The sequence below is a fragment of the Vibrio sp. RM-69-4 genome (genome assembly GCF_024743775.1).
In the GTDB taxonomy this organism is placed as follows: domain Bacteria; phylum Pseudomonadota; class Gammaproteobacteria; order Enterobacterales; family Vibrionaceae; genus Vibrio; species Vibrio anguillarum.
In genome coordinates this window covers 1-57,671 of record NZ_JAMQXI010000063.1, presented here as the reverse complement: position 1 = coordinate 57,671, position 57,671 = coordinate 1, and the positions used below count along the sequence as shown (strand labels likewise).

Sequence of the window (57,671 nt, the reverse complement as noted above, 5' to 3'; positions counted from 1 at the left end):
CCGTTGGACTCTGTTAGTAGCTACTCATCTTGTAAAGAAGGCATTTAAATCACTTTTAAGGAAGAATTATGAACAAGCAGTTAGTTGCGTTAACCATAGGATTGAGTCTATCAACCAGTGCGCTCGCGTCCGTGCCGTGGGACAAAGACACTGCATACAGTACCAGCGACATTGTCAACCATAACGGTGAGTCATTCGTTGCGTCTCATTGGAGCCAAGGTACAGCGCCCGAGGTGAACAACATTTCATGGGATGGCTGGATACATCTTGATAGTACGAATGTAGCGATGTATGCACATGAACAAGCCTATGTGGGAGGCTCTGTCGTCAATTACAACGGTGATGTGTACCTAGCCAAGTGGTGGGTTAAGGGCGAATACCCAAGCGAATCCAGCACATGGCGATTACTCGAAGACTTTAACCTTGAACCTTCAACGCCCGTTGAAGATCCAGATCCCAACGTAAACCCTAAATCACCAGACACTATTCATGGTGTGGATAGCGATAACGATGGCATCAGAGACAGTTACAAAGCATCGGTGCTTGAAAAATATGAACACCCTGACATTGTCCAACTGGCTCTGGCGGTCAGTCTAGAATATGCCGACCTCCATACATTGGGACTCGAAGAGGCAGAGACGATTGAGATCTCTAAAGAAGACGCAACTACCAAATACAACAGTATCGTTGCTTTCGAGAAATGTGCTCAGCAATTGCAATCGGAAGGCAGGATCGACGAAACCCCAGCACAACTGTACGCCAACTCAATTTATCGCGCACTCTATTACCGTTTGGGTAAAGAACGCTTATTTAAAGCCATGGACTATGACTTTGATGCTTTGGTTTTGCCTGAGAACCCATGTCCTCAAACATTGAATAGCGAGTCAAACTAGATGAAAAACTATATACCAAATTTGGTACTGTTGAGTACGATGATGTCTTTAGTTTCTTCCGCTCAAGGCCAATGTGTTGATAACGTAGATAAACTTCAGCTCTTTTATGTCAATGGGATGTTCACCAGCCCTGAAGGCGCACGATCCAATAGAGACGCGCTAGACAGATTTCAGGACAAGCACTTAGGTCAATATGAAAAGTATCGAAATGTCCAAGTTGCGTATAACGTAGCCATAAATAGATGAAGCTTTTTTAGTCCAAGTTGCAGAAGTGGCTTTTCATAAAATGACTGAAGAACAAAAAAGAGCGGATGAAGGCCGTTTACTCGAAAACTTTATCCTCGGTCACAACCTAAACATCATTGATGATCTGGCAGGTACATTCAGTTGGTTCTTCACCGAAATCGTCGAAGATGTTGAATCCATCCAAGATGAAGGCGATTACCAAAACATGAGGCATTTGCTGAATTTGACGATGGATGACTGTACCCGAGTATTGTTAGTAACTCATTCCCAAGGCAACTTCTATGGCAACCGATTGTTCACTGAAATATCGAACTCCTACACTTACTCTACTGGTGCGAAGCTAAGTGATTACCCAATGCTCGGTTACCTAGGTATCGCAAACCCGACATTCCATGTTGGCGGCTCTTTTGGCAACGCACACACTGACATAGCCAAAACATTTACCAACGACAACGACTGGCCGATGTGGGCGGTAAGACGCTCACTTGGTGCAGTACCCGCTGACCCAGTAAGTACATCTGACCGCGATGAATCATATGGCCATGGTTTGGAAGAGGCTTACCTCAAAGATAATGCAGAACCTATTTTAGCGGATTACATGACGCAGATTATCGAAAACCTAACACCTTACCCGCTTTTCGAACAGCACCTGTCCTCTTCGTCCGCGACATCTCATTTAGGCTATTCAGCGATTTCTGAACACCTGGATATTCGATTCAGATATGGTGGTGGCTATCGATACAACGGTGTCCCCGAACCCGTTTGGAATGGTTTCCTTAATACCTCTAGCCATGGCACGTACTTTAATACCTATATCAAAGATAAGTACGCATTTGAAAAAATTGAGAATTGATAGTCTTAAATAGCATTCTGCCAATTTATGTAGAATTCTACATAGGGTGCTATGGATATAATAGCACCCATCGGATCCTCGACCCTCTGGTACATCAAACTCACACAGACCGGATACATGCTTTACATAAGTCACACTTAAAAATAGTGTGAAATAGTCAAATAGCGGGCGCGGATGTGCTCTATCAGCAAGCGGACTTTATTCGGGGGTTGGCGAGTAAAGGGATACACGGCATATATACCCAATTTTTTGCCCACTTGTTCCGGGAAAATATCCACTAGCTGGCCGTTACGAAAATCATGATAAACCAAACAGCGCGGTACATAAGCAATGCCGTGGCCGCCTAAAGCCGCTTTTCTCAGTGCCGTGGCATTATCCGTAGAAAAGCAGCCCGAGACTGTGACAATGTAGTTTCCTTTGCGACCTTTAAATTCCCACTCGCTAGCGCCTGTGGTTTGGTAGGCATATTGAAAGCAGTTGTGGTTGACTAAATCTTCCGGTTTTAACGGTTTTCCATTTTTCGCAATATAAGAGGGAGAAGCGCACACAACCCATTGCGAGTCTAAAATATGCCGCGCAATTAAGCTTGAATCTTCCAAGTAACCAGTGCGGATCACTAGGTCAAAACCTCCTTCCACTAAATCAACAAAACGGTTATCAAGCGACATGTCTACCGTTAAGCCGGGGTGTAAATTGCAAAATTCCGCAACCGCGTCGGCCAATATTAGATCGCCTGATATGGTGGGTACCGACATTTTGATGTGGCCGCTGACATTTTCACCAAACCCAGCCACCGCATCGACGGCTTCTTGAGTGGCAAGCTTCACATTTTTCGCACCCTGTAACAGTGCCTTGCCCGCTTCAGTCAGGGTTAATTTACGCGTAGTTCGATATAATAGCTGCACGCCTAACTCTTCTTCTAAACGCGCCATTCTTTTACTAACTACTGAATTTGTAAGGCTATTCTGTTCTGCTACTTTACTAAAACTTCCCAGTTCCATCACTTGTGAAAACAATATTAGGTCGTCTGCTCGCATCTTATTATGTCAATTTTGGAATTAATTATTTTCATTATTTCCCTATATCCATAAAAAATAAAGGAGTAAATTCACCCCGAATTAACAAAAAAATCACAAATATAATAATTTAGCTACCCGACGTGGCCGAAAGGTCTGTAGCCCCTACAGGATGTCTGCTCCTCAACTATCCTACTATTTAGAGCTAGTACGAAGAGCACACTTTACGAGGAAGTATCCAATGAACGAAACCTTACTGGCACTAGTGGCCTTCTCCCCCATTGTGGTGGCAGCGATTCTTTTAGTCGGGCTCAACTGGCCTGCGAAAAAGGCGATGCCCGTGGCCTTTGCATTAACTGTGGCCATCGCCCTCACCTTTTGGGATATGTCGGCAAACCGCGTGCTCGCTTCTGTTTTGCAAGGGTTCGGTATCACGATTTCCGTGCTCTGGATTGTGTTTGGCGCAATCTTCCTACTCAACACCTTAAAACACACTGGTGCTATCACCACCATTCGTAACGGTTTTACTGATGTTTCGGCTGATCGCCGTGTGCAAGCCATTATCATTGCGTGGTGTTTTGGCTCTTTTATTGAAGGCGCTTCTGGTTTTGGTACACCGGCGGCTATCGCGGCTCCGTTGCTGGTTGCGATTGGCTTTCCGGCGTTGGCTGCCGTATTGATGGGGATGATGATCCAATCCACTCCTGTCTCTTTCGGCGCAGTGGGAACGCCCATTATTGTTGGGGTAAACAAGGGGTTAGATACGCACAACATCACCGAAACGCTGATCAGCAACGGTTCAAGTTGGGATGTGTATTTACAGCAAATCACCGCCAGTGTCGCCATCACCCATGCGATAGTCGGTACATTGATGCCAGTATTAATGGCGATGATGTTGACGCGCTTTTTCGGTAAAAACAAAAGCTGGACCGAAGGGTTAGATATTTTGCCTTTTGCGATTTTCTCTGGCTTGGCTTTTACTGTGCCTTACGCGCTAACGGGCGTCTTTCTTGGCCCAGAATTTCCCTCATTAATCGGTGGCTTGATCAGCTTGGCACTGGTTGTCACGGCCGCGAAAAAAGGCTTTTTAGTACCAAAATCACAATGGGATTTTCCAGAAGAAAAATCGTGGCCCGTAGAGTGGTTAGGCTCATTAAAAATTGATATTGAAGAGATCAAAGCTAAACCGATGGGCCTTGCATTGGCTTGGACTCCCTATGTTCTACTCGCGGTTATCCTTGTGGCAAGCCGTGTGAGCAGCGAATTTAAGTCACTGCTGGCTGGAGTGAGCCTATCCTTTAACAACATTCTGGCTGAAACAGGCATCAGCACGGCCATTCAACCGCTTTATCTTCCCGGTGGCATCTTGGTTTTTGTCGCGTTACTGGCAGTAATATTGCAGTCGCGCAGTGCGACACCGCTCATCAAAGCATTCGGTGAATCAAGCAAAACGCTGATCGGCGCGGGTTTTGTGTTGGTATTCACTATCCCTATGGTGCGCATTTTTATTAATTCTGGCGTCAATGGCGCAGAGCTTGCGAGCATGCCAGTCACTACCGCCAATTTTGCCGCGGGTTTAGTCGGTGATGCCTTCCCTGCATTAAGTGCCACCGTTGGCGCACTTGGGGCGTTCATCGCAGGCTCAAATACGGTGTCGAACATGATGTTTAGCCAGTTCCAGTTTGAAGTGGCGCAAACGCTCTCTATTTCCAGTGTGATGATCATTGCGCTACAAGCTGTTGGCGCAGCGGCGGGCAATATGATTGCGATTCACAACGTCGTCGCGGCATCAGCAACGCTCGGTTTATTGGGCCGTGAAGGAGCCACGCTGCGCAAAACCATTATCCCGACTTTCTACTACCTTGTGATGACTGGCCTTATCGGTTTAGTGGTGATTTACGGCTTTAATATGACCGATGTACTAATGACCCAGCAACCCTAAGTTTGGTGATGTGACTTGGTATCAACTTGGTTTTTATAACCATTAATCTTGTGTAATAAATGCAGAGCTCGCTAGGCGGCGGCTCTGTACAAATTAGGATTCAATCTATGATTATTTCAGCCTCCACCGACTATCGCGCTGCCGCGAAAGCGAAATTGCCTCCTTTTCTGTTTCATTATATTGATGGTGGCTCATACGGTGAGCACACGCTCACACGCAATACCGCCGATTTAGCCGATATCGCACTGCGCCAACGCGTGCTTAATGACATGTCAGAGCTCAGTTTAGAAACACAACTGTTTGGCGAACAGCTTGCAATGCCGATTGCTCTTGCCCCTGTTGGTTTAACTGGTATGTACGCGCGGCGCGGCGAAGTGCAAGCGGCGCGCGCGGCTGAAAATAAGGGCATTCCTTTTACACTGTCTACCGTATCGGTTTGCCCGATCGAAGAAGTATCAGCGGCGCTGGCTCGACCAATTTGGTTTCAACTCTACGTGCTTAAAGATCGCGGCTTTATGAAAAATGTGTTGGAGCGCGCCAAAGCCGCGGGGGTAAAAAACCTCGTGTTTACCGTGGATATGCCCGTTCCCGGCGCACGTTACCGCGATATGCATTCTGGCATGAGCGGCCCTAATGCGGCGATGCGCCGAGTGTTTCAAGCGATGAAACACCCAAGCTGGGCGTGGGATGTCGGCTTGCTCGGCAAGCCACACGATTTAGGCAATATTTCTGCCTACCGTGGCACGCCGACTAAATTGGAAGACTACATTGGTTGGCTTGGTGAGAATTTTGATCCTTCCATTTCATGGAAAGATTTAGAGTGGATCCGCGACTTTTGGGACGGCCCGATGATCATTAAAGGCATTCTAGATACAGAAGATGCCAAAGATGCGGTGCGATTTGGCGCTGATGGCATTATCGTATCCAACCACGGTGGTCGCCAGCTTGATGGGGTATTGTCAACCGCCAAAGCCTTACCTGCGATTGCTGATGCGGTGAAGGGCGACCTGAAAATTCTGGTCGATTCTGGAATTCGCACTGGGCTTGATGTGGTACGCATGCTCGCGCTGGGCGCGGACTGTACGCTGCTGGGTCGCTCGTTTGTTTATGCATTAGCGGCGCAAGGTCAAAGCGGCGTTGAGAACTTGCTCGATTTATATGAAAAAGAGATGCGCGTTGCCATGACCTTAACCGGAGCGAAAACCATTGCCGATTTGTCACGAGACTCGTTAGTCAAACTTTAATCTCATGATGACAAACCAACGGTAGCCGCACGTTAACCTATCCACAACCTCAATTTAAAATGGGAAACAATGATGGCCAGCACTCTTTCAGACGCCACCTATCGTCAACTGGAAACGCAACTCGCTACGCGCATCGACCCTGAGCGCATCATCACGCAGCAGGCAAAACGCCTTGCTTATGGCACTGATGCCAGTTTCTATCGCTTGGTGCCGAAAATTGTGCTGCGCTTACAAAGCCTTGATGAGGTCATTTTTGCCATTAAAAGCTGCCGCGAGCTTGGCGTTCACTGCACGTTTCGCGCCGCTGGCACCAGTTTATCTGGTCAGGCAGTTTCTGATTCAGTCTTGATCGCCTTAACCGATGACTGGCGCGGTCATCGCATTCACGATGAGGGCAAAAAAATCACCCTACAACCGGGGGTCATCGGAGCTGATGCCAACAAATACCTTGCCCCTTTTCAACGCAAAATCGGCCCAGATCCAGCCTCAATCAACACCTGCAAAATTGGTGGAATCGCCGCCAATAACGCCAGTGGTATGTGCTGCGGCACCGCGCAAAACTCTTACCGCACTGTCGATAGTATGAAGATCGTCTTCGCAGACGGTTCCGTGCTCGACACCGCAAACCCAGAAAGCATCGCTGCATTCAAAATCGCTAAACCCGAATTGATTGAAGGTATTACTCAACTTCACGTACAAACGGCGCAAAATCACACACTATCAAAACTTATTCAGCACAAATATCGCCTAAAAAACACCACTGGCTATGCCCTAAATGCTCTCGTTGATTACTCTGATCCGATTGAAATCATTGAACATTTGATGATTGGGTCGGAAGGCACACTCGGTTTTATTGCCGACATCACCTACAACACCGTCATTGAGCACGCGCACAAAGCCTCAGCGCTGCTTGTCTTTGCTGATATTGAGCAGGCTAGCCAAGCGGTTACGACCCTGTCCAAAACCCCAGTTGCGGCAGTCGAAATGATGGATGGACGCGCGATGCGCTCTGTCGCTGACAAAGCCGGCATGCCCGCATTTATTGCGCAATTGGATCTAGAAGCCGCTGCGCTGCTAATTGAGTCTCACGCCAGCGATCACGCGGCCCTTCATTCGCAATGCAGCGCCGTGATGGCAACACTAAGCGATTACCAGATCATCGAATCCGTACCATTCACCTCCGATGCCAAGACGGTGGCAACCTTATGGGGCATTCGCAAAGGGATGTTCCCTGCCGTGGGCGCGGTGCGCGAAGTGGGGACAACCGTCATCATTGAAGATGTGGCGTTTCCGGTAGAAAGCCTTGCCAATGGTGTGCGCGACTTGCAGGCTCTGTTTGATCACTACCACTATCACGAAGCCATCATCTTCGGCCACGCTCTAGAAGGCAACTTGCATTTTGTCTTTACACAAGGCTTTGATAGCCAAAGTGAGATCGACCGCTACGGCGCATTTATGGATGAAGTGGCCGAGCTGGTGGCCGTGAAATATCAAGGCTCACTCAAAGCCGAGCACGGCACGGGCCGTAACATGGCACCGTATGTGGAATTGGAATGGGGCAAAGACGGTTACACCTTAATGCAACAAATCAAAACCCTGTTTGACCCACAAGGCTTGCTCAACCCCGGCGTTATAATCAACGATGATCCGCGTTCCCACTTAGCTAACCTAAAGCCAATGCCAGCAGCTGATGCCTTGGTCGATCGCTGCATCGAATGCGGGTTTTGCGAACCTGTTTGTCCGTCTCGCACGCTATCACTCTCGCCCCGTCAACGAATCGTCTTGTACCGCGAGCTACAACGTCGACGCGAGCAAGGTGAAACGGTAGAAGCTTCTGAGCTTGAAAAAGTCTTTGAATACCAAGGATTAGACACCTGCGCCGCAACTGGCTTATGCGCTGAGCGCTGCCCTGTTGGCATCAACACTGGTGATTTAGTGAAAAAGCTGCGCACCGCGAAATACCAAAAATTCATCCCCATTGCTACATGGACGGCGGATCACTTTGCCGCCACCACAGCCGTGGCTAAAATCGGCCTCAGTGCCAACCAATTGGCGATCAAATGGCTGGGCGACAAGTTAGTCGGCGGCGCAACCAACGGCTTGCGTAAACTCAGCAAAGGCAAAACGCCTATTTGGTATCCACAACTGCCGCAAGCCAATCATCAGAACTTAACCATTGCAGTAGAAAACCTGCCGCGCCGTGAGAAAAAAGTCGTCTATCTGCCCTCTTGTGCAAGCCGAAATATGGGCCAACAAAATAGCGCGGGCGATCAGCGACCATTAACCGAAGTGACCTTATCGCTGCTTAACAAAGCAGGATATGAGGTGATCCTACCTAACAAGCTCAACAGCCAATGTTGTGGTATGCCCTATGACAGCAAGGGAATGAATGAGCTTGCGCAGTCAAAAGCGCAGCAGTTAGAAGCCGCGTTATGGCAAGCTAGCCAACAAGGGCGATATCCGGTATTGATGGATACCAGCCCGTGTGCAAAACGCAGTATTGAACAATTTACCAAACCACTGGAGATCTTAGAACCCGTCGGTTTTGTCAATAGGTATCTGTTGGATTCTTTAGCGATCAAAGCCAAAGAAGAGACTGTGATGCTGCATATCACCTGCAGTGCACGCAAAATGGGATTGGAAGCCGACATGCTCAAATTGACCCAAACCTGCGTCAGCACGGTGATTGTGCCAGAGCATATTCAATGCTGTGGCTGGGCGGGCGATAAAGGCTTTACCACGCCAGAACTGAATGCGGCGGCCGTTCATCCGCTCAAAGAGCAAGTCCCTGCTCACTGCGAACGCGGATTCAGTAATAGCCGTACCTGTGAAATTGGCCTGTCGCACCACAGCGGCATTCCATATCAATCCATTTTGTATTTAGTTGATGAAGTGTCTAAACCGCTTTGATCTACCCTCAATCTTAAAATAGCTCATTGGATAAAATGGGCTGTTTTTTTGTCTCTTTATCTGGCGCACCTTTACCTCGCATACCAAGAGTTTGTAAATACGCTTTGGGGCTTAAACCAAACTGACTGCGAAAGCGTTGATTAAATCGCTGTTCCGATTGGTAACCGCAACACTGTGCCAATATCGCTATATTTTGTTGGCCACTTTGCATTAAGTTCAGTGCGTGATTCACACGCACTTCAGCCAAAACCTCACGGTAACGGGTGCCATGTTGCTTTAAGCGTCGAATTAAGGTCGCGCGGCTCATAGCAAAGTGCGTTGCTACCCGCTCAAGTGGATGTTCTTCTTCTGGTGACTGGGCGAGGTAGTTTCTCAGCTTCTGCTCAAAGGGTAGAGAATTACTCTCAAAGAGCCAATGCAGTGCACCTTGCTCAGCCAATTGTTGGTATAACACCATCAGTAGATAGGCTTGGGTTTCTTGGCTGATTAACGAAAGATCGAACGAGGCGAGCGCATTGAGCGAACTTTTCAGTGAAGGGCTGGTTGAAATCACAGGCCACATAACTGGGCGATCATGACTTGCGCTTAACGCAAGCATCGCCTCGGTCGGGCGGTAGGTGAAACTGAACAGCCTTGAAGAGAAGTAACCGTGTTCTGGTAAATTTTCGAAACTGAGCGAAGCTGAGGCCTCACACAACAATAACGAAGTGCTCGATAGATTAATGGCCTCTTCCTTATGAAACAGTTTTTTACTGCCAGATTGGATCTGAATCAAGCTTGGAGAGTGAATCCTCACATTTCTCAGCCTTTGTTGCTGAGCGGCTCGAAAGGTGGTGACTTGGTATTGGTGATTCATCACTCCCCCATGAATTAGCGTGTATAGGTTGCGGTCAGCGTCGCTTTTTCTAACGCCAAACTATTGAGGGTAAAACCAACCACCGCAGGTGATACATCGGCCGCCAAATTGAGTTTTTCCGTCGGGAGAGCCCATACCGTAAACTGGTAACGGTGCATTCCGTGCCCTTCTGGCGGACAAGCACCACCAAAACCAACGCTGCCATAATCGATACGTGTTTCTATTGCACCGAGCTTTTTGACTTCAACCCCACGTGCTAGCTCACTCACTGTCGCTGGAATATCCAGCGCAATCCAATGCCAAAAGCCACTTCCTGTCGGAGCATCTGGATCAAAAGCCGTAATAGCAAAACTTTTGGTTCCTTGTGGTGCATCAGTCCAAATTAAGTGCGGCGAAAGATTCTCCCCAGAACAACCCCAGCCTGAAAATTCAAAGGTTTTTGCCATCGGGTTACCTTCTTGGATATCACGGCTGCTGAGTTGCAGAGCGTTTGCCATCCCTGCAAATAATAAGCTGGTGGTTAACGTCGTGGTGACGATGGCCGAGCTAAAAATCGTCGAGTTCATTGTTTTCTCCTATGAATAAGTTCATGAACAAGTCTAGCAGCATCACCCATACAACATCCGACAGAAAGTATCATTTTGACGCTTTAATGATTGATCAGTGATACTTTTTGTTGACCCCATTCCTCTACCATCATCGAGATACTACTGGAGAGGACTGCTATTGATAATATTACGCACAATTAAGTTTACACACATATCGAGACTATTTTTGAGCCAATACTCTCATAGGCTCATATGCTTTATGAGGCATTTATTGCCACATAGAGGAGATCAAAATGCAATTATCAATACGTCTACTTGGCTTAATAGCAGCAGTGGTGTTGAGTTCTACTCAAGCGACTGCTTCAATAGAAAAAGAATCACTCCCCACCATTGCGGATAAAGTAATCCATCCGCATTCTTTAACAACCCACCAATCTCTAACCACTCACTATCCAATCCATTCGCCGGGAGCCAGCTTTATTAAGGTCCACTTTGATAAGTTTCAACTCAGCAAAGGGGGAAGCGTCACACTACGCTCTCCACACAGCAATGAAAGTATCACCTACGACAGTTCAGAGAACGGGCCTTTATTTGCCCGCTCGATTAATGGGGATAGCGTTATTGTGGAGTGGAAAACCGGTGAACATCCTGACCAAGCACAAATCTCGATTGACTATTTTATGGCAGGGAATGAAAGTGCCACGTTACCACAACCGAACCTAGCCGCTGATAACTCTGGGTTGTTTTCAACCTGTGGCATCAATGAAAGAAAAGATGTTGCTTGTTGGAGCAACTCACACCCTGAAAAAGTGGCGTGGAGTAGCGCCGTAGCAAGGCTACTGATTGATGGCCGTAGCTTATGCACGGCTTGGCGTGTCGGGCCCAATAATCACATGATCACCAATAACCACTGTGTATCAACAGCCTCTGAACTAAAAAATACTGAAGTATGGTTTAATTACCAACGCACGACTTGCGGCGGTAGCTTGGATACCACAGTAAAGGTCATGGGCGATCAGTTATTAAGCACCGATTATACCTTGGACTACACATTATTCACGGTGGCTAATTTCGAGCAGCTAGGACAATTTAGTTACTTAGGCTTAGACAATTCAGAGCCCAGCTACGGCACGAGTATTTATATTCCACAACACGGCGCTGGTAACCCCAAAGAGTTGGCGATAGAAAGCGATCAAAATGGCTCTGGCATGTGCCAAATTGATATAGCCTCTACCAATGGTCGCGGTGCCAATACCGACACAGGGTATTTTTGTGACACTATTGGCGGCTCTTCTGGTTCACCTGTATTGACCTCTGAGAGCCATAAAGTCATTGCACTACACCACTTTGGGGGATGTGAAAACCAAGGGGTCAAAATCAGCAAAATCTGGCCTCAAGTTGCACCATTTTTTGATAACCAGTTGCCCGTAGGGAAAAAAGGAGGCACTCCACCTCCGCAAGATGGCGTCATCCAACGTGGGCAAAGCATTACTGGCATCACCTTGAGCAAAGGCCAACAAAAACGATTCATTTTACCTGCATCAGAACGCCAAGCAGCGGTAAAAATTTCGATAACCTCTGGGCAAGGCGATGCCGATCTCTATACCCTTTCAGGCAATCCACCGACCAAAAGAGTCTTTGATTGTCGGCCTTACCAATCAGGAAGTAATGAGCAATGCTTAGCCGAGCAAAATTCTGAGGATCTGCATATCATGATCGATGCATACTCGAATTTTTCTGATGTAACATTACAGGTAGAATAAAACAGAAAATTAGCTGACCAACCACTTGCAAGTCGCAAGTGGTTGGTCATAGTTTAAAACTCTTGGTTCATTTTTAGCAGACTGTTGAGTAATACTGTTTCTTCGTTTACATCCAAGTGCCTCGTCAGATCTTTCACTAACTCCACATGCAACTGATTATGCTGGCGATGAATTTTCTGACCTTCCGCGGTTAAAGTCACGACAATCGATCTTCTGTCATCTGGGTGCGCGCCGCGTTCAATCAACTTAGCATTCACTAACTTCTCTATTTGAACGGTGAGCGTACCAGTTGTGATACCGAGCTTTTGCGCTAACTCTTTCATTCTCAGCGCGCCATGAATACCTAACACCTCGATGGTGTGGATCTGCGCCAGAGAGTAGCCGGTGTCTCGCACCACAGATTGCTCCCATGAGGACATCTTGTCGTAAAATTCCGTTAATTGTTGATTCAGTTTTTCGATATTACTCATCATGCCATCGGGTGAACTTCAAGGGTAAGGTGGTGGATTTTATCAAACTTCGCCAGTATTTGTTTATATTCTGCCACGGTTTTATCAACATGAGATTCTAAGATAATCGCAGCTGAGTAGTGATGACCACTGATTTTCCAAATATGGAGATCTTTAATCACCGCAAATGCGGCTAGCTCTTCTTCAATTAAACGTCGATAGGGTTGCTCGATGCTTTCATCTAATAAAATGGGGCTAGTCTGCTTGATAAGAGCTATTGTCCACTTAGCAATCACGGCAGCGCCGACGATGCCTACAACAGAATCTAACCAGTTCCAGCCATAATATTTTCCAAACAAGAGCGCCACAATCGCCAGAAGAGAAGTCAAGGCATCGGCAAGAACATGCAAATAGGCAGCTCGTAAATTGTGATCGTGATGGTCATGGTCATGGTCATGGTCATGGTCATGGTCATGGTCATGGTCATGGTCATGGTCACTATGATGGTGGTGATGGTTATCATGCAACAATAGCATGCTCACTAAGTTCACCAGCAAGCCAATGATGGCGACAATAATCGCTTCATTAAATTGAATCGCTTCGGGATTGAATAAACGATGAACCGATTCCACCACCATCAGCAACGCCACAATACCTAATGCAATCGCACTGGTGTAGCCTCCCAACACACTCACTTTACCTGTACCAAATGAGAACTTCTCACTGTGTGCATGCTTTCTAGCATAACGGTAAGCAAACAGCGTAATGCAGAAAGCAGCCGCATGAGTACCCATATGCCAACCATCGGCAAGTAAAGCCATCGAACCGAAAATAGTACCAGCAATGATCTCCGCTACCATGGTGACAAGCGTGAGCAAAAGAACGTAAAACGTGCGTTTCTCATTTTGGTCTGCGCTAGCGATAAAGTTATGACGATGCTCGGTAGTAAACTGCAAAATCCCACTCACTTAGTTTGATGATCAAAATATTTGATTTAAATTTAGTTTGATTATCAAACATTGTCAACAAACTCTGTCTATTAGTACCGAAACCATTGGGGGAAATAGGCTAAGTGGAAAGTAGAGGTAGGAAGGGAGAACGAGAGCCCTCCTCCGTTGAGAAGGAGAGCTGGAAGGAATTACCACATCAAATCATCAGGGACTACGAAATCCGCGTACGGATCATCTTCAGCAGGTAGAGATTCATCGGCAGTTTTATTTTCGATAATGCTCTCTTCATCACGCATGAAGATTTTATCCGCTACCACACCCGGGATGACAGCATAGCCATCTTCATAACGCGCGATAGCCAGGATTCCTTTACTCAGTTGATCACGAACCAATGAATCGACATAAAGTGACTTCACCAACTTACCATCAACAAAGTTGTATTTGATTTCACCGTGTTTTAGATCCAGCTTATTCATCTCAATCAGTTGTTTGACTTGAGCACGAATTTCTTTGCTCAACAACTGCTCTTTTTGCTGTTTATTCAGTGCCTTGTCGCGCTCTTGTTGCTCGACTTTATTCGCTTCTACTGCCGCTTTCACTTCACGTGCTTGCACGCGCGATTTTTTAGAGCTCTTTTTCGCTTTGCTGAGTTTTTTGGCGTTAACTAAACCCGCTTTTAGCATTTGCTCTTGTAGAGATAAGGTTGCCATGATCAATCCAAGTCAGTTATTTGCTGGTGAGTTTAACGGTTCATGGCGAGTGAATAAAGAGCGCTGTAGTTATCTTATTCATCCTAACGAGCAAAAAATGCTTTTCTAAACTCATAACGCTGCTTTGCCGCGTAGCGTACCCACTCTTCTGTCGAAAGGGTGGCATAGGCTGTCTTTCTCTGGTTTGAGAGCATCTTTTCTAACTGCGCTAACGCTTGCTGGTAGTCAATGACTTGAGCAGCCTGCGCTTGTTGCTCGATTTGGCGATGGGCCACCTCACTGCGCTCATGTTCATTTAAGTAAAGTTCGGCCAAACCTTGTTGTACTTCTAAGCGCTGTTCTAACGATAAATGTTGAGGGATCAGCCGAATCGCTTGTTCATAGCGTGCATTACCTGTGTTTAATGAAAAGGCATCCCATTGATATTGATGCTGTGTAAGCCGCTGTTCAATGCTCTGCAACGCCTCTTCTACGGAAGCAATGCCTTCGTAGTCATTGGGTTGCTGTACAAAATCATCATAAGCGTACTGATCAGCAAACAAGATATCCGCTTGTCGCCCCCATACTTGTTGATCAATCGATTTTACATAAGCCATTTTGTCACCTAATTCCGTATCCTGACTGATGAGTTCCATTCCAAGCAACGCGTCACGTTCCGCCTGTTTTTGCCAATAGAGTGCAACCAGCTCATAGCGTTCATGGGGCAACTGCGTTTGTAATTGTTGTAGCCGCGCAGCGCACACATTTTGCTGACGACACTGTTGCCAAAACTGCTCTATTCTCTCTCTCAGCGCTTTGCCTATTTCTGTTTGCAGCGTTTCACCAACGAGTGTCCACTCTTCATGGGTTTGATGATCGCGATTAGCCAGCAAAGCAACGCTACTTTGCTCTGGCAAACGCACCGTGCCCGGCAATGCAACCTCAATTCTATTGGGGGGTGTTTGGATAGTGGGAAACTCATCCCTCTTCACCCACCAATAACTTGCGCTGCCGACTAAGGCAACGCAGATCAATAACCTAACCCAACGCATCTAGCGGATCTCAGCTTTAACCGGAAAGTGATCCGATAAATTGTAATGCTGCCATAAACGCTCGTCCGTGGTTCTTGGCACCAGCACAGTATTGCGGTTTTGTTGTTCGCTTGGTTGTGCAAACTCTTGGCTTACCACCACATAATCGAGGTACTCCACGTTTTCACCACCGGATAAGGGTTCTCCTGCAAAATCATTGATACGCGGATCAAACGTTGATTCGGTATAGCCTGCGTAGCTAGGTTCGGTTGACGCAAGATTCGCGAGCATGTTTTGATAGTCATCGGCAAATTTACGTTTATTCACGTTAAAATCACCGCCATAAATCACCGTTTCTGTGCTGGGAATAGAGAACGATTGTGCAAAACTGCGCATCTGTCTGAACTGACGTTGACGATAATCGCGAGCGGTATCGGTATCAAACGAGGCAGTATGCGTTGCAAACAGATGATAAGCCTGACCATTTTTGATGATTTCAGCATAATTCACCCCTTTATCAGCAAAACAGTCAGTTCCCGAGCAATCAGGGAAGACATATTGTCCTTGGTTAACAATTGGGTAGCGGCTGACGATGATCACTCCACCGTCATGGATATTCACCCCAGACTTATCGAGCATCTTCGTTTGGTACGGATACTCTTTTGCCAGCTCTCGAAGAAAGGCATCACGCCCCGCAGCAAACACTTCTTGCAGCATTACGGCATCATATCCTTTGATGTGTTGAGGGATGATAGCAAAACGCTCGGCAATATTTGAAGCAATCACAGGTAACGCCCAAACGTTATAGGTCATCACTTTTAAGGTCTCAGCGTCGGGTGTTTCTTCTGTATTCGTTGGCGTAATGGTGTAATAAATATCGTCGTAACGAGTGGTGCTGACGGATTTAAACGCAAGCTCGGTTGGACGTTCAATCAACTGCGTTGAGTAATAACGATGAACCGCACGATCATTTTGCCACTGAAGAGGAACATCTCGTGCTTGTACCCCATGCTCAATGCTTGAGTTATACCAATGGCCTTCCATCTTCTGCTGTAAAGAGAAAACCTGCCCTTGCAGCAAAGTCACCATGGTTTCAAATTGGTACGTTTTGCCAGATTTCACCCCTTGCCAGCGGTTAAAGCTGAGCACCATTTTAGTTTCCCACGGGCCTAGCGTTTCACTGTGTTGCTGCCATTCACTGCCTTGTTGCAACTGATCAGATCCGGTCTGTTTCACGGCAATAGACATTGGCAGCGCAGAGTTATTGGTTAAATAAATATCGGTGTCCGCCAATACCACATGAGCAGCAAGAGACAACCCAAATAGCATGACTTTATTAATAATCTTCACGTTTTCATCCTTTAACTGTGAAAAAATAAATTAAGCCATCCCCCTATGAAATATTGATGTAAGAAATACGACAGTTTGAGTACTCCAAGAAAGGTCACGAAAAATATAAAAACTATTGAACGATTTATCGATATTTTTTCTTTCAAGGCAAATTTTAGCGTTATACTGCCCGCCCCAAATTGTGAGAGGATTTTTTGTGGAACGTGAAATGTCAGTGATCATTGGTTTGTGTAACCCTAAAAGCCCAACCAACGTAGGTGGTGTGATGCGTGCGGCAGGTTGCTACCAAGCGTGCGCGGTTCGCTACAGTGGTGAGCGTTATGATCGCGCAGTGAAATTTCAAACCGACACAAAAAACATTCAAAGTAAAATCCCGCTCACCGCGATGGTAGAGATCACGCAGGACTTGCCAAGTGAGATGAAAATCGTCTGTGTTGAACTGGCAGAAGGGGCCACACCACTGCCCGAGTTTATTCACCCGGAAAAAGCGCTGTATGTGTTTGGCCCTGAAGATGGTTCTATTCCACAAGAGATAGTCAACCAAGCCAGCGAGGTTGTATACATCCCAACGATTGGTTGCATGAATTTGGCCGCGAGCGTCAATGTGCTGCTGTATGATCGCTTGGCAAAATCCAAGCTCGATATTGACCACAGCCAACGTATTCTCGATAGCCGAGATGTGAAAAATCGTTTGAAGTTTAAACGTGCTGATCAACCTGCCACTTAAGGCTGCAATCGAAGCCAATGAAACAAGCCAACGTTCCTCACTCAATAAAGCCTAACGCTCACTTATTTCATTGGCAGTCATAACGGCTAACTCTCGCTAGCGAATATCCAGCTGTTTAAGAACAGATGGATAACCCCAACCATCTTCGCCAACTTTAACTTCGTCTCCCGTTAAATAGTGATAAAGAGTGGGCGCAAGTGAGCCATTTTCGACTGAACCGAGCGGCGTGGCTTGATTGCCAATCGGGCTCCCCCAAAAACCGATAAAAGCATCTTTTTCTAGATAGCTTTCACCCGCATGACGCCCCGGAACTTTAGTATTAAAGCCAACGCCCTCTTTAGGAAATAGGTTAATGGTGCCCGCACGGTCGTCTTCATAAATAGCAGCGAGCTGATTAACCGAATCTGGACGGGACGTAAAACGTGTTAACTCTCGCCACTGCGCACTTGAGCACCACGTCTCAGCTTGATTCGCTTTAGCGTGATAAACGCAATGTTCGACGAGTTGTGCATAATGTTCTAGCTCGTCAGATGAAGGAGGCGACAAATAAGCATTTAGCTGCTGAACGCCAAGCAGCAATGGCTGGCCCGATTTAGCAAAATAGCGCAGTTTATCACCCTTTTTTTCAATCCACTCATCCACTCGTTTACCTTGCCGCTCGCCAACCAACCGTATAGAACAGTCCGTTAAATCACATGGTTTTTCTCTCACGACTAAATAATCTAGGCTTTCAGCAAGTCGCGCTACGGTTTCATCGATCACATCAACCTGCTGCCCTGACTTAGAATGGATCGGTTGCCAACGGATCAGCTCTTGATAAATCGGTTGAACTTCCCATCCAGCTTCTGCATTAAAGAAATCCATCATAAAATTTCCACCCGCAGTGGAAGCGACGACCACATCAATCCCTTTGTTTGACGGCGCGTTAATCGCATTCGTCATTTTTGGCCCTTCTCCCTCATCCGATGAGATTTTCTTCACCTTGAGTTTTATTCCCAGTTGCGACGCTAGCGGCTCAAAGATCTGTTTTTCTGGATTGAGGGAGAAATAAACAGGCGCTAAACCATGATCGCCAGCCATGCCCCATAACGTGCGGTTATATACTCCCGCATCTTGATAGGTTGCTTCTATTTGCGCTAGCCAGTAATCGAGGCGGTTTAGTTCCCCAGTTGGCATGATGACTTCATCGCTAAATGGGCCGCTAAAATGAGCAAAATGATCCGGCCATGGATTATAAATCAGCGTATAGTCGGGCATTCCTTTCAGTTCTTTTTGTGCAAGTTGTTTCAACTGGTGAGCAAGCACTTGATGGCGAGTCCAGCGAGTATAAAAATCCCACTTGCTTATCTGCTGATAGCGCATGACCTCTTCAACTAATGTCGTTCGCAACTGTTGGAGTTCACGTTCGACAATCGCGCGCTCTTTCAGCTCACGCACACACCGCTTTTCACCAAAATCACGTAATGCCTCACCCGCCCCCAAATTCACTAAACCATCATAAGTGGTGTGAGCATTCCAATCGTATTGCGCATTGCAGTTGAGGGTGTTGAGGTAAGCGAGGCGATCAAACATCGTTTGTACTTGGTTTTTAACCAGTAAGCGATCAAGCTGCAGTGCATCATTACCAAAAAAGTAATAAGCTCGGTCAGTTGGGCGATCAACAAAGTGGAAATTGGGTATGCCAGTACCACCTTGGCCGGACACCTTCGCTCCTGTTTTTATGATCGGTAAATTACGCACACTGATCGTTGGTGTTGATGAAATGCCCACTTGAGTAATAGAAGCGCGATGATCACGATACAAGCGTTTAAAAAACGGCAAGTAATGTGGATCGTGATAAGGCTGCTCAGCCAATATCTGCATGAAACGTACTTGCTGCTGATGTTCGGGTTGAACCACCTCCATTGAAGAAGGCTTAGTGCTCAATCGATTGTTGTGATCTTGGTGAGCTTTGCGAATAAATGGCTTACTCGGATCAACCAAACCTTCGATCAGCCCTTGTTGCAAACCATCCACGGTGAGCTGCACTGCCATACGACGTTGTTGCTGAGAGCGGAGAAACGCAATCAATGCTTGAGGATCATCATCAAGTGCTTTTTGTAACCAGGAATTTAGTGCTTGTTCTCGCTCTTGCTGATAGACAAATTGGCGGTAGCCTTTTAATACGTTCATACGCACAAAATCAATCAAAGTAACCGTGATTGCCTCTGCTTTGTTGTTCACTCGTGCCGTATTTTCTGGCTTTGCATCTTCTAATACCCCAAAAAGGGCTTGCTTCATCTCTCCTTCATCCATCCCATTAGCAGCCTGACTAATAATTTGGATCACTATCGGTTGGATTTTATTAATCAGTAATCGATCGGGTTCACTTGACGTCAGATATTGATAGTGATCCGGCAATCTCTCAAGCTGTTGCCACTCACCAATTTCAACCAAGGCATCATATACAGTCACCATGGCCGCAATAAATTGGGCATCCACTTTAATCCCTTCATGATGCCCTTGATCTTTAATATTCTCTTTTTGTTCACTCACCACCTCTTCCCCATAATGGTAGAGGCTATGCTCGAATCCCTTTAAAACCTTTGCGTCATAAACAGTACTTAAATACTGTTTAAATACATCATCATTTTCTAACCCCGTATAACGATCATAATATTGATATAAAAAGTAGCCCAGCGGGATGGCGTAAGTTGGGTTAGAAATTTGTGCAATAACGCGAGCTTTTGTTTTTGCATCTAAAGGCAACATAAGGATATAGCTATCGAGTGTTACCCCGGCGATGGTAAATAAGGTCGAATCACGGGCAAAGCGCGTTGAATAGCTTAAAGACGACGCCATTTGATTTTTCAATATTTGCGCCGAATTGAACAGCCCGCCAACCACAGGCGCATCATTGATAGCAGCGAAAGAGGTTGATGAAAGTAAAGAAGTTAAGAGTAACGCGATGGGTTTTAGCCGCCCAAAAGAATAAAATATCATACTGTTTTCCCTACAGTTATTGCATGCGCACATTGTGGCAAGCTTACTCGTAAGGTCAAGTCGTAAGTCATATTGATGTTATAAGCCAACGATACACGAAGATGAATGTGAGGATTTAGTGGTAAACCTTAGCTCTCAAGGCACATTAGTTCGCCAATTCCGACGGTTATAATTTCATGTCCTACTAGCCCTCTAACGAGGGCTTTTTATTAACGGTAGATAGACTTTGTGGACTCTCGCACAATTAAATCGATAGGGGGTAACCTAGCATCGTGCCTCTCACCACTGAGCAAGTTGAGAATGGAATGCGCGCACACCGCACCGATCTCTTCAATTGGTTGGCGTAATGTCGTTAGGGCCGGAGTGAAATACTGAGAGACAGGTAAGTCATCAAAACCAATCACTGAAACATCATCTGGCACTCGCACACCGTGATCAGTTAACGCCTTAATGGCACCATAAGCTGTTTGATCATTAGCAGCAAAAATAGCCGAGAAATGGACTTTCGACTGCAACAGTTCAACCGTCTTTTCATACCCACATTCAGAGCTAAAGTCACCTTGTTTAATGAGTTTAGGCATAGGCTTAATTCCCGCTTCACGAAGCGCTTTTTGGTAGCCAGTGAAACGGGCGGTTGAATCAGGCTGATTAGCGAGCCCTTTTATATGAGCAATGTTCACGTGCCCTAATTGCAATAGGTGCAAGGTGGCAATATAACCGCCGAGTACATTGTCCACATTAATGCAACGTACATTATTACTAACAATTTGGTGGCCGACAGCAATGATGGGAATCGATTGAGCATATTTGAGGATTTGATCGCTTTTTAAACTGCCTGTCACTATGATCATTCCATCGACATTGCTTCTGGCAAGATACTCCAGTGCATGTGCTTCCAAGTTTTTCTGCCACTGACCTGTGGCAATCACCAGTGAATACCCTTGGGTCATTAATACCTTCTCCATGTCATTCAGAATTCGACTGGTGTGAGGGCTCTCTGCGTGCTGCACCAATACACCAATAGTCATCGAACGCTTATTGCCTAGATGACTGGTTGGGTAACTAGGTTTGTAGCCAAGGGTTTTAATTGCACGTTCAATATTTTGGCTTTTTTCATCCGATACGTAAGTGGTGCGATTCAAAAAACGAGAGACAGTGCTTGCCGAAACCCCGGCAAGCTTAGCGACATTATAAACAGTGGGTGCTTTCTTTGATTTTCTCATGGCAATATTTGGCCCTTTAGAAGCACTCCTTCTCCACACGGAGAAGGAGTCTATCGTTTCTTGTTACTGTGTATCCCAACATATATTGGCGATCACAAATTGACACTCACCATTAGTAAATAATGAGAAGGGCGTGTCGAGATGAGTAAAACTTAATCCCTGCTCGGAGAAATGTGAACAAGCAATGTTCACGCGCGTAAAGCTATCAGTGATGGTGGAGAAGTAGTGGCTGACGTCCACTTTAACCACGTTATCAATATCCCCCAAACACCCAGGCACAACCGCGCGTTGCAGTGCCAAATAAACAGGTTCTGTTGCCGCTCTGAGCACTTTAATCTCAAAACTGACCACACCATGCGCATTATCGTAATGGCTGAAATCTTCCGCTTGCCCTAGCCCCGTTTGCGCATAAACCATTGCTCCACCCCCCAGAATTTCTACCTCAACGGCGTCTTGCTGCTGCTGGTAGTTATACGGCTTAGTGCGGACAGCACCGAGTTTCATCACGTTGTTGCGTGATACATCCACGCCCATCCAATGTTCAGCATCCGACACTTTAAGTTGATAATCGCCTATCGTCGCCATAATGCCATACAGATGCTCTGCACGTGTTGCTTGCCATTTTGCTTCTTCTGAGTCGATATCTAGATCAAGGTTATCCAAATCTCGAGTTTGTTTTTTTTGAGCGTAATTAAGCCCATAACCGTATTCAAATAAAGGAGCATGTTCCCCAACAGGAGACTGCTCACATTCAGGCACGACATAATTGGGAATATGAGGAGGAATACGGTTCACACAGGTGCTGCGCTTTTTATTGGGCCAACTGAATGACAAGGTACCAGAGAAGTCGATATTAACTTCACCATTCTCTTTAGCCACTAAAACATCAGTAATGCCACGTCCTTCGCTGCCGGGTAAAAATGCCGCAACAAAAGCATCAGACAAGGATATTTCTTCATTGACAAACAGTGGACGACCGCTAAAGAAAATCGATACCACTTTTACGCCGCGCTTATGAAACGCTTTGATTTTTTCGCTATCTGCTCGGTAGCGACGTTTCAAGGTTGAAAACTCCAAAGATTGCCACGCTTTGATGTCACCCATCATTTCAGAATAAGGATCTTCACCAAACACCACAACCGCAATATCACCCGCTTGCCAATCACCCGTTAATTCTGGATCGTAGCAAACATTATCTATGCCCAATTCGGCTTCTAACGCCATTTTCACTGTGGTGGCTCCGGGGAAATCGGCTAAGTTATTTTCATCCCCTTGCCAAGTGAGGTTCCACCCGCCCGCTTGCTTTTGCAAATCATTGGCGCCGCTGCCCGTTAACACAACCTTGCACCCACGTTTGAGTGGTAAAATACCCTTGTTATTTTTCAATAGTACCATCGATTGCTGCACGGCTTGGCGAGCGATAGCACGATGTTCAGAGCAACCAATCAGAGATTGCTGACCAGCCAAAGCTCGCGCTGAAGGATGCGGTTTTTTCCATAAACCCGCGCGCATTTTCACCCGTAAAATACGCGTCACAGCATCATCAATTCGGCTCTGGCTCAGTACTCCACTTTTGGCATCGCTCACCGCCTGACGATAGGCTGATTGCCAATGCTCACGGATAGGGATCATTAAAATATCGTTACCCGCATTGATAGCGTAAGTCGCATTACCATCGGTACATTTACTGACTTCAGAATGGCCATGCCAATCGGTTACAACTAATCCATCAAAGCCCATTTGATCTTTCAAAACATCAGTGAGTAGGTACTTACTGCCATGAATTTTGAGGTTGTAATCACCTGAAATGTGCGGCGCGTGATCGTAGTTCGCTTGGTTATCCCACGAGTTAAATGAAGACATCACCACTTGCGCACCGGCATTAAGGCCACTGAAATAGCCCATGGCATGCACGTTACGCAGCAGATCTTCACTGTAAGTATTGCTGCCACGATCAACACCATTCACTGTACCGCCATCACCCACCCAATGTTTGACATTTGAGATCACATGATGCTCACCTTGTAAGTCAATGGCGTCACCTTGCAAACCTGCGACCATTTCGCTGGCATAAACATAAGTCACTTCAGGGTCTTCAGCGTAACCTTCATAGCAGCGCCCCCAACGCAAATCACGAGGGGTAGCCACGGTTGGTGCAAAGGTCCAATCAATACCCGTCGCGGCGATTTCCAGCGCGGTAATACGGCCAATTTTGCGAATTAAGGCAGGATTGCGCGCGCACCCCAACCCAATGTTGTGCGGAAATACGGTTGCACCAAAGACGTTATTGTGGCCGTGTACTGCGTCAGTCCCCCACATAAACGGAATATGAAATGGGCGACCTTGATAAGCTTTTTCTGCGGCAAACCAGTATTCATCTGCTTTCGCTACCCATTCACTGGCTGGTGCATGTTTATTGCTGTTTGGCCAAGAGCCACCACCATTGAGTACCGTACCAATCTTATAATCGATGATTTCTTGCGGCGTAATATCGCGGATTTCTGGTTGGATAATCTGGCCAATTTTTTCTTCTAAGGTCATCAACCCGACGATTCTTGCTACTTGCTGTTCAATTTCAGGGTCAGCTTTGATTGCTGATTCTATTTTGGGCCAAACGTCGAAATAAGGGGCTTGCTTTATTATTGTCATCGTCTTGTTCACCATTAAAAACTGGCCAATGAGTTTTCACTCAGCGCATCAAAAATATGAATCGCATCTAGGTCGAGATAGAGTGTAACCTTCGTCACCTCTACCTCTGCCGCTTGGGTTTCCACCATCAAAGGCTGGCCTGCAACATGGGTTTTCAACAAAATACTCGCACCGAGCAACTCTTTATCTTTGAGCGTGACGGCAATTGGCAAGACGCGTTCATGGTTAACTTGTTCTGCGCGTAAGTGAATATCGGTGGGACGAATACCGACATGCAATGCGAGGTTTTTAGACGCATGCGCTTTAAATCGCTCGGGAAGCGGGATAAAGATGTCACCCAGTTGGATAAGCCATTCGCCATCTTGCTGGATAAGTTGTGCATCAAGCATGTTCATCGAAGGGTTACCAATAAACTGCGCCACAAATTTGTTCGCCGGGCGTTGAAACACCTCTGTTGGCGTACCGACTTGCGCAACATAGCCATCTTTGAGGATCACAATGCGATCAGCGAGCGTCATGGCCTCAATTTGATCATGCGTAACATAAATAGTGGTGGTTTTAAGCTGACGATGTAACTGCTTGATCTCTTCGCGCATCACACCACGAAGTTTGGCATCTAAGTTAGACAGTGGCTCATCAAACAAGAACACTTTTGGCGTACGCACCATGGCACGCCCCATCGCCACGCGTTGGCGTTGACCGCCGGATAACTCTTTAGGCTTACGATCAAGGAGCGGGTCAAGCTCTAACATTTTTGCCGCTTTACGCACTTCCTTATCGATTTCAGTTTTTGGCATGCCTTTTAACTTCAATGCAAACGCGATGTTTTCATACACGCTCATATGTGGGTAAAGCGCATAACTTTGGAACACCATCGCTAAGTCTCTATCTTTGGCATCTACGTTATTCATCCACTTGTCACCAACGTAAATATCACCGGCCGTAATCGACTCCAGCCCCGCCAACATGCGTAATGTGGTTGATTTTCCGCAACCCGATGGGCCAAGAAATACCACAAACTCACCATCATTCACCGTGAAATCAAAATGCCTAACAACATCCACATGACCAAACGACTTCTTAATGTTCTTAAATTCAACTTTTGCCATAATTTTTCTCCTTCACACTGCGCCTTCTTTCAACAAAACCACGCCAGCATGAGTAACTAAAATGAGGGATTAAAGGCCAATTAGCCTTTTACTGCACCGGATGTTAAGCCGCTTATCATCTGTTTGGACGCAAAGAGATAGATAGTCACCAACGGCAATATAGAAATGGTGGTGCCAAGCATCACCGCACCCCAAGGCGTATTTGGAATGCCTTGCACGCTACGTAACGCCTGAGTAATGACGTAGTTTTCTGGCGATGTGAGCACCACTAACGGATTCATAAAGCTGTTCCAGAAAAAGACAAACTGTACAATCGCCAGTGTTGCCAACGCTGGTTTCATTAACGGCAAAACAACGCTCCAGTAAGTACGAAACTCTCCCGCGCCATCGAGTTTGGCCGCTTCTAATAACTCTTTAGGAATAGAGGCCATCACGTGTTGGCGCATTAGAAAAATCCCGAACGGAGTAGTGGTAAACGGCAGCCAAACTGCCATGTGGTTATCCATCAAACCCAGAAATTTCACGATCATAAAATAGGGGATCAAGCTCAAGACGGGTGGGATCATCATGGAAGCCACCAACATACCAAATAGCGCGTTCTTACCTTTGAACTGAAACACAGCAAACGCGTAACCGCCCATACTGCAAAACAACAGTGAGATAGTGGTGCCTAAAAAGGCAATGTAGATAGAGTTAAACATCGCCTGCCAAAACGGCATAATCTGCAACAGCTTTGCATAGTTAATGGCTAAGCTATCCCCAATGGCAAAGCTGATGCCTGAACCGAAGATTTCCGTACGATCGCGCGTTGACAGCAGCGCCGACCACAAAAATGGGAAAACAGTGATCAACGCCGAGACAATCAATACAACCGCCAGTAGCGCCATCATTACTTTAGTGATGAGTTCAATGCTGCGATCACTGAGTTTTAAAGCGTGGATTGACATGCTATTACTCCCCCAACCCTTTTTTACCAAACAAGAAAAACTGAATCGCAGTACAAGTTGCAATCAGCGCAAACAGCAGCCAAGAAATAGCGGATGCCGTGCCCATCTCTAGCCACTCCCAACCCACTTTGTAGAGATACATTGAGATGGTTAAGCCTGCTTGGCCTACGCCTCCGGTGCCGCGCGTTAATACAAACGGTTCTTCAAACAGTTGTAAGTTGCCAATGATGGTCATGGTGACGGCAAAGAAAACGAAAGGGCGAATCATCGGCAGTGAGATATTCCAAAAACGGCGAAAAGCGTTAGCGCCATCCATCCGCGCGGCTTCTAAAATTTCTTTGGGAATGGTCATTAAACCTGTGGTGTACAACACGATGTTAAAACCGGTGTATTTCCAAAAAACCATGATGGCAATCGAGGGTTTGATCATGTTGGCATCATCTAACCAACGGATAGGTTGATACTCATTAAGCCAAGAAAATGCCCAGCCAAAGACACTGCTATTAGCTAAAGCCATTAAGCTTTGGTTGATGATGCCCGAATTGGGTGAATACATATTGAAGAAGATGAGCGACGCCGCCACCGTTGAGGTAATGAATGGCAAAAAATAAGCGGATGTCAGCCAATGACGCAGCCGATCGCCCAATGAAACCAAAATATAGGCCACTGGAATAGCCACTAAATGTTGAGCGACGCCCGAGGTTATCGCCAACCACAATGTATTGCTTAATGAACGCCACAACCAAGGGTCGGTCAGTGCAACTTGGTAGTTATCAAATCCCACATAATTCATGGCGGCAACCCCTTCGACGGGGTTCCACGCATGAAAAGAGAGATAGACAGAAAACAGGAGAGGAAAAACTCCAAAAACAGAAAAAATAATCAAAAACGGCAATAGAAACCCGTACGGTGTAAGCGCTTTCAAACTCAGGTGAGAAAAAAAACGTCGACCCGATGGCGCTTGCACAGCGTTGCTCGTAACGTGATTCATAATAACGACCTCTTAGGCATAACATCATGCCTTCTATAACTTACGCTTAGTGAACCACCAGCACCGCTGGCGGTTCTTTTTAATGATGACCGTGCTATTGCATATTACGGGTACGACGCTGAATTAAACGTTCTGCATCTTTCAGTGCGGCTTTGATGTCTTTGCCTTCATCCAACACTTCCATCAGTGCATTTTCTAAGATGATAGAACGAGCCACATGGTCGCCTTTCGCAGGCGCGACTGGTTTGATGTTTTTTGCCACATTCGCAAACAACAAACGCGCTTTTTGACCACCTAGAAATTCAATTTCTTCATTGAACATTGGGTCATCGTAAGTCGTGACATTAGAGGGGAACGCGGCAATCGTTTCGAACGCTTTAAGCTGCACATCACGGTTGGTTGTCATGTACTCAATCAGCTTCCACGCGTCATCTTGATGTTTTGACTGAGTAGGGATTGAGAGAAATGAACCGCCCCAACTGCCGTAAATACCATCAGGAAGGTTTGATACGGCCCATTTGCCTGCTGTATCTGGCGCAATCCAGTTTTTCAGATGTCCGAGTAACCACGCACCAGAAAGCTGAGTGGCAAAAGTACCGTTACGGAAACCTTCATACCATTCGTTAGACCATGCCAAAATTCGGCCATCTAGCCCTTTTTCACGAATCGTTTTTGCCACTTCAAATGCATGTACAAAACGTTCGGAAGTGACGACTGAATTTCCCTTACTATCAAAATACAATCCTTCGCCGTCAGGAACCGTGGTAAAAATGATCGCTTGTGCTACATCAGCGGCGGATGCAATCAGCTGTACGTTTTGTTTCTTCAATATTTCACCGGCTTTGATGTAGGAGTCCCAATCTTTTATCGCTTGATTGATGTCAATCCCCGCCTTTTCAAACACATCGGTTCGGTAGTACATCACGCCTGGGCCAAGGTCGACAGGAATGCCATACATATGGCCATCGCCACCCTTGCCTTGTGCCCAAGCATAAGGTGCAAAATGGTCTTGGAATTTGTCCGCGCCATATTTTTCCGACAAATTGACTAAGCCACCGGAGGCAACAAAGGGACCAATTTTCTCTACATCAACCACAATCACATCCCCCGCTCCGGATCCTGTGGCGAGGTTCGTCGTCAGCTTGGTGTGGTGGTCGCCGTGGTTATTCATTAAATAGTCAACCTTGATACCACTCTTTTGTTCAAAGTCCGGCAATAAGACTTTCAAACTGCTATCAAAGTCGGGGAAACCGTCTAAACGGATGGTGTGGTCGGCAGCATATGTAAGCGAAGAAAATCCTAAAGCCACGGCGCTTGATAGCACTAAGGTCTTAAATTTCATGATTCATCCTTAATATCTTTATTGTTAGGTTTATAGGGTGTTGAGTAAATTTTTGACGGAGTCTCGTATCACCAACGAAGGGGATAATTTGAAGTTCACGTCGCGTTTGTTTTTGTGCAGCTTTTGAATAACGAGCTGAACCGCTTCTAAGCTCATCTGTTCAAGAGGGAAATTCACGGTCGTTAACGCTGGGGTGAGGTAACGCGCGAATAAAATATCGTCAAATCCAACCAAGGATATGTGTTGTGGTATTTGCAACCCGACACGGCGCAACTCTTCAAATGCACCAAATGCCATATGATCGTTTGAAGCAAATACGGCGCTAAATTCACAGTGACGCATCAGTAATTTGCGCATCGCTTTGACGCCGGATTCTTCGGTAAAACCAGCTTCAGACACGAGTGCTTCTTCATAGTCAAGCCCAGCCTCTTCCAACGCTTTTCGGTAGCCTTGCAGACGACCTCGCGCATCAGATTTATCCAATGGCCCAGTAATGCAGGCAATACGTTGATGACCCTGACTGAGTAAATACTGTGTCGCCAAAAAGCCACCTATCTCGTTATCAATGTCAATACAGCTGCTGGCCATTTCAGGAATAAAACGGTTCACTAGCACCAAATGAACCCCTTGTTGATCCAATTCAATCAAGTAGTCATCGGTTAGATGTTGGGTATGAAGAATTAATGCATCGACTCGGCGACCTAGCAGAAATTGCACCGACTCTTTTTGTCCTTGCTCTGTGTTCGAGCCTGCCGTCACGACGACGTGGTAGCCAAACTTACGCAGTTGCTCTTCAATGTTATGCAAAATGCTTGAATAAAAAGGGCCCCCTAATTCCGGTACTATGATGCCGATGCTCCCCGTACGGCTTGAGGCCAGTGCTTGAGCAATAGAATTGGGGCGGTAACCAAGATCTTTAATCGCCTTTTCGACTCTGAGTTTTTTATCGTGGCTAACACGGCTAGTTCCATTAATCACCCGCGACACCGTCGCTTGCGATACACCTGCATGTTCAGACACATCTTTAATTGTCGCCACTCTCGCCTCACAACATTACTGACAAAACCAACAAGAAACCGCTTTCATGAGCTAGTATTCAAGATATCCCCTCGCTTTAGCGTGAGAGAAATCACATCGAACTAGGCACACAAATGACAATTATCTAAACATTGAAAGCCACAGCAGTTTCCCAAGCAGCCATGAAACTGTTTCATGGCAATCGGAAGAGAGAAAAAGATGGTGGCCGATTACCGTAAATAAAAAAGGGCCACTAATGTGGCCCGAAAGCGTAAGTGTATCGCTGGAGGTTAAAAACCACGGCAGGCATCGAGCGAGCCGTGAAAAAAGAATGGACAGTTAATGATCAAATATGGGGTTACCACCACGCTTCCCACATCGCGCCAATCGTTACCGTATCTGGGTTACTTGCGGCTTTAAATAGGCCGTCTTTGTCGATCACAGTTTCGTTATCGGCATCACCCAAAGTGGCATAGAAACGGAGCATTGGTCGAGCGCCTGCACCTTTACCAAACGAAATGTTCTGCGATAGTGTCACTTTCCAAGAAGAGTTGGTGGCGTCGATGTTGTCAAAATCTACAACATCATAGCCAGCTTCTAACCACGTTGAGTTGGTCTCATCCCAAAAATACATCGGGCGGACCAACACGTTGTAGTTAGTACGGTCATACTGTTTGTATGCGCCATCTTCGTAGGCTTGATAAGCCGCTAAGTATTCGATCGCCGCATTGTCTCCCAGCGCCTTACTCCCATCAAAGCTCACCAACAACGCTGATTGATTCTCCGTTTTCCAAAAAACACTGTCTTTGGCGTTATCAGCATAACGCACCACCAAACGGTCATCCCCAAACTTCAATTCACCCGCCACTTGAAACGCGTTGAGTTTTTTGGCCGTTGGATCCGAATTGTCATCAAAGCCGTAGTTAGCATAAATGCTGAGATTGGTTGTATCAGAAAATTGAATGCCGTGGATTTTGGTGGTCAATGCGTAATTACCATCTGGATGATCGCTAGGAGAAGCTCCCGTTGCACTGACGACACTGGCGTCGAATTTAATGCCTCCTAGATTAAGGTTGTAGAAACCACCACCTTGCCCATCATGCGTCATCCAAAAATAGTCGTTCAAATTCGTTGAAATACGTTGGTGAAAGTCTCGACCAGCCCATACATAAAGTTCAGGTTGGCTTTCAAAAATGTTGGTTCCGCCAGCGTAAGCTTTAGGCACACCCACCTCATCACCCCAATGGTTGAACATCACCACCACATCCCAAATAGCACCGCTGTCACTGACGAATCCTTTACCAAATTGGAACTCACCACCGTTACCTTCGTTTCCTAAACGGCCTGTTGAGTTACCGTTTAAACGGCCATTGGTTTCAACCAGTTTGACATCGCCATTTTGGTAGGCTGCGCCATAACGAGCATAACCAGAAAATACGATACCCGCGGGAACGTTTATATCTGGTGTCAGCACCAGTGGTTGTTGCTCTTGATCCAACACCTCAGGATTTGGCATTGGATCGTTGGCAAAAGAAGGAGCAGAAGAGAGTACGGCAGCCACAGCTAGGGATAGAGGTAGAAGCTTATAATTTTTCATGTTAAGTCCTATTAATCACTTGGTTTGTTTTTGTTCTGTGGTCAGTTTAAAAAATGAAACAAGTGAAAATTAGGTGTCGCTTCACAGCGCGCTCGACTGCTTTTGGCGATGAAACTGAGGAAGAGCGTTATTGTTATTTTTTATTAACACCATCAATACATTAAACGCAAATTGATTCACAAAACAGAAATGAAATCGGTTTCATTTCATAGAAATAGGACGAGTTCATCACGAGATTAACGCTCAAGTATTCACCAAATGGTTAGGTTTTTATGAAATATTTCACAAATATGATGATTTTCATGTCATTGCACAGAGCAACTAGACTGGGGATGGACGTCGCTCTCTTCATGTATAGCTGTTAACATACTCAACGCACATAACGTACAAACCATACTGAGCTTGTTTTTCACCGCAGAGGCCACATATTAAAACCTCTACCCATATAGTTGAGCCGAGCAATGTCAAACACCACCCCGTTATCTCCACCTTCACTCACACGCCAACTCTTGCAAATGACTTGGCCGATGATGTTTGGTGTGCTGTCCCTTATGAGCTTCCAACTGGTTGATAGTGCGTTTATCGGCCAACTTGGCGTGTTACCCCTTGCCGCGCAAGGGTTTACATTACCCATTCAGATGATCATCATCGGCCTTCAGGTTGGGCTTGGCATCGCGACCACAGCGGTGATTGCTCGCGCATTGGGTGCGAACCAAATTCGCTACGCGAAGCAGCTTGGTGGGTTAGTCGTCGCTATTGGCAGCATTGGGGTTGCTCTGTTTTCAGTGATTATCTATTTACTGCGTCATCCCATCTTAGCGCTACTCAGCGCTCCTGAATCGGTGTATCAGATCGTCGACAGCTACTGGATTTATTGGTTAATCAGTGCTTGGGTGGGCGCGGTGCTGTACTTTTTATACAGTCTGTGTCGAGCCAATGGTAATACTATGTTGCCGGGTACTATGATGATGGTCACCAGCATTTTAAACCTGATTTTAGACCCTATTTTTATCTTCACTTTTGATTTGGGTATTGAAGGCGCAGCGCTGGCGACCATTCTAGCCTTTGGGATTGGCGTATTCGTGGTTGCGCCCAAGGTGTCGAAAAGGCACTGGATGCTGTTTGATTGGTCAGATTTGGATGTAGGGAAAAGTATTCGCTCTATCAGCCATATCATGGGACCAGCCATGATAAGCCAGCTTCTTCCACCGCTTTCTTCGATGCTGGCAACCAAACTATTGGCCAGTTTCGGCACCGCAGCTGTCGCGGCCTGGGCGTTAGGATCTCGTTTTGAGTTTTTTGCGATGGTCGCAATATTGGCATTAACTATGTCGATGCCACCGATGGTGGGTCGTTTGCTTGGCGCAGGCCAATTACAAGACATTCGAAAATTGGTTCGTGTTGCGTGCCAATTTATTCTTGGGTTTCAGCTCATCATCGCCGTAGTGACCTATCTATTATCCGGCCACCTTGCAGCGCTGATGACCAGCGAACAAAGTGTCGAATCCATTTTGCACTGGCACTTAATGATCGTGCCAATCAGTTTAGGGCCGCTTGGTATCTGCATGTTAATGGTCTCGGTTTCTAATGCGTTGGCAAAATCATACACCGCCTTAACCATTTCCGCGCTGCGCCTGTTTGTGTTCTTCTTGCCCTGTTTATGGGTTGGCGCTCAAATAGCGGCGCTGCATGGCCTGTTTATCGGGGCGTTGGTCGGTAATATCCTCGCAGGCCTTGCCGCGTGGGCGATGTACCAACGTGCACTTCGGCAAGTTGAGCAGCAGAAAAACCATTGAGTTTGGGTAACACAGAGCCCAAACGAGCAATCTAGTCTCAAAAATATTAATCTGGTCTATAGTTAACACACGTTAAGTTGATGAATATTTTCGATAACTATGGACAACAAACCGGTTTTCGTAATTGCGGCGGAAGTGGCAGCAGAGCTAAACCAAAGCGTACTCATTGCAAAAAAATTACTGCTTGTCGCCAGCAATGCCAGAGCTCTGGCTCTGCGTGCGGGCGAAAGTGCCGCAGGTTTTCGGCCAATTACTGATTCGATTGACGATTTAGTCCGCGTCACGCTAGAGGCGTCGCACACCATCAACTTGAAGGCGCAGCGTATCAGCCAACTCGCAACTGCAAGGACTCGTGCACGCGCTGCGCTTGAACGTTTTGAAAATGTGTATATACAAGCGCATAACGCTCGGCATTTACACAGTTTGGATGTCGTACATCATCAAAACCAAGAGGAATATAGCAAACTCAGTCACAGTTTCTACTCTGAAGCTCAAAACCTGCACGAGTTATTGCAAACCTTGTATGACAACCTGCGCATTGCACAAATCATCTCGATCATGCTGAGCGTGGAAGCCTCTCAAGCAGATGAGCGATATCAAGCCCAACTGCAAAGCATTGCGAATAACGTCGCTGAACTGGCAAAAGAAATTCAAGCTCACGTCATGCTATCGCTCAAAACATTCTCGCTCTTTTCTCAGGTGAACTATGCAATCAAAAATACTATTTGAACGCGGCCATCATCGCTGGGTGATGTTTGCTCGCGATCCAAACAAACCAGAAAAAATCATTGATACCAACCAATATATGATAGTCAATCGTGATCAAGCGATATTGCTAGACCCCGGTGGCATTGAACTGTTTTCGGCGATGCTCGGTTGCGTCGTGAAAGAAGTGCCGATTGAACATATCAAGCATCTTTTTGCCTCTCACCAAGATCCAGATATCATCTCTTCCCTCGGTTTATGGGATAAAGCACTGCCCAGTGCAACATTACATTCACCTTGGTTGTGGGAAGGGTTTATCCGCCATTTTGGTATGGAGTCAATTCAATTCTCCCCCATCAAAGATGAAGGTGGAAAAGTGTCCTTATCAGGTCACGACCTGCACTTTATCCCAGCACATTACATGCACTCTTCTGGTAACTTTTCGGTTTACGACCCTGATGCAAAAATATTGATGTCTGGCGATATTGGTGCCGCGCTCGACAGCCCTAACGCCTCTTTTTTTGTAGAAGATTTTCAAAGCCATATTCCAAAAATGACTTATTTTCATCAACGTTGGATGCCATCTAACCGCGCCAAAAGTGATTGGATTGAGCGAGTCAGCCAGCTGGATATTGAGATGATGTGTCCGCAACATGGCGCTATTTTTCGGGGCGATGATGTTCAACGATTTTTGGAATGGCTAGATAAGCTGGAAGTTGGCGTAGCGATAAAAAAATAGCACTGTTAAGGCTCTCGATGAGAGCCTTATAAAAAGAGCAAATTAAGCTTGCGTAATGGTTTCACGCTCGACCGTATCGGGCTGATGCTCTGCGACCCAGTAAAGCCAAATCATCACTAGGCACAGCACAAAGCAAAGACCAAACAGCCAATTTGAATTGAGGTATCCAATCACCGCCCCCCCAACCAGTGGTGCAATCGCAAAACCTAACGAATAAAGCGCGGCGGCACCAAAGTAAGAACCACGCAAATGGGCGGGAGCCATGCGGTCTATTTGTACGTTTAAGGTTGGAAAAGCAATGACTTCGCCCATACTCAAAACAAAGCAAGCGAGCGCCCAACCAATCGGTAAATCTGCGGGGGTAAACAGAAAGCCGAGTTGCGCAAGCCCCATCAATAACATGCCGATCCGAGTTCGTACAAACAGCGGGACGTTTTCCAACCACTTCAACATTGGGAACTGGAAGATGATAATGGTCATGGTATTTACCAGCACTAACCCTGCGACAATTTGCGCTGCATCGGCGGCACTGGTGCGTACAATCACTTGTGGAATAGACGATTCTACCTGCCCATAGATGAACATCATGATGAAGTTCGCCACCATCAACTTCACAAAAATATTATCTTTACTGATCACTCTTAGCGTCGAAGAAAAATTAGGCAAACCAGAGCGATCGGGCTTGGTGTAGCGCCCTTTACGTTCAATACCGAACAGCAGCCAAAAACCAAACAATAAATACGTGCCGCCGGTAAAGAAAAAGAGAGTTTGTGGGTGAGAAAGCCCAAACGTAATCCCAAGCAGTGGCCCAATGGCACCACCTAGATTGAGTAGGAAATAGCGGATGTTGAGCGCCAGCTCGCGATCTTTCAAATTCGGCAAGTTATCACCAATCACTGCTTTGCCCGGCGCTTCAATCATTGGTCGCATTAAACCAGTAAGGACGATAAGCACGTAAAACTGCCAGATTTGATCAGCCACACCAATGCCACTGTAGGCAAATGCAGCCATCACACTGCCAAGAACCATCACCCACTTGCGACCAAATTTGTCGGAAAGATACCCTGAATACAGCCCAGTAATTGCTCCTACAACAGCAGAGGTCGCCAGCATTCCACCCACTTCAATCGGCGATGCACCATAATCTTGGTAAAGGAACACGATCAAAAATGGCCATGCCATGAAAAAACTGGTACGAGCAATCAATGTTCCGGTTAATACCGTCCACACTGAAAAATTAAACCTTTTTACCCTTTCTAAACGAAATAAGCTTTCCTCTTTCGCCATAAAAACACTCCTTACTTTCAGCCACTTGACCATGCGTTCACACGATGAACATCACATTTCTAGTTCTTATTGGGTCAATATATGAAGATAATGTTAATAAAGATAGTGTTTTTTATACAGGGGAGATCGAATCATAAAAACAAACAGCTAACCCCAAAAAACCTAGTTATTTCGGATGGTTAGATATTCTTTGATTCATAAAAAAACCGCATAACCTTTCGAGTTATGCGGTTGAGACTAGGAAATAGTAGTCGATTTATAGTTTGAAGAAGGCGAGCTGCGCTTTTTGCTTCTCGGCCAATTGTGACAGTTCGGCACTGGCACTGGCGCTCTGGCTGATACCCGTTACGTTTTGATTTACAAGCTCAGACATATTAACCACGTTACGGTTAATATCTTGCGTGACTTGCGACTGCTCTTCTGCCGCAGTCGCCACTTGGGTATTTGAATCATTGATGTCTGAAACCGATTCCGTGATCCCAACAAGTGCATCATTTGCTCGTTGCGTTAACTCACCGTTACGCGCAAGCATCTCAATGCTGGTTTGCATGCTATCGTTTGCAAGAATCGATTGGCTTTGCAGCTCTTCAATGATAACTCGAATCTCTTTAGTTGAACTCTCAGTACGTGCAGCAAGCATGCGAACTTCATCAGCCACGACCGCAAAACCACGACCAGTCTCACCTGCACGTGCCGCTTCAATAGCCGCATTCAGTGCCAATAAGTTGGTTTGCTCAGAGACACCTCGGATCACTTCAACGACATCGTTGATCTGCTCTGATTGCTCTTTTAGACGCAGAACTACGCTCGCAGCATGATTCAGCGCTTCTGACATTTGTAAGCTCGCTTGGGCGCTCTCTTTAAAAATAGCTAAGCCTGATTTAGCAAGTTCATCCGCTTCGCGAGCGGTTGAATCAGCGACCGTTGCGTTATCACTCACGTTGTTTGCTGTGCTCGCAAGTTCATTCACCGCAGAAGCAACTTGTTCAATTTCACTCAACTCTTGTTGTGCATTTGACTCTGCTTGCGTCATCACCGCAGCCAGCTCGGTTGAAGCTGACGCCACTTCTTCACTAATACGGTTCAAATGATCTACCGTAGCATGTAACTGAGAGGTAGTCGTATTGACATCTTTACCCAGCTTTGAGATTTCATTCTCGCCATCCGCATCAGCGCGAATGGTTAAGTTCCCCTGCGCTAATTCACGCATTACAGCTTGCAGCTTCTGAATCGGGGCCACAATCATATTCGAAAGGATCCAAGCCATCGCAAGAGAGAGCGAAAGTACAGACAGAACAGTGACCATAGCCGTGTTCATAACGCGAATGTTATCTTTGTCGCTTTGAGCCAATGACTGCGTCGCTTGTTGGTTCACTTGCTGCGAAAGATCATTTATCGCATTGACCATTTGCTCACCACTTTGACGAAATTGCGCAATAAATGCTGTGTATTCAGCTTCAGAGGTCATCCCTTGATCGCGACGGTTAAAAAATTCCACCATTTTCGTCGACATATCAACGTAATGTTCGATGCTTTTATGAACTACCTCAACATCGCTCCGATAAAGCTCATCTTGTCGCATTTTGCTCAAATTGCGCTCTACTTCTTCCAGGCCATTTTTTAACTCAGCTAAGAATGTGGCGCGACGAGCGGGATCATAAATAGCGTATACCGCACTAATACGCAGCGGATAAACAGTATCGTCCACACTGGCAAGAGCATCTTTATATTCAACGAGCCGATCAGTACTGTTCGACACTTTGATTTGTTCATTTTGGAGATTACTTTTGGTTATCCACAGTGCAATAAGTAAAGCGAAAGTGGTTAACAAAACGGGTAATAAAACTTGTACGCGAATTGACAAATTTTTCAGTGAAAAATGCATTTAAAAGCCTCGATTAAAATAACATTCGCATCCATGCCTTGGGACTAATCCCACGGACTAAACAAGAGCAAACAATAGACAAAATTCACATTTTTGTCCATGAAATAATATAATGCAATTCATATAGTTATGAGCATATGGTCGTCAAAACAATGACTAGATACCAATAAGACAATATAAGTTAAATTATGATGATTTATGAAGAAAAATGACCACTTGCTAGGTGGTCATTGAGGTGGTTAGTACTGAAGAACTTATTCTTCGATAAGGCTATTTTCTAAGCGCATTCAGTTTGGCTTGTGCTAAACCGAAGATGGTATCAACCGGGTAGCTGCCATCTTCTGTTGCTTCGCCTGCGGGTTTGCCAGTAAAGAGCTCAACCGCTTCAGTGACATGTTCAATAGCCCAGATATTGAACTCCCCTTTCTCGACCGCTTTAACAACGTCAGCGCGTAACATCAGATTGTGCATGTTTGAACGAGGAATGATGACACCTTGCTGGCTGGTGCGCCCTTTGATTGCACACACATCAAAGAAACCTTCAATTTTCTCATTCACACCGCCAATCGGCTGCGACTCACCAAATTGGTTCATCGAACCTGTGATCGCAATATCTTGGCGATTAGGCCGTTTAGAAAACGCAGACACAATCGCACAGAATTCGGCCATGCTGGCACTATCACCATCCACACCACCGTATGATTGCTCAAATGTGATGGTCGTGGTGAGTGGTACGCGCGCCGTACGGCCAAATACCGAAGAGAGATACGCGGATAAAATCATCACACCTTTAGAGTGGATGCTGCCACCCAGATCGACACTGCGCTCGATATCGATAATGTCACCATCGCCATAGGAAGTGGTGGCGGTAATACGGTTTGGCGCACCAAACATATGATCGCTGGTGCTCAATACCGACAGCGCATTCACCTGCCCGACCGCCATGCCTTGCGTTTGGATTAGCGTTGTACCGTTAACATACGACTCCATCACACTGTCTTGCAGGCGGCTCACTCGCATCTCTTGGTTGCTAAGCGCCTCTTCGACATGATTCTGGCGGATCATGTTTGAATTCGCCTGCTTCGCCACATAGTTAGATTCGCGTAACAAATTGGCAATATGCGCCGAATGAAGTGACAGTTTGCCTTGATCGCCCGTTGTACGTGAACTGTGTTCAATGATGCGTGCAATCGCTTTACGGTCGCAATGCAGCATATTGTTGTCGTGCACTATGCTCGAAATAAAACGCGCGTAATGTAGCTCGGTATCGGGCGTACGTTTCATCTCATCTTCAAAATCGGCCGTTACTCGGAACAATTCGCTAAATTCAGGATCGTAATGAGTCAGCAGCTGATAGGTGTGGTAATCACCAAATAGGATGATTTTCACATTTAGCGGGATAGGCTCTGGGTCAAGTGAAACCGTCCCTGTTAGCGTGACCTCTTTTTCCAAAGAGGTAAAACTCATTTGACGTGAACGCAGCGCACGCTTTAAACCGTCCCAAACATAGGGCTGTTCAAGCACTTTCACCGCATCCATCAACAGCACACCACCATTGGCTTTATGTAAACTACCCGCTCGAATCAACGAAAAATCGGTAAATACTGTGCCTTTAAAAGTCGCCGTTTCGATATAACCAAATAGAGAGTGGTAGTTCGGGTTCTCTTCTACCACGATCGGTAGCTTGTCTGAAGGCTGGCTGACCAGCACATTGACTTTGTAGCGACGCGGTAGACGCTTATCTAAAGAAGCTGTCGCGACTTCGCCTTGCTCACTGTCTTCATCTAAAAAAATGTCCGCATTATCGACGATGTCTTTTTGTAACTCCGTGAGATACGTTTTGATGTCTGGGTAGCCAGAATAATCTTGCTTAAGCTGCTTAATAAAGTGGGTAATGACGCCAAGCGTTACTTCATCATTGAGCTTTTTGATCTTCTCACTGTAGGAGTCTTCCCATTCGGTCAGTTGACGTACCATATTGCGTAGGCTGATTTCTAGCTCATCAATGGTATGGCTAAAGTGCTCTTGCTCTTTTTTAGACAAGGCGTCAAAGGACTCTTCGGTGTGCATCTCTTCACCGTTCATCGCAACAAATTGATAGTCGCCTTGAGTGGTGATGGTTAAGCTAATGCCTTTATCTTTGGCTTCTTTACTGATGCTATCCAATTCACTTTGCTGTTTTTGTGCCATCTGATTTTTCAGTTTATCGGCACGAGCAAAGTAAATCTCGTTATCAAAAGCTAACGGGATCGCATTGACCAACTTATTCATTAACTTTTCAATGTCTTGCTTGAGTTTAACCCCAATACCCGAAGGTAACTTCAGCACTTTTGGGGTTCGAATATCGCTGAAATTGGCCACATAACACCAATCAAACAACGCATCGACATCATGCTGATGGCGGTTTAAATAGCGCAAAATCATCGTACGTTTGCCCAACCCATTACGGCCAATAGCGTAGATGTTGTAACCCTTCTCTTTGATCGACATTGCAAATTCGACCGCTTTTTGCGCCCGTTCTTGCCCCACAATCTCATCAACTGGGTCTAACTCCTTAGTTGATTTACAAGGGAGTTTTTCTAACTGGGCAACGTGGTAGAGCTGCTCTGCATTCAATCGTTGAATCGCCATCACTCCGCTCCTTAGCTTTTGGATTCTTGTTGTAGTTTGACCTAAGTGTAGAAGCAATTCATTTATATTTTAGCGAGTTACACCTTATTCGCGTTTAACCGAACAAATAATAAACAATCACCACACTTAAAATCGCAAATAACAATCATTTGCATTTGATAATAAATTGCATTTAAATAAGTGAACGCCGTCATTCTGGAGAATTGAGTATGGACTTACAACAGTGCTGGACAAGCTATCTCAAGGCTGAACAACTATTAGCGCAGGGGCATTGGCCACAAGCACACTGTTTGTTTGAAGATGTACTGCATCATATGCCAAGCCATATTCAATCAGCACTAAACTGCGAACATACAAAACCTTGCCAGTTGGTGTGCTTGATCTCTGGGCTATGTGATGCTGCTGTTTCTCAATCTGAAATTTTCAACCACTTGGGTCAGCATAAACAGGCCTTTGATGTCTTAAATCAATCTTATGCTCTGCTGCAGTTTACTGCGATTGAGCCCAATGCCTTGGTTAACCGCCTTGCCAACGTACTTACCAAACAAAGCGATGACTTGCTCAAACATATGGGTGCTTTTTGTTCAGCGCAGCGCAGCGCGACTTGGATGTTGGAGTTCGAACACGTACAAAAAGCGCACCACTACTTCAACCAACTCAAACGTTATAACCAAGTACAGGCTCAAGTTCCGTCGTCAAACTGTCATTGTTCAACTGAATAATCACCATAGAGTTACCATTCCGGATAAGACTGACCACCTAGCATCATTCACAGCCGCTATAAGTAACGTGCTGTAGTCAGGGGATGAGACTTAGGCAGAACCTAACCTCTCACCCTGAAAATGTGTCGAGATGGCATGAGAATTTAATCGATTGCGTTATCAATAGTTGATGTATGTCAAATTGTCGTAGACAATACGCACCCGAGTCTAGGGGCGATCCCTAGGCTGCGTTCTGCACTTTTGGAGGAGCGCATTGGTTTTAGCTATCGACATTATAGTTAGAGCCTATTTTCTATTTTTGCATGACGCTGCTACCGTTGGCGCATGCTAAATACCTCGTTTTTAAGGGAAAGATGATGGTAATACCTGAAAACAGCAGTATTGTGATTTTTGGTGCTTCAGGCGACTTAACCTATCGCAAGCTTATACCTGCTCTGTATCACTTGTTCGCCAGTGATCAACTGCCGAAATCCTTTGCTATTCTGGGTGTCAGCCGAACCCAATACAGCGATGAGTCATACCGTGAAAAATTAAAGCGCTCTCTTCAGGAAATGGAAAAGACCGTCCCAGATATTCTCGACGCCTTTTGCGAGCACTTGCATTATCAAGCGATCAATACTTCAGATGTTGCAGAATACGCGCAGCTCGCCACGCGTCTTGACTCTTTGGCTGAGCAATACCAATTCACGCAACGCAACACTCTGTTCTATCTCGCGACGCCGCCGAGCCTTTATGGCGTCATCCCGGCCAATCTCGCAGCGCATGGATTAAATAGCGAAGCGCAAGGTTGGAAGCGTTTGATCATCGAAAAACCGTTTGGTTATGACCTCGCATCGGCTCAAAGCCTTGATATCGAAATTCATCGCCATTTCCAAGAACACCAGATCTACCGTATCGACCATTATTTAGGCAAAGAGACGGTACAAAACCTGTTGGTTTTCCGTTTTGCTAACGGGATGTTCGAACCTTTGTGGAACCGCAATTTCATTGACTATGTCGAAATTACAGGCGCAGAATTTTTGGGCGTCGAAGAACGCGGTGGCTATTACGACGGTTCTGGTGCGGTGCGTGATATGTTCCAAAACCATTTACTGCAAGTGTTAGCTATGGTTAGCATGGAACCACCAGCCGCCATTAATGCCGATTCAATTCGTAACGAAGTCAATAAAGTGCTGCAAAGCCTGCAACCGCTTTCTGATGATGACCTACGCCACAACCTCGTACTGGGGCAATATACGGAATCGGAAGTTCGTGGCCAGTTTTTACCCAGTTACCGTGATGAACATGGTGTGGCAGCAGATTCGCGCACTGAAACTTATGTCGGTTTGAAAATGTTTATTAATAACTGGCGCTGGAATGGTGTGCCATTTTATGTGCGTTCAGGTAAACGTTTACCAACGCGCGTCACCGAAGTGGTCATTCACTTTAAGCGTACGCCACACCCTGTTTTTGGGCAAAATGCCCCTGAAAACAAGCTCATCATCCGCATTCAGCCCGATGAAGGCATTCAAATGAGCTTTGGTTTGAAGGAGCCAGGTGCGGGCTTCAAAGCCAAAGAAGTCTCCATGAACTTCCATTACACATCACTGGAAGAAACCAAGATGTTGACCGCTTATGAACGGCTCCTTTTGGATGCGCTCAACGGTGATGCAACTTTATTTGCGCGTACCGATGCCGTAGAAGCGTGTTGGAAGTTCGTGCAACCTATTTTGGATTTTAAACAAGACCCTCAATCGCTGTTTGGCTATGCCTGTGGCACGTGGGGACCAAAAGAGTCTGATTTGCTGCTACACAATGATGGCCGCGCGTGGCGCTTCCCGTGTAAAAACTTGACCGATACGGATTACTGCGAATTATGATCAATCATAAAATTTTTCAAACCCCAGAACAGGTGGTTGAAACGCTCGCCAATGAAATGCAACGCTATAGCGAGCAAGGTCAGCCGGTTCATATCTCCCTTTCCGGTGGCAGCACACCCAAAATGCTGTTCAAATTATTGGCCAGTGAACCTTATGCACAGGCGATTACATGGCAAAACCTGCATTTCTGGTGGGGTGATGAACGCTGTGTTGCTCCTGACGATGCCGAAAGCAACTTTGGTGAAGCCAATACACTGCTGTTTAGCCAAGTGAACATTCCACCTCAAAATATTCACCGTATTCGCGGCGAAGATGATCCACAAACCGAAGCTAAGCGCTTTGCCGATGAGATGGCAAAAGTCATTCCATCCGTCAACGGTACTCCTGTTTTTGATTGGATTTTGCTCGGTGTTGGCGCAGATGGCCATACGGCATCCCTGTTCCCTAATGTGACCGACTACGAGGATGAGAATTTATCTTTAGTGGCAACGCATCCGGAATCAGGCCAACTTCGTGTCTCTAAAACAGCGAAAGTGTTGGAAGCTGCAAAACGCATTAGTTACCTCGTTCTTGGCGCAGGTAAAGCCGAGATCGTACACGAAATTCACACCACGAAAGCCGAGGATCTTCCTTATCCGGCTGCCAAAATTAAATCAACAACTGGCGAAACAGAGTGGTTTTTAGATTCAGATGCCGCAACAAAGATTGCGTGAAGGAGAGAAATAAATGAAAGGTGATATCGGTGTAATCGGCCTAGCAGTGATGGGCCAAAACCTTATCCTAAATATGAACGACCACGGTTTTAAGGTGGTAGCTCACAACCGTACCGCGGCAAAAGTCGATGAGTTCCTAGCAGGTCCAGCGAAAGACACCAATATTGTTGGTGCTTATTCACTGCAAGAGTTAGTCGATAAACTGGCGACGCCTCGCAAAGTGATGCTGATGGTGCGTGCGGGCCAAGTCGTGGATGATTTCATCGACCAACTGGTTCCGCTACTCGATAAAGGTGACATCATTATCGACGGTGGTAACACGAACTTCCCAGACACCAACCGCCGTGTTGCAGCACTGCGTGAAAAAGGTATTCACTTTATCGGTACAGGCGTTTCTGGCGGCGAAGAAGGGGCACGTTTTGGCCCATCTATCATGCCAGGTGGCGCACCTGAAGCTTGGGAAGCCGTGAAGCCAATTTTCCAAGGTATCTCAGCAAAAACCGAAGCTGGTGAACCTTGCTGTGATTGGGTGGGTAACGACGGCGCGGGCCACTTCGTTAAAATGGTACACAACGGTATCGAATATGGCGACATGCAGCTAATTACCGAAGCTTATCAGTTTATGAAAGACGGCTTGGGTTTAAACCATGATGAAATGCAAAAAGTGTTTGCTGATTGGAATAAGACCGAGCTCGATAGCTACCTAGTGGAAATCACCGCTGATATCTTAGGCTACAAAGACGAAGATGGTGAAGCTCTGGTTGAGAAAATCCTCGATACTGCTGGCCAAAAAGGCACAGGGAAATGGACGGGCATTAACGCACTCGATATGGGTATTCCGCTGACGCTCATCACTGAGTCAGTTTTCTCTCGTTGCCTCTCAGCATTGAAAGATCAGCGCGTTGCTGCCGAAGCGCTGTTTGGTAAGAGCAATATGCAGATCGAAGGTGATAAACAAGAGTGGGTTGACGCACTTCGTCAAGCGCTACTTGCGTCTAAGATCATCTCTTACGCACAAGGCTTTATGCTAATGCGCCAAGCGTCTAACGAGAATGGTTGGAATCTTAACTACGGTAACGTGGCATTGATGTGGCGTGGTGGTTGTATCATCCGCTCCGCATTCCTGAGCAACATTCGTGATGCGTTCGAAGCTAACCCAGAAATCGCCTTCTTAGGTTCAGATGCCTACTTCAAGGGCATTTTGGATAACTGCCTAGCGGCTTGGCGTAAAGTAGCGGCCAAGTCAATGGAAGTCGGCATTCCAATGCCATGTATGACCTCCGCGCTCACTTTCTTAGATGGCTACACCACCGCTCGCTTACCGGCTAATTTACTGCAAGCCCAACGTGATTACTTTGGTGCTCACACTTATGAGCGTACTGACCGTCCACGTGGTGAATTCTTCCACACAAACTGGACTGGTACAGGCGGAAATACGGCGTCTACCACTTACGACGTATAAAAAATTCGGCTTACGATGAAAAAAGGACTAGCTAAGCCCCTTCATCTACGCCTATAATTTGACCGTCATGGAGGATGTTAACTAGGTTAACATCCTCTATTTTTTTGTTTCCAAAACTACATGAGATCCAAAGATGACCATCAATAAGTTCTATGTACTTGTCCCACAGGCTGTGGAAGAAGACACTCATAGGGAAAATGAAGTTCAATCTGCTATGGAAGCTCAACGTCAGGCATTAGTGCAACAAGCGCAGAAACAAGGCGCAGTAGCATAATCCATAAGCAGAGTGTGGCAACACGCTCTGCTTATCACTCCTCTCTACCTCACCTATAGGCATATCGTTTGCCAATCATGATTCATGAAATACTCCTTTAAGTGATCAATCAAAGCTCTGACAGCGGGTGATAAATGACGCCGAGAAGGATATAAAGCGTAAATGTCCATTTTCTTCGGTTGCCAATGCGCTAACACCTGCTGTAAGTCCCCCCTTTCTAACGCACCCTTGGCTAGATAAGTCGGCTGTAAAGCAACGCTCATCCCGTGGATAGCCGCATGTAACAAAGTGGTGGCTTCATTCGCAGTTAGCTGGCATGGCACCTCCACCGATTGATGCTTACCATCTTGTTTTAGATGCCAAATATGTCGCTCAAAATTTTTGTATCCAAGACAACGATGCTGTGCGAGATCGCTTGGTGTGAGTATTGGCTCACAGCGCATGAGATAGTCAGGAGAGGCAACCAATACAGAATCACATTGAGCGATAGGGCGCCCGATTAAAGAAGGATCGGGATCGGCTGCAATACGGATCGCTAAATCAATTCGCTCTGCAATCAAATCTGCGGTTTTATCCTGTACATCAATATCAATTTCGATATTTGGATGCGTATTCAAAAAAGGTTTAACGGCCGGGATCAGTTGAGAAAAGCCAAACGACATGCTGGTCGCAATCCGGATTTTTCCAGATAACGACTGTTGATCCATCAACTGATGTTCCAATTGCTGCGCTTGCTCGACCCATAATTTTATCGCGTCTAGGCATTGAACTCCTGCTGATGTGAGCGATACTTTTCGTGTGGTTCGGTTTAATAACCGAGCTTGTAACCAAGTTTCCATGGTTTCAACATGCCGAGTCACCATAGGACGAGAAATATCCAGCCGTTCCGCTGTCGCCGTAAAACTTTGGGTAATCGCTATATCTAAAAAGACCTGAGCTGCTGTGAGTTTGTCCATGATTAGTTCTAATTAAGAAACAATGATGTCAATTATTAGCTATATATCCGAACAAGTCTAATTCGTATGATAGCTCCCGAACCGATAACATACTCTTTGGATAAATAATCATGAAAACACTGACTCTACTTACCGCAACCACACTCATCAGCAGCACCGCGTTTGCAGCACAACAACCTTTGACACTTGACGTCTACAATGCAGATGGCAATAGCTTCCATGTCAACTCCACTTTGGTTTATGGCGAAACAGAAGCGATGGTGGTTGACACTGGCTTTACTAAAGCCGACGCACTCCGTATTGCAGCAAAAGTACTCGACTCTGGCAAAAACTTAACCACGATCTTTATTAGCCAAGCTGACCCTGATTACTACTTTGGCGCTGAAGTGCTGCATGACATGTTTCCACAAGCGAAAGTGCTGACGACTCCTGGCGTACGTGCAACGATTGCAGAAAAACTCGAAGGTAAACTGGCATTTTGGGCTCCAAAAATGGGGGCAAATGCCCCTGTAAAACCGATACTACCAACGGCTTATAATGGCAAAACCTTAACCATTGATGGGCAAACTATTGAAATTCGCGATGCGGATGGAGCATTAGCGCATCGTCCTTATTTATGGATACCAGCCAATAAAGCGATTTTAGGTAACGTCGCGGTATACGGAAATGTTCATTTATGGATGGCCGATGCACAAAGTGATGCGAGCCGCCAAGCTTGGGCGCAACAACTTGATCAAATGAAAGCACTCAAACCAAACGTAGTGATCCCGGGGCATATGACTTCTGGCACAGCGCTTGATGCTTCTTCAATTGAATTTGCACAGCAATATCTTATGGATTTTGCTAAAGCCAAAGCAAACAGCAAAGACAGCGCTCAGTTAATTCAAACCATGCAAAGCCTTTACCCTAATGCTGGCCTACCAATGGCTTTAGAAATTGGTGCCAAAGTTCATATGGGTGAGATGAAATGGTAAACGTCCACTATATTTTCGACCCAATGTGTGGCTGGTGTTACGGAGCAACCTCTCTGATTCAGCAGCTGAATGAAATGAGCGGAGTAAAACTGCACCTTCATCCGGGTGGAATGATCGAGCGATCGCCTCTTTCAGATAGTTTTCGCCAACATGTACTGCAAGCTGATCAGCGCATTACTCAGCAAACAGGAGCCGTATTTGGGGAAGGTTACATCGCCAAAATCAAAAGTGGCGAAACCGTGATATTGGACTCATACGTTACTGCTCAAGCCATTATTGCAGCGCAATTACTCGGTGTATCGCCAAGTGTTATGCTCAAAAGCATTCAACAAGCGCACTACCAGCAAGGTTTGCCTGTGGCCGATACTGACACATTGGCATTGTTAGCCCAATCGCTTGACCTAGAGCCAAATCAATGGGAACAAGCGATGGAGCAAGCCAAAGCTCAGTTACCAGAGCAGTTAGAGCAGACGCAAAGCTTAATGGCGCAATATCAGCTTTCTGGTTTTCCCTCGATTGTGTATGAAGCAGAGGGGCAATGGCGAACCGTATCTGTTAGCCATTTCTATAATCGACCGCAGCAATGGGCTGATTTCTGGAAAAAGATGACTCAGTAATTAGTGCCTCATCCCTCTCTTTAGTAAAGAGAGGGATTTTTCCATCTACTTGTTCATCATTTTGATGCTTTTACGCACCACTAAAGTCGGCTCTAATTGGACAATTTGCGGTTCGAGTGCTTCGTTTTCTAAACGGGCAAGTAAGGTGTCAACTGCCGCTTTACCTAAACGATATTTGGGTTGATGAATAGTGGTTAGAGCTGGCGACATGAAGCGGGCGATGTGAATATCGTCATAACCCATCAGCGAAAGATCTTCAGGAATGCGGATCCCTTTTTCATTAGCTGCATTAATCACACCCATTGCCATCATGTCATTAGAGACAAAAATCGCACTCGGCAATGGCCCTTTAGCTAACATTTTATTGAACGCTTCGTAGCCACCTTCACATTCAAAATCGGATTCCACAATCCAATTAGGGTGAATGTCCAAACCTGCTTCTAAGACAGCGCGCTTATAGCCTTCATAACGCATCTGAGCTTGATGACGAATCAATGGCCCGGTAATGCAACCGATTTCTTTATGACCGCACTCAATCAAATAGTTCGCCGCAATATAACCACCACGTAAAGAGTTATCTTGTATTTTATCGCTAGGAAAGAGCATTGGGCCCCAATCCATCACCACGACAGGGATATCTGGGTAGCGTTCAAAAACGTCAATCCGCTCACCTTCTAAGGTGGAGCACATCAAAAGTAAGCCATCAACGCGCTTTTGCAGCAGCGTGTTGATAGAGGCTTGCATCCGCTGGCTATCCCCTTCGGTATTACACAAAATAAGGTTATAACCTTTGTGGTAGCAACTGCGCTCTACCCCTTTGACCACTTCGCCAAAAAAGGGGTTAGTCGAAGTGGTCACTAACATACCAATGGTGCGCGTTCGGTTCATTTTGAGACTGCGAGCCAATGCTGACGGGGCATAGTTCAGATCTTGCGCGGCTTTATTGACACGCTCAGCGATTTCATCGCTCACATAGCGAGATTTATTAATGACATGGCTGACGGTAGACGTGGATACGCCGGCTAATCTTGCAATATCTTTCATTGTCGCCATGTCTGTTTTTCCTATTCTATTGATGCAGAGCGAGAAACGCGTCCACTTCTACTCGGGTGGGTATTGAGGTTTGCGCGCCAAAACGGGTAACAGAAATGGCTGCCGCAGCATGCGCAAATTTAATGGCTGATTCTAAAGGCATATCTTCCAACAAACCCGTTACCAAAGCACCGTTAAACGTATCACCTGCCGCGGTGGTGTCTGTCACATCGACTTTAAAACCAGCAATCAGTTGACCACGCCCATTTTGGCTTAGCCAAACGCCTTTTGCACCTAAGGTGATCAAGACGATTTCAATCCCTTTTTTATGCAGTTCATTGGCCGCTAATTGCGCCGTGTGATCATCATCAACCGAGATCCCCGTTAAGCGCTGCGCTTCCGTTTCATTTGGCGTGATCACATCGACACATTCTAGCAGAGTATCAGGCAGATCTCGGGCAGGCGCTGGGTTTAAAATCACATTGGTACGATTTTGTTTGGCGATTTGCGCAGCTTTAATAATGCCATCGATTGGCGTTTCTAATTGCATCAACAAATATTTGGCCGCACCAATGGCGGCTAAATCCGCTTCAATGGCATCAGCCGTCAGCTTGTCATTCGCCTCTGCCGAAATACAGATGCTGTTTTCTCCGCTGTCCGAGACTTGGATCATCGCAATGCCCGTCGGACAATTGGGCTGCATTTTAACTCCCGCAATGTTGATACCATCGAGCTTAAAATTCTCACGAATATTGATACCGAATGCATCGTCACCCACGCAGGCAATAAAACCAATGTCCGCTTTTAATCGCGCGGCCGCTACAGCTTGGTTGGCCCCTTTACCACCGGGAATAACTTGATAATGACGACCATGCAGCGTCTCGCCCGGGCGAGGAAATGAAGGCACTTGCAAAACATGGTCAGCGTTAACACTACCTAATACCACTAACTGATTCATAATTTGTCCTTTGTTCATGAGTGAACATGTTTGAAATAGAGCTGGAGAGGTTTGGCTTTTGTGGCTTCACCTGAAAAAAACAAACCTATCGAGCCTGATTACTGGTTATTAATGGCTGAGGGGTTATAGAGAAGAGGTAGCTCTCTACGAGCCAGTAAAGAGCTACCTACAGCAAAGATTATTTACTGATGATTTTTAGAGGAACCGGAATGTACTCATCCACTTGTTCGCCTTTTAGCATTTTATCGGCCGTTTCAATGCCAAGTGCACCGATCATGTCTGGTTGTTGAGCAACAGTCGCAGCAAGTTGGCCGCGTTCTACCGCCGCGATACCATCGTCGGTACCATCAAAACCGATGATCATCACCTCTTTGCCTGATGCTTGAACGGCGCGAAGTGCACCCAATGCCATTTCATCATTTTGGGCAAATACGGCTTGAACATCTGGGTTTGCCGCTAGCAGGTTTTCCATTACATTCAAACCTTTAGTGCGGTCAAAATCAGCAGGCTGGCTAGCAAGCAGTTCCATTTCACTGCCTTTCACCGCGTTCATGAAACCTTCTCCACGCTCACGAGCGGCCGATGTGCCGGCAATCCCTTCCAGTTGAATGACTTTGGCTTTTGCACCGATTTTTTCGACGATAAAGTGACCGGCCATTTCACCACCGACTACGTTATCAGAAGCGATGTGGCTCACAACATCACCACGGCTTGCACCGCGATCCAGTGTCAGCACTGGCACTTTAGCGCGGTTGGCCATACGAATGGCGTTAGAGACGGCATCAGAATCGGTTGGGTTGATCAAAATCGCTTTAACGCCACGAACGGTTAAGTCTTCTACGTTTGATAGCTCTTTGCTTGGATCATTTTGTGAATCCAAGACGATCAGGTTGTAGCCTAGCTCTTTCGCTTTCGCTTCTGCGCCATCTTTCATGGTGACAAAAAATGGGTTGTTCAGAGTGGATAGTACAATCGCCATGGTGTCTTGCGCATGCGCAGCCACAGAGACAGTGGTGGAAAGTAGAGCAGCAGAGATTAAAGTTGCAAGTTTTTTCATCTTTATAGTCCTTTTTGTAGGGGCCGTTTTAAAGCTAATATGGCTCGCTTTAAAACGGAGGTTTTCTATCGTGTTACTTATTTTTGTTATCCACGAGTACCGCGAGCAAAATAACCACGGCTTTCGCAATCATTTGGTAGTAAGAAGAGACATCAAGCAGGTTCAGCGCGTTATTAAGAAAGCCGATGATCAGCGCCCCAATTAACGTGCCCATAATGCGTCCTTTACCACCCATCAAGCTGGTACCACCAAGTACGACGGCAGCGATGGCATCCAGCTCATAACCCATACCAGCAGTCGGTTGCGCAGAAGAGAGGCGAGACGTGACGATGATGCCAGCCAGCGCAGCCAATAGACCGCAGATGGCGTACACACCAATTTTCACGCGATCCACATTAATGCCTGACAATCGCGTCGCAGACTCATTGCCACCTAGCGCGTAAACATAGCGGCCAAAACGTGTATGGTTGAGTAAGTACCAAACCGCAGCAAAGACCACCACCATCATCCACACCGGAACGGGAATACCCAACGCGTAACCTGTACCAAACCAAGCAAAAGCATCTGCAGTATCGGTAAAACCTGTCGAAATTGGACGCCCATCGGTATAAACCATGGTCACACCACGCAGTAAGGTCATAGTGACTAAGGTGGCAATAAACGCCTGCACTTTACCTTTGGCGATAATGATGCCGCTAATCGCACCCAGTGCCGCGCCAGCAAGTAACGCTGTAGGGACTGCGATAATGACAGGAATCTCAAGACCAATCATGGTTGCAGCAAAAGCGCCGCACAACGCCAGTACCGAGCCAACACTCAAATCGATACCTGCCGTTAGAATAACCAAGGTCATCCCCACAGCGATAATGGCGTTGACTGAGGTTTGGCGCAAAATGTTCAGTATGTTGTCAACCGTGAAGAAATTGGGGTTTAAAAAAGAGACAACGACCACTAAAAAAAGCAAAGCAATCAGTGATTTTTGCTCAATGAGCCACTCTTTACTGATCCATTTTCTGCGGTTAGTTTGGGTTGAATTACTCATGCTGTTACTGCTCATGCTGCTTCCTCATTGATCTTTTTGCCTACCGCACAGGCGAGTAGAATCTCTTGGTTGGCTTGTTTGGCACTGAATTCGCCGCTGATTCGACCTTCATGCATCACCAAAATTCGGTCACTCATCCCTAGCACTTCTGGCATCTCTGACGAAACCAAAATAATACTCATCCCTTCGGCTTTAAATTGGTTAATCAATTGGTAAATCTCTTTTTTGGCTCCCACGTCAACACCGCGTGTGGGTTCATCCAAAATCAAGACTTTAGGGCGTGTCATCAACCCTTTGGCAATCGCTACTTTTTGCTGATTGCCACCGGATAAATTGCCAATGATTTGATCACGAGATGGCGTTTTGATGTTGAATAGGCGAATGAAATCTTCCACTGCGATGACTTCATCACTGTGTTGAATCTGTACACCTTTGCTAAATTTATTCAACGCACACAGTGACATGTTCTCTTTCACCGACAGGCCAAGAACCAAACCGTCCCCTTTGCGATCTTCTGAAATATACGCGATACCGTTTGCAAGGCCATCTTGTGGGCTGACTGGGTTGATGGTTTTGTTCTCAAGGTTAATCACGCCTCGCTCACTGGGCAGCGCGCCGTAAATCACTTTCATTAATTCAGTGCGCCCTGCGCCCATCAAACCCGAGACACCGAGGATTTCACCTCGTTTGAGCGTAAAATTAATGTCATGCACACCTGAACCCGTGAGGCCTATCACTTCAAGGCAAGTGTCGCCGTGCTTTACCTCAATACGTGGGTACTGCTCTTCTAATTTCCGGCCGACCATCATCTCAATCAGGCCATCTTCATTGGTGTCAGACACTTTGCACTGGCCAATGAATTTGCCATCACGTAACACAGTAATGTCGTCACAAATTTCAAAAATTTCTTTCAACCGATGTGAGATATAAACAATGCCGCAACCTTGTTCACGCAGCTCGTTAATCACATTAAATAACGATTCAGTTTCGGTATCCGTCAGCGCATCCGTCGGCTCATCCATGATGATCACTTTCGACTCAAATGAGAGCGCTTTTGCAATCTCAACCATCTGTTGCTCACCAAGGCTTAAGTCACCCAACAAGGTCTTGGAGCTGTGTTTAACATTTAAGCGAGCCAGTAGTTTGTCGGCTGCTTGGTACATTTCATTCCATAAAATTCGCCCCATCGCACCGGTTATCTCTCTACCCAGGAAAATGTTTTCAGCAATAGTTAATTCCGGAATCAAATTCAACTCTTGGTGAATAATGCTGATGCCTGCTTGTTGTGAATCTCGTGGGCCTTTAAACGCGGCTGGTTTTCCTTGGTAAGTGATAGAACCCGCATCCAATGAATAGATACCCGTCAACACTTTCATTAAGGTTGATTTACCCGCGCCGTTTTCGCCCATCAACGCCATCACGCGGCCGGGGTAAACATTGAGGCTAGCTTTATCGAGCGCTTTCACGCCGGGGAACGCTTTTTCAATCTCACTGAGCGCTAAAATTGCTTGAGTCATAGTGGATCCTCAATCGCGGCTTAAAACACGACGCCTGCTTGAAAAATAACATTCGCATACGGCGTGCATTCGCCAGTTCTTACTACGGCGCGGCTGCGCATAGTGCGCTCTTTAAAATCTTGATGAGAGAGGTAAGTGACAGCAATCGCTTTCTCGCACAACTCCTCTTCCGCTTTCAGCTCAGCAAGCAGCGCTTTGTGATGCTCAGGGCTTACTTGTGCAAACTCTTCAGCAATTATCACACCTTCAATTTGAGATTCAGAAAGAATCACGCGGACCGTGTCAATAAAACCGGGAATACCGTGAGTTAATGCTAAATCAATACGCTGCACTTCATCGGGAATGGGCAAACCTGCATCACAAATTGTGATTTCGTCGGTATGCCCTAAAGTAGCCACCAAGTAAGAGAGTTCCGAGTTTAATAGGGTACTTTTTTTCATTGTTATACCTTCACGTTAGGCTTTATGTTTCGCTTTTTGACACCTTTCTATCACTCTTGAATCGCTCAAGAAAATCTCATCGAAACGTTTCGATGAATCCTAGCGTAGCAAAAATAATTTGCACGATGCGAAAATAGGTAATGTGATTTTGATCGTTGATTAGTGAACTGAGGAGTAAAAAAGAGTGAGGACCATCACTGAGTGATTTGTCATTAGATGCCCATTTTTAGCATAGGATTAACACTGAGACCGTGATTTTCGGTATAGTCACTCCGAACAAAAATCGCATCCATTTGGAACTCAAACATGAAAAAAATAGCCTTGGTATTGTTTACTGCATTCTCACTCGCCGCCTGCTCAGAAGTGGGCAGCGAGGCATGGTGTCAAGATATGAAAGAGAAACCAAAAGGCGAATGGAACGCCGGACAGGCGGTGGATTATGCAAAGCACTGTGTCTTCCAATCACAAATTGGCAGCGACGCGTGGTGTGAAGATATGAAAGACAAGCCAAAAGGTGATTGGACAGCGAATGAGGCTGGTTCTTACGCTAAATATTGTGTGCTGTGAGAAGGGAGTCCCCAGAGCTAGGTTGCTATGGGGTTTACGGCCATCAAATTAATTGGTGGATTTTTTCATACTATTTTTGATATTAATTAACTATCAAAAATCACTTTTATAAGATTATTTACAATAACCTATCAATATATAATTAATTTGTTAACTGTTAGCTCTAGCCGTTATCAACATCCTCTATATATTGTTTAATATATTCATCAAGGTTTTCTAAATTAGACTGTTCACATTGAATCATCAGCAATTCACCACGTTGACCACCAATATTCGCATAAAGCATACACCTTTCATGGATAGCTAACCTTTGCTTATTGTAAAAATCATCTGGAAAGCCATAATCTATAGACTTAAAAGAAATAACTTTTTTAATCTGAGCCTCTGACCTTGCTATCTCATTTTGGATGCATCCTATCATTTCTTGATGCACAGTAGATGTATCATAGCAATTATCGCTAGCAATGGCGCCACTACTAATACTGAATAATATCAATAGAGCAGTAAAAATTTCAGAAAGCAACCTATTCATTTTATATCAACCTCTAAACCTTTAGTTTCCAGTTCAAGTAAAGTTTTCTTCTCTGACTCTGCCCGTTTTTTTAAATCATCCCACCATGATGGTGAAGATCTAAAGAGCCTCTCTGTATTAAGAGTCTTATAGTCTTGTACAAGAATAATAAACTCCCTATCTGTAACACTTTCCACATTTTTTCCATTCAACGCATTAATAATTAAATTAGTTCGCCCGCCAAACTGCACGGAAGTGGACCATATCAAATCGTGCACAGCAGCTCGATTATACTCAAACAATAGTCCTTTTCCTTTAAGCTTTTCTATTTGTATATCGTAATGTGTATGCTTAATAAATTGATGTTGTTCTTCTCTAAATTCTTGGGGGTATTTAGAAGCTATATCCAACCAAGCAGTATTAAATTCTTTCGTCGCTGGATTCAATCCAATAAAAAAATCTTTAAATTTTGATGATCGAATATACTGTTGTACCACACCAAGGTTTGATGACATTTGATAACAGCCATATGAAGCACCACCATAATCTCCATTTCCTGTTGATATGACCCCTGGACCTCTTCCTGCCGACTCATATTTCTCTGAAGTTTTACCTAGCGTCCACATTTCATGGACATCATTTTCATAAACCCACCCATCCATCAACGCTTCATCCAGTGCAAGCAGTGTGCCTTGGCCAACAATACCATCAACGGGGCCAATGCTGTATGACGGATGCGTTTGATGGCTGGGTTGATAACTTTTTTGGAACTGCTCAATGGCCGTTTTGGTTTTATTACCGAAATCACCATCGGCTTGCAAATCAAATTTCATTTTGATTAACGCTTGCTGAATCAAGCTCACTTCTTCGCCATTGTTGCCTTTTCTGAAAGCGCTGGCTTGTTTCTTCGCTAACTTTTCCAGCTCTTCTGAAGCTTTCAACACATCCGATTGTAGCAGTGATGCTTTATCTTCGTTTTGTGCATCCTCTTTTTGGCTCTCTTCCTGAGCGCTCTTTTCTGCCGCCTTAGATTCTGACTGCTTTTGTGGTGATGCAGATGATTTCTGCGCAGCGGATTGTACTGCGGCAGCCTCAAAATGAGTGATCACATTCGCTTGGCCGCTTTGCATGGTCGCGCTAATAGCACTCGCTTGTAATTCGGCCGGAGCTTTCATATCAAGTAGTGGGGTTGCCAACATGGCGGATTGCCCACCATAAGCGCTACCGCTGCCAGCACTTCCGCCAGCATTAAGGTTAATCGCAGGACCAACGATGTGCACGCCACCCGCATCCACTTTGACAAAGCTGCCACCCGCTTTTAAAGTCACTTCAGCCCCAGCTTCTACAACGATTTTAGCTCCCGCTTTAAGGCTGATTTCGCGCCCTGTTTCTATCGCGGTCAGTTTGGCCACTTTATGCTGTAATGACCCGCTAATCTCTACACTGCTATCTTTGGTTATGTTATCGCGGCTTTCGCCCTCCACCGTGAGGTGGTGATTATGTTTAATGTGCGTGAATTGGTCGTTATCCACCGTGAGGTGCTGGTCGTGCTTGATGTGCGCCGTGGCATCATTGAGCACTAAAGCATCTAAGTCTTTTTGCGCGTGTAGGTAGATTTTCTCTTGCGCCGCTTGGTCTTCAAAGCTCAGCTCGTTAAACCCTTCTCCTTGGTGCGTTTCACTGCGCAGCACGGTTTTGGTTTTGTTATCCGGTAGTGTGTACGGCGCTTTGTTGGTCGCATGGTAGGTACGGCCTGTCACTATCGGTTGGTCTGGGTCGCCGTTGAGAAACGAGACGATGACTTCATGACCAATGCGCGGAATGGCTATCATGCCATATTGGCTGCCAGCCCAACCTTGTGAGACACGCACCCAGCATGAGCTGTGTTCATCGCCGTTGGAATATCTGTCCCACGGGAAATGCAGTTTGACGCGGCCATGTTCGTCACAGAAGATTTCTTCGCCGTCAGGGCCCACCACCAAAGCCATGCAAGGGCCATCCACTTGAGGTTTGGCTTGCGGTGTCGCACGCCACGTGACATCAGCAGGAATAAGCGTGAATTGGTTGCTGTACGTGGTCGCGCCACTGCCGCTCTCTTCTTCCAATGCTTGTGGCTGACGCCCTTGATGATGCACTTGCACTACAACCCAATCGCGGTTCGCGCTGTCGTCAAGATGCTCCTGTAAGTCGAACTTTGTGCCCGCTTGCAGGCCAGGATGGTTACTTTTTCCGGTCGCGGTACGCGCTTCTCGTCGTAAGTACTCTAAGCGAATTTGATTAAAGGCTTTGCCGCTGATGTCGTCTTTAAAGCGACCCGGTGCATCAAAGTGCTCGTAGGTCGCTTGCTGGTAATCCATTTCGCGCCCTTGCGCTTGCTGAGCAAACGAGTAGCTCGGCTTTTTAAAGCTGTAATCTTGCAGCGCGCTGTGGCTCACTTCGGTTTGGCTGTGTTGCGTTAATTGCGACACATAAGGGCTCTCCATCACGCCACCCGCAAGGGCGTTGTAAGGGATAGGCGTTTCTCGCTTTATCAGGCTTTGGCTGTCGTCACTGAAAAAGAGGGTGTGTTTCCCCTCTTCATGGATGAAGTGATACACCAAGCC

The 57,671-nt window shown here is 46.1% G+C and carries 48 protein-coding genes (1 of these 48 running past the window's edge); 19 read left to right on the top strand and 29 right to left on the bottom strand.

The window, feature by feature from the left end:
- The 3 genes from NB504_RS09405 to NB504_RS09395 form a co-directional block, all read left to right on the top strand.
- Positions 1-48: the 3' end of a hypothetical protein gene (locus NB504_RS09405; RefSeq protein WP_094133787.1), read on the top strand. Its footprint begins 189 nt before the window's first position; only the last 48 of its 237 coding nucleotides appear in the window; its start codon lies beyond the left edge, outside the window; the stop codon is at positions 46-48.
- Positions 49-68: 20 nt separating this feature from the next.
- The gene (locus tag NB504_RS09400) at positions 69-893 is read left to right on the top strand and encodes a carbohydrate-binding protein (RefSeq protein WP_094133788.1); all 825 of its coding nucleotides are present in this window, start codon (positions 69-71) and stop codon (positions 891-893) included.
- Between the two features lie 286 nt (positions 894-1,179).
- Entirely contained in the window at positions 1,180-1,992 is an 813-nt protein-coding gene (locus tag NB504_RS09395; protein ID WP_258428720.1) for a KTSC domain-containing protein, read from the top strand.
- A 137-nt stretch (positions 1,993-2,129) separates the two neighbouring features.
- Here NB504_RS09395 and NB504_RS09390 read toward each other — a convergent pair whose 3' ends face one another.
- A complete protein-coding gene (locus NB504_RS09390; protein ID WP_013868134.1) occupies positions 2,130-3,029 on the bottom strand; it encodes a LysR family transcriptional regulator in 900 nt (299 codons plus the stop codon).
- Positions 3,030-3,249: 220 nt separating this feature from the next.
- Between NB504_RS09390 and NB504_RS09385 the strand changes: the two genes are divergently transcribed.
- The 3 genes from NB504_RS09385 (at position 3,250) to NB504_RS09375 (ending at position 9,104) form a co-directional block, all read left to right on the top strand.
- The gene (locus NB504_RS09385; protein ID WP_258428719.1) at positions 3,250-4,950 is read left to right on the top strand and encodes an L-lactate permease; all 1,701 of its coding nucleotides are present in this window, start codon (positions 3,250-3,252) and stop codon (positions 4,948-4,950) included.
- Between the two features lie 107 nt (positions 4,951-5,057).
- Complete coding sequence (gene lldD / locus NB504_RS09380) at positions 5,058-6,194, top strand: FMN-dependent L-lactate dehydrogenase LldD (RefSeq protein ID WP_026027779.1); 1,137 nt, start codon at positions 5,058-5,060, stop codon at positions 6,192-6,194.
- 69 nt (positions 6,195-6,263) lie between these two features.
- Positions 6,264-9,104, top strand: coding sequence for an FAD-binding and (Fe-S)-binding domain-containing protein (locus NB504_RS09375; protein WP_405054805.1), 2,841 nt, complete (start codon positions 6,264-6,266; stop codon positions 9,102-9,104).
- 13 nt (positions 9,105-9,117) lie between these two features.
- On the opposite strand, the gene NB504_RS09370 is transcribed toward NB504_RS09375, so the two are convergent.
- Both NB504_RS09370 and NB504_RS09365 read right to left on the bottom strand, forming a co-directional pair.
- The gene (locus NB504_RS09370) at positions 9,118-9,960 is read right to left on the bottom strand and encodes a helix-turn-helix transcriptional regulator (RefSeq protein ID WP_258428718.1); all 843 of its coding nucleotides are present in this window, start codon (positions 9,958-9,960) and stop codon (positions 9,118-9,120) included.
- A 14-nt stretch (positions 9,961-9,974) separates the two neighbouring features.
- Complete coding sequence (locus NB504_RS09365) at positions 9,975-10,526, bottom strand: YbhB/YbcL family Raf kinase inhibitor-like protein (protein ID WP_258428717.1); 552 nt, start codon at positions 10,524-10,526, stop codon at positions 9,975-9,977.
- A 275-nt stretch (positions 10,527-10,801) separates the two neighbouring features.
- Between NB504_RS09365 and NB504_RS09360 the strand changes: the two genes are divergently transcribed.
- Positions 10,802-12,271 (top strand): serine protease, encoded by a 1,470-nt coding sequence (locus tag NB504_RS09360; protein WP_258428716.1) that lies wholly within the window; start codon positions 10,802-10,804, stop codon positions 12,269-12,271.
- A 53-nt stretch (positions 12,272-12,324) separates the two neighbouring features.
- Here the strand turns inward: NB504_RS09360 and NB504_RS09355 are convergent, their stop codons facing one another.
- The 5 genes from NB504_RS09355 to NB504_RS09335 form a co-directional block, all read right to left on the bottom strand.
- On the bottom strand, positions 12,325-12,741 hold the full coding sequence (locus NB504_RS09355; protein ID WP_129533202.1) for a MarR family winged helix-turn-helix transcriptional regulator: 417 nt from the start codon (positions 12,739-12,741) through the stop codon (positions 12,325-12,327).
- On the bottom strand, positions 12,741-13,676 hold the full coding sequence (gene dmeF / locus NB504_RS09350; protein ID WP_258428715.1) for a CDF family Co(II)/Ni(II) efflux transporter DmeF: 936 nt from the start codon (positions 13,674-13,676) through the stop codon (positions 12,741-12,743). Before dmeF ends, NB504_RS09355 begins: the two co-directional genes overlap by 1 nt.
- Before the next feature lie 182 nt (positions 13,677-13,858).
- Positions 13,859-14,380 (bottom strand): DUF2058 domain-containing protein, encoded by a 522-nt coding sequence (locus NB504_RS09345; RefSeq protein ID WP_026027777.1) that lies wholly within the window; start codon positions 14,378-14,380, stop codon positions 13,859-13,861.
- Positions 14,381-14,463: 83 nt separating this feature from the next.
- Positions 14,464-15,411, bottom strand: a complete 948-nt coding sequence (locus tag NB504_RS09340) for a hypothetical protein (protein WP_231494643.1) — start codon at positions 15,409-15,411, stop codon at positions 14,464-14,466.
- Positions 15,412-16,719 (bottom strand): sphingomyelin phosphodiesterase, encoded by a 1,308-nt coding sequence (locus tag NB504_RS09335; protein ID WP_231494667.1) that lies wholly within the window; start codon positions 16,717-16,719, stop codon positions 15,412-15,414. It lies immediately after the preceding gene.
- A 217-nt stretch (positions 16,720-16,936) separates the two neighbouring features.
- Here NB504_RS09335 and NB504_RS09330 point away from each other — a divergent pair, with 217 nt between their 5' ends.
- Positions 16,937-17,467 (top strand): TrmH family RNA methyltransferase, encoded by a 531-nt coding sequence (locus NB504_RS09330; protein WP_010320227.1) that lies wholly within the window; start codon positions 16,937-16,939, stop codon positions 17,465-17,467.
- 96 nt (positions 17,468-17,563) lie between these two features.
- On the opposite strand, the gene NB504_RS09325 is transcribed toward NB504_RS09330, so the two are convergent.
- The 9 genes from NB504_RS09325 to NB504_RS09285 form a co-directional block, all read right to left on the bottom strand.
- Positions 17,564-20,482, bottom strand: a complete 2,919-nt coding sequence (locus NB504_RS09325) for an alkaline phosphatase family protein (RefSeq protein WP_258428713.1) — start codon at positions 20,480-20,482, stop codon at positions 17,564-17,566.
- Between the two features lie 176 nt (positions 20,483-20,658).
- A complete protein-coding gene (locus NB504_RS09320; protein ID WP_258428712.1) occupies positions 20,659-21,672 on the bottom strand; it encodes a LacI family DNA-binding transcriptional regulator in 1,014 nt (337 codons plus the stop codon).
- A gap of 63 nt (positions 21,673-21,735) precedes the next feature.
- Positions 21,736-24,336: a glycoside hydrolase family 3 protein gene (locus NB504_RS09315; RefSeq protein WP_258428711.1), complete on the bottom strand. Its 2,601-nt coding sequence runs from the start codon at positions 24,334-24,336 to the stop codon at positions 21,736-21,738.
- On the bottom strand, positions 24,336-25,430 hold the full coding sequence (locus tag NB504_RS09310; RefSeq protein WP_013868152.1) for an ABC transporter ATP-binding protein: 1,095 nt from the start codon (positions 25,428-25,430) through the stop codon (positions 24,336-24,338). The genes NB504_RS09315 and NB504_RS09310 overlap by 1 nt, the downstream gene beginning before the upstream one ends.
- A gap of 80 nt (positions 25,431-25,510) precedes the next feature.
- Positions 25,511-26,377 carry a carbohydrate ABC transporter permease gene (locus NB504_RS09305; protein ID WP_017044900.1) on the bottom strand — a complete coding sequence of 289 codons (867 nt, stop codon included), beginning with the start codon at positions 26,375-26,377 and terminating at the stop codon, positions 25,511-25,513.
- A gap of 4 nt (positions 26,378-26,381) precedes the next feature.
- Positions 26,382-27,368 (bottom strand): carbohydrate ABC transporter permease, encoded by a 987-nt coding sequence (locus tag NB504_RS09300; RefSeq protein WP_258428710.1) that lies wholly within the window; start codon positions 27,366-27,368, stop codon positions 26,382-26,384.
- A gap of 94 nt (positions 27,369-27,462) precedes the next feature.
- Complete coding sequence (locus NB504_RS09295) at positions 27,463-28,710, bottom strand: extracellular solute-binding protein (RefSeq protein WP_094124999.1); 1,248 nt, start codon at positions 28,708-28,710, stop codon at positions 27,463-27,465.
- 30 nt (positions 28,711-28,740) lie between these two features.
- A complete protein-coding gene (locus NB504_RS09290) occupies positions 28,741-29,748 on the bottom strand; it encodes a LacI family DNA-binding transcriptional regulator (protein ID WP_017044901.1) in 1,008 nt (335 codons plus the stop codon).
- 337 nt (positions 29,749-30,085) lie between these two features.
- On the bottom strand, positions 30,086-31,324 hold the full coding sequence (locus NB504_RS09285; RefSeq protein WP_258428709.1) for a carbohydrate porin: 1,239 nt from the start codon (positions 31,322-31,324) through the stop codon (positions 30,086-30,088).
- A 461-nt stretch (positions 31,325-31,785) separates the two neighbouring features.
- On the opposite strand from NB504_RS09285, the gene NB504_RS09280 reads away from it, so the two are divergent.
- The 3 genes from NB504_RS09280 to NB504_RS09270 all read left to right on the top strand — a co-directional run bounded on the left by NB504_RS09280 (position 31,786) and on the right by NB504_RS09270 (position 34,564).
- Entirely contained in the window at positions 31,786-33,120 is a 1,335-nt protein-coding gene (locus tag NB504_RS09280; RefSeq protein ID WP_069212035.1) for an MATE family efflux transporter, read from the top strand.
- A 99-nt stretch (positions 33,121-33,219) separates the two neighbouring features.
- On the top strand, positions 33,220-33,849 hold the full coding sequence (locus tag NB504_RS09275; protein WP_017043842.1) for a hypothetical protein: 630 nt from the start codon (positions 33,220-33,222) through the stop codon (positions 33,847-33,849).
- A complete protein-coding gene (locus NB504_RS09270; protein WP_013868161.1) occupies positions 33,827-34,564 on the top strand; it encodes an MBL fold metallo-hydrolase in 738 nt (245 codons plus the stop codon). Before NB504_RS09275 ends, NB504_RS09270 begins: the two co-directional genes overlap by 23 nt.
- A gap of 42 nt (positions 34,565-34,606) precedes the next feature.
- On the opposite strand, the gene NB504_RS09265 is transcribed toward NB504_RS09270, so the two are convergent.
- The 3 genes from NB504_RS09265 to NB504_RS09255 all read right to left on the bottom strand — a co-directional run bounded on the left by NB504_RS09265 (position 34,607) and on the right by NB504_RS09255 (position 40,367).
- Positions 34,607-35,851 (bottom strand): MFS transporter, encoded by a 1,245-nt coding sequence (locus NB504_RS09265; protein WP_258428708.1) that lies wholly within the window; start codon positions 35,849-35,851, stop codon positions 34,607-34,609.
- A gap of 256 nt (positions 35,852-36,107) precedes the next feature.
- Entirely contained in the window at positions 36,108-37,736 is a 1,629-nt protein-coding gene (locus NB504_RS09260) for a methyl-accepting chemotaxis protein (protein ID WP_013868163.1), read from the bottom strand.
- A 270-nt stretch (positions 37,737-38,006) separates the two neighbouring features.
- A complete protein-coding gene (locus NB504_RS09255; protein ID WP_026027772.1) occupies positions 38,007-40,367 on the bottom strand; it encodes a Lon protease family protein in 2,361 nt (786 codons plus the stop codon).
- A 209-nt stretch (positions 40,368-40,576) separates the two neighbouring features.
- Here NB504_RS09255 and NB504_RS09250 point away from each other — a divergent pair, with 209 nt between their 5' ends.
- The 5 genes from NB504_RS09250 to NB504_RS09230 all read left to right on the top strand — a co-directional run bounded on the left by NB504_RS09250 (position 40,577) and on the right by NB504_RS09230 (position 45,397).
- Positions 40,577-41,089, top strand: coding sequence for a hypothetical protein (locus NB504_RS09250; RefSeq protein WP_026027597.1), 513 nt, complete (start codon positions 40,577-40,579; stop codon positions 41,087-41,089).
- Positions 41,090-41,445: 356 nt separating this feature from the next.
- Complete coding sequence (zwf, locus tag NB504_RS09245) at positions 41,446-42,948, top strand: glucose-6-phosphate dehydrogenase (RefSeq protein ID WP_026027771.1); 1,503 nt, start codon at positions 41,446-41,448, stop codon at positions 42,946-42,948.
- Positions 42,945-43,661 (top strand): 6-phosphogluconolactonase, encoded by a 717-nt coding sequence (gene pgl / locus NB504_RS09240; RefSeq protein ID WP_199868086.1) that lies wholly within the window; start codon positions 42,945-42,947, stop codon positions 43,659-43,661. The genes zwf and pgl overlap by 4 nt, the downstream gene beginning before the upstream one ends.
- 13 nt (positions 43,662-43,674) lie before the next feature.
- On the top strand, positions 43,675-45,123 hold the full coding sequence (gene gnd, locus NB504_RS09235; RefSeq protein WP_017044907.1) for a decarboxylating NADP(+)-dependent phosphogluconate dehydrogenase: 1,449 nt from the start codon (positions 43,675-43,677) through the stop codon (positions 45,121-45,123).
- 133 nt (positions 45,124-45,256) lie between these two features.
- Positions 45,257-45,397, top strand: coding sequence for a hypothetical protein (locus tag NB504_RS09230; RefSeq protein WP_017050239.1), 141 nt, complete (start codon positions 45,257-45,259; stop codon positions 45,395-45,397).
- A gap of 53 nt (positions 45,398-45,450) precedes the next feature.
- Here the strand turns inward: NB504_RS09230 and NB504_RS09225 are convergent, their stop codons facing one another.
- On the bottom strand, positions 45,451-46,353 hold the full coding sequence (locus NB504_RS09225; RefSeq protein ID WP_258428707.1) for a LysR family transcriptional regulator: 903 nt from the start codon (positions 46,351-46,353) through the stop codon (positions 45,451-45,453).
- A 110-nt stretch (positions 46,354-46,463) separates the two neighbouring features.
- Here NB504_RS09225 and NB504_RS09220 point away from each other — a divergent pair, with 110 nt between their 5' ends.
- Together NB504_RS09220 and NB504_RS09215 are read left to right on the top strand one after the other, a co-directional pair.
- Positions 46,464-47,327, top strand: coding sequence for an MBL fold metallo-hydrolase (locus NB504_RS09220; RefSeq protein ID WP_088729788.1), 864 nt, complete (start codon positions 46,464-46,466; stop codon positions 47,325-47,327).
- Positions 47,321-47,944 (top strand): DsbA family protein, encoded by a 624-nt coding sequence (locus NB504_RS09215; RefSeq protein WP_064626504.1) that lies wholly within the window; start codon positions 47,321-47,323, stop codon positions 47,942-47,944. The genes NB504_RS09220 and NB504_RS09215 overlap by 7 nt, the downstream gene beginning before the upstream one ends.
- Before the next feature lie 45 nt (positions 47,945-47,989).
- Here NB504_RS09215 and NB504_RS09210 read toward each other — a convergent pair whose 3' ends face one another.
- The 6 genes from NB504_RS09210 to rbsD all read right to left on the bottom strand — a co-directional run bounded on the left by NB504_RS09210 (position 47,990) and on the right by rbsD (position 53,990).
- Positions 47,990-48,997, bottom strand: a complete 1,008-nt coding sequence (locus tag NB504_RS09210) for a substrate-binding domain-containing protein (protein WP_094132250.1) — start codon at positions 48,995-48,997, stop codon at positions 47,990-47,992.
- 16 nt (positions 48,998-49,013) lie between these two features.
- Positions 49,014-49,934, bottom strand: coding sequence for a ribokinase (gene rbsK / locus NB504_RS09205; RefSeq protein ID WP_258428706.1), 921 nt, complete (start codon positions 49,932-49,934; stop codon positions 49,014-49,016).
- Positions 49,935-50,112: 178 nt separating this feature from the next.
- Positions 50,113-50,991: a ribose ABC transporter substrate-binding protein RbsB gene (rbsB, locus tag NB504_RS09200; RefSeq protein WP_010320543.1), complete on the bottom strand. Its 879-nt coding sequence runs from the start codon at positions 50,989-50,991 to the stop codon at positions 50,113-50,115.
- 73 nt (positions 50,992-51,064) lie between these two features.
- Positions 51,065-52,033: a ribose ABC transporter permease gene (gene rbsC / locus NB504_RS09195; protein WP_010320544.1), complete on the bottom strand. Its 969-nt coding sequence runs from the start codon at positions 52,031-52,033 to the stop codon at positions 51,065-51,067.
- An 11-nt stretch (positions 52,034-52,044) separates the two neighbouring features.
- Positions 52,045-53,550, bottom strand: a complete 1,506-nt coding sequence (rbsA, locus tag NB504_RS09190) for a ribose ABC transporter ATP-binding protein RbsA (RefSeq protein WP_013868175.1) — start codon at positions 53,548-53,550, stop codon at positions 52,045-52,047.
- Between the two features lie 20 nt (positions 53,551-53,570).
- Positions 53,571-53,990 (bottom strand): D-ribose pyranase, encoded by a 420-nt coding sequence (gene rbsD, locus NB504_RS09185; protein ID WP_013868176.1) that lies wholly within the window; start codon positions 53,988-53,990, stop codon positions 53,571-53,573.
- Positions 53,991-54,296: 306 nt separating this feature from the next.
- Here rbsD and NB504_RS09180 point away from each other — a divergent pair, with 306 nt between their 5' ends.
- The gene (locus NB504_RS09180) at positions 54,297-54,557 is read left to right on the top strand and encodes a DUF3012 domain-containing protein (protein WP_013868177.1); all 261 of its coding nucleotides are present in this window, start codon (positions 54,297-54,299) and stop codon (positions 54,555-54,557) included.
- A 163-nt stretch (positions 54,558-54,720) separates the two neighbouring features.
- On the opposite strand, the gene NB504_RS09175 is transcribed toward NB504_RS09180, so the two are convergent.
- On the bottom strand, positions 54,721-55,089 hold the full coding sequence (locus NB504_RS09175; RefSeq protein WP_017044915.1) for a hypothetical protein: 369 nt from the start codon (positions 55,087-55,089) through the stop codon (positions 54,721-54,723).
- The coding region (tssI, locus tag NB504_RS09170) for a type VI secretion system tip protein TssI/VgrG (RefSeq protein WP_258428705.1) at positions 55,086-57,671 on the bottom strand (2,586 nt) is incomplete at its 5' end. The genes tssI and NB504_RS09175, both read right to left, overlap by 4 nt.

Bases quoted from the DNA above. Each gene is read 5' to 3' on its own strand.
- NB504_RS09400 (WP_094133788.1), top strand. From the start codon at position 69: ATGAACAAGCAGTTAGTTGCGTTAACCATAGGATTGAGTCTATCAACC.
- NB504_RS09395 (WP_258428720.1), top strand. From the start codon at position 1,180: ATGACTGAAGAACAAAAAAGAGCGGATGAAGGCCGTTTACTCGAAAAC.
- NB504_RS09390 (WP_013868134.1), bottom strand. From the start codon at position 3,029: ATGCGAGCAGACGACCTAATATTGTTTTCACAAGTGATGGAACTGGGA.
- NB504_RS09385 (WP_258428719.1), top strand. From the start codon at position 3,250: ATGAACGAAACCTTACTGGCACTAGTGGCCTTCTCCCCCATTGTGGTG.
- lldD (WP_026027779.1), top strand. From the start codon at position 5,058: ATGATTATTTCAGCCTCCACCGACTATCGCGCTGCCGCGAAAGCGAAA.
- NB504_RS09375 (WP_405054805.1), top strand. From the start codon at position 6,264: ATGATGGCCAGCACTCTTTCAGACGCCACCTATCGTCAACTGGAAACG.
- NB504_RS09370 (WP_258428718.1), bottom strand. From the start codon at position 9,960: ATGAATCACCAATACCAAGTCACCACCTTTCGAGCCGCTCAGCAACAA.
- NB504_RS09365 (WP_258428717.1), bottom strand. From the start codon at position 10,526: ATGAACTCGACGATTTTTAGCTCGGCCATCGTCACCACGACGTTAACC.
- NB504_RS09360 (WP_258428716.1), top strand. From the start codon at position 10,802: ATGCAATTATCAATACGTCTACTTGGCTTAATAGCAGCAGTGGTGTTG.
- NB504_RS09355 (WP_129533202.1), bottom strand. From the start codon at position 12,741: ATGAGTAATATCGAAAAACTGAATCAACAATTAACGGAATTTTACGAC.
- NB504_RS09345 (WP_026027777.1), bottom strand. From the start codon at position 14,380: ATGGCAACCTTATCTCTACAAGAGCAAATGCTAAAAGCGGGTTTAGTT.
- NB504_RS09340 (WP_231494643.1), bottom strand. From the start codon at position 15,411: ATGCGTTGGGTTAGGTTATTGATCTGCGTTGCCTTAGTCGGCAGCGCA.
- NB504_RS09335 (WP_231494667.1), bottom strand. From the start codon at position 16,719: ATGCTATTTGGGTTGTCTCTTGCTGCTCATGTGGTATTGGCGGACACC.
- NB504_RS09325 (WP_258428713.1), bottom strand. From the start codon at position 20,482: ATGTGCGCATGCAATAACTGTAGGGAAAACAGTATGATATTTTATTCT.
- NB504_RS09320 (WP_258428712.1), bottom strand. From the start codon at position 21,672: ATGAGAAAATCAAAGAAAGCACCCACTGTTTATAATGTCGCTAAGCTT.
- NB504_RS09315 (WP_258428711.1), bottom strand. From the start codon at position 24,336: ATGGTGAACAAGACGATGACAATAATAAAGCAAGCCCCTTATTTCGAC.
- NB504_RS09310 (WP_013868152.1), bottom strand. From the start codon at position 25,430: ATGGCAAAAGTTGAATTTAAGAACATTAAGAAGTCGTTTGGTCATGTG.
- NB504_RS09305 (WP_017044900.1), bottom strand. From the start codon at position 26,377: ATGTCAATCCACGCTTTAAAACTCAGTGATCGCAGCATTGAACTCATC.
- NB504_RS09300 (WP_258428710.1), bottom strand. From the start codon at position 27,368: ATGAATCACGTTACGAGCAACGCTGTGCAAGCGCCATCGGGTCGACGT.
- NB504_RS09295 (WP_094124999.1), bottom strand. From the start codon at position 28,710: ATGAAATTTAAGACCTTAGTGCTATCAAGCGCCGTGGCTTTAGGATTT.
- NB504_RS09285 (WP_258428709.1), bottom strand. From the start codon at position 31,324: ATGAAAAATTATAAGCTTCTACCTCTATCCCTAGCTGTGGCTGCCGTA.
- NB504_RS09280 (WP_069212035.1), top strand. From the start codon at position 31,786: ATGTCAAACACCACCCCGTTATCTCCACCTTCACTCACACGCCAACTC.
- NB504_RS09275 (WP_017043842.1), top strand. From the start codon at position 33,220: ATGGACAACAAACCGGTTTTCGTAATTGCGGCGGAAGTGGCAGCAGAG.
- NB504_RS09270 (WP_013868161.1), top strand. From the start codon at position 33,827: ATGCAATCAAAAATACTATTTGAACGCGGCCATCATCGCTGGGTGATG.
- NB504_RS09265 (WP_258428708.1), bottom strand. From the start codon at position 35,851: ATGGCGAAAGAGGAAAGCTTATTTCGTTTAGAAAGGGTAAAAAGGTTT.
- NB504_RS09260 (WP_013868163.1), bottom strand. From the start codon at position 37,736: ATGCATTTTTCACTGAAAAATTTGTCAATTCGCGTACAAGTTTTATTA.
- NB504_RS09255 (WP_026027772.1), bottom strand. From the start codon at position 40,367: ATGGCGATTCAACGATTGAATGCAGAGCAGCTCTACCACGTTGCCCAG.
- NB504_RS09250 (WP_026027597.1), top strand. From the start codon at position 40,577: ATGGACTTACAACAGTGCTGGACAAGCTATCTCAAGGCTGAACAACTA.
- zwf (WP_026027771.1), top strand. From the start codon at position 41,446: ATGGTAATACCTGAAAACAGCAGTATTGTGATTTTTGGTGCTTCAGGC.
- pgl (WP_199868086.1), top strand. From the start codon at position 42,945: ATGATCAATCATAAAATTTTTCAAACCCCAGAACAGGTGGTTGAAACG.
- gnd (WP_017044907.1), top strand. From the start codon at position 43,675: ATGAAAGGTGATATCGGTGTAATCGGCCTAGCAGTGATGGGCCAAAAC.
- NB504_RS09230 (WP_017050239.1), top strand. From the start codon at position 45,257: ATGACCATCAATAAGTTCTATGTACTTGTCCCACAGGCTGTGGAAGAA.
- NB504_RS09225 (WP_258428707.1), bottom strand. From the start codon at position 46,353: ATGGACAAACTCACAGCAGCTCAGGTCTTTTTAGATATAGCGATTACC.
- NB504_RS09220 (WP_088729788.1), top strand. From the start codon at position 46,464: ATGAAAACACTGACTCTACTTACCGCAACCACACTCATCAGCAGCACC.
- NB504_RS09215 (WP_064626504.1), top strand. From the start codon at position 47,321: ATGGTAAACGTCCACTATATTTTCGACCCAATGTGTGGCTGGTGTTAC.
- NB504_RS09210 (WP_094132250.1), bottom strand. From the start codon at position 48,997: ATGGCGACAATGAAAGATATTGCAAGATTAGCCGGCGTATCCACGTCT.
- rbsK (WP_258428706.1), bottom strand. From the start codon at position 49,934: ATGAATCAGTTAGTGGTATTAGGTAGTGTTAACGCTGACCATGTTTTG.
- rbsB (WP_010320543.1), bottom strand. From the start codon at position 50,991: ATGAAAAAACTTGCAACTTTAATCTCTGCTGCTCTACTTTCCACCACT.
- rbsC (WP_010320544.1), bottom strand. From the start codon at position 52,033: ATGAGTAATTCAACCCAAACTAACCGCAGAAAATGGATCAGTAAAGAG.
- rbsA (WP_013868175.1), bottom strand. From the start codon at position 53,550: ATGACTCAAGCAATTTTAGCGCTCAGTGAGATTGAAAAAGCGTTCCCC.
- rbsD (WP_013868176.1), bottom strand. From the start codon at position 53,990: ATGAAAAAAAGTACCCTATTAAACTCGGAACTCTCTTACTTGGTGGCT.
- NB504_RS09180 (WP_013868177.1), top strand. From the start codon at position 54,297: ATGAAAAAAATAGCCTTGGTATTGTTTACTGCATTCTCACTCGCCGCC.
- NB504_RS09175 (WP_017044915.1), bottom strand. From the start codon at position 55,089: ATGAATAGGTTGCTTTCTGAAATTTTTACTGCTCTATTGATATTATTC.